Annotated in this window: 58 protein-coding genes and 1 pseudogene (2 of these 59 cut by a window edge); 32 read left to right on the top strand and 27 right to left on the bottom strand. The window is 74.7% G+C overall.

Features of this window, described 5'->3' with window-relative positions:
• Positions 1–831: pseudogene (locus tag GA0070609_RS10105) on the bottom strand (MFS transporter) (it extends 416 nt beyond the left edge of the window).
• Positions 832–954: 123 nt separating this feature from the next.
• Here GA0070609_RS10105 and GA0070609_RS10110 point away from each other — a divergent pair.
• Complete coding sequence (locus tag GA0070609_RS10110) at positions 955–1,491, top strand: glycosyl-4,4'-diaponeurosporenoate acyltransferase CrtO family protein (RefSeq protein ID WP_088993569.1); 537 nt, start codon at positions 955–957, stop codon at positions 1,489–1,491.
• 12 nt (positions 1,492–1,503) lie between these two features.
• A complete protein-coding gene (locus GA0070609_RS10115) occupies positions 1,504–2,697 on the top strand; it encodes a lycopene cyclase family protein (protein ID WP_088993570.1) in 1,194 nt (397 codons plus the stop codon).
• A 32-nt stretch (positions 2,698–2,729) separates the two neighbouring features.
• On the opposite strand, the gene GA0070609_RS10120 is transcribed toward GA0070609_RS10115, so the two are convergent.
• Complete coding sequence (locus tag GA0070609_RS10120; RefSeq protein WP_197700255.1) at positions 2,730–3,290, bottom strand: GNAT family N-acetyltransferase; 561 nt, start codon at positions 3,288–3,290, stop codon at positions 2,730–2,732.
• An 82-nt stretch (positions 3,291–3,372) separates the two neighbouring features.
• Positions 3,373–4,101: a tyrosine-protein phosphatase gene (locus tag GA0070609_RS10125; RefSeq protein ID WP_172899316.1), complete on the bottom strand. Its 729-nt coding sequence runs from the start codon at positions 4,099–4,101 to the stop codon at positions 3,373–3,375.
• A 76-nt stretch (positions 4,102–4,177) separates the two neighbouring features.
• On the opposite strand from GA0070609_RS10125, the gene rnhA reads away from it, so the two are divergent.
• Positions 4,178–4,657, top strand: coding sequence for a ribonuclease HI (rnhA, locus tag GA0070609_RS10130; protein WP_088993572.1), 480 nt, complete (start codon positions 4,178–4,180; stop codon positions 4,655–4,657).
• Positions 4,658–4,715: 58 nt separating this feature from the next.
• Here rnhA and GA0070609_RS10135 read toward each other — a convergent pair whose 3' ends face one another.
• Entirely contained in the window at positions 4,716–4,955 is a 240-nt protein-coding gene (locus tag GA0070609_RS10135; RefSeq protein ID WP_231928610.1) for a preprotein translocase YidC, read from the bottom strand.
• 23 nt (positions 4,956–4,978) lie between these two features.
• Positions 4,979–6,190 (bottom strand): MFS transporter, encoded by a 1,212-nt coding sequence (locus GA0070609_RS10140; protein ID WP_088993573.1) that lies wholly within the window; start codon positions 6,188–6,190, stop codon positions 4,979–4,981.
• A 5-nt stretch (positions 6,191–6,195) separates the two neighbouring features.
• On the opposite strand from GA0070609_RS10140, the gene GA0070609_RS10145 reads away from it, so the two are divergent.
• Positions 6,196–6,741 carry a MarR family winged helix-turn-helix transcriptional regulator gene (locus GA0070609_RS10145; RefSeq protein WP_088993574.1) on the top strand — a complete coding sequence of 182 codons (546 nt, stop codon included), beginning with the start codon at positions 6,196–6,198 and terminating at the stop codon, positions 6,739–6,741.
• Positions 6,742–6,931: 190 nt separating this feature from the next.
• Here the strand turns inward: GA0070609_RS10145 and GA0070609_RS34840 are convergent, their stop codons facing one another.
• The 4 genes from GA0070609_RS34840 to GA0070609_RS10165 all read right to left on the bottom strand — a co-directional run bounded on the left by GA0070609_RS34840 (position 6,932) and on the right by GA0070609_RS10165 (position 10,555).
• On the bottom strand, positions 6,932–7,825 hold the full coding sequence (locus GA0070609_RS34840) for a pentapeptide repeat-containing protein (protein ID WP_088993575.1): 894 nt from the start codon (positions 7,823–7,825) through the stop codon (positions 6,932–6,934).
• An 82-nt stretch (positions 7,826–7,907) separates the two neighbouring features.
• Positions 7,908–9,020 carry a DUF5919 domain-containing protein gene (locus tag GA0070609_RS10155; protein WP_088993576.1) on the bottom strand — a complete coding sequence of 371 codons (1,113 nt, stop codon included), beginning with the start codon at positions 9,018–9,020 and terminating at the stop codon, positions 7,908–7,910.
• A 194-nt stretch (positions 9,021–9,214) separates the two neighbouring features.
• On the bottom strand, positions 9,215–9,625 hold the full coding sequence (locus tag GA0070609_RS10160) for an SSI family serine proteinase inhibitor (RefSeq protein WP_157748105.1): 411 nt from the start codon (positions 9,623–9,625) through the stop codon (positions 9,215–9,217).
• Positions 9,626–9,739: 114 nt separating this feature from the next.
• Entirely contained in the window at positions 9,740–10,555 is an 816-nt protein-coding gene (locus GA0070609_RS10165; RefSeq protein ID WP_088993578.1) for an SDR family oxidoreductase, read from the bottom strand.
• 171 nt (positions 10,556–10,726) lie between these two features.
• On the opposite strand from GA0070609_RS10165, the gene GA0070609_RS10170 reads away from it, so the two are divergent.
• The 8 genes from GA0070609_RS10170 (at position 10,727) to GA0070609_RS10205 (ending at position 20,359) form a co-directional block, all read left to right on the top strand.
• Positions 10,727–13,519, top strand: a complete 2,793-nt coding sequence (locus tag GA0070609_RS10170) for a beta propeller repeat protein (protein ID WP_088993579.1) — start codon at positions 10,727–10,729, stop codon at positions 13,517–13,519.
• A gap of 21 nt (positions 13,520–13,540) precedes the next feature.
• Positions 13,541–14,398, top strand: a complete 858-nt coding sequence (locus tag GA0070609_RS10175; protein ID WP_088993580.1) for a carbohydrate ABC transporter permease — start codon at positions 13,541–13,543, stop codon at positions 14,396–14,398.
• Positions 14,395–15,717 carry an ABC transporter substrate-binding protein gene (locus GA0070609_RS10180; protein ID WP_088993581.1) on the top strand — a complete coding sequence of 441 codons (1,323 nt, stop codon included), beginning with the start codon at positions 14,395–14,397 and terminating at the stop codon, positions 15,715–15,717. Before GA0070609_RS10175 ends, GA0070609_RS10180 begins: the two co-directional genes overlap by 4 nt.
• Complete coding sequence (locus GA0070609_RS10185; RefSeq protein ID WP_088993582.1) at positions 15,714–16,769, top strand: ABC transporter ATP-binding protein; 1,056 nt, start codon at positions 15,714–15,716, stop codon at positions 16,767–16,769. The genes GA0070609_RS10180 and GA0070609_RS10185 overlap by 4 nt, the downstream gene beginning before the upstream one ends.
• A 38-nt stretch (positions 16,770–16,807) precedes the next feature.
• Positions 16,808–17,677 carry a carbohydrate ABC transporter permease gene (locus GA0070609_RS10190; protein WP_088997629.1) on the top strand — a complete coding sequence of 290 codons (870 nt, stop codon included), beginning with the start codon at positions 16,808–16,810 and terminating at the stop codon, positions 17,675–17,677.
• 49 nt (positions 17,678–17,726) lie between these two features.
• Positions 17,727–18,200: a hypothetical protein gene (locus GA0070609_RS10195; protein WP_088993583.1), complete on the top strand. Its 474-nt coding sequence runs from the start codon at positions 17,727–17,729 to the stop codon at positions 18,198–18,200.
• 112 nt (positions 18,201–18,312) lie between these two features.
• Positions 18,313–18,912, top strand: a complete 600-nt coding sequence (locus tag GA0070609_RS10200; protein WP_088997630.1) for a GNAT family N-acetyltransferase — start codon at positions 18,313–18,315, stop codon at positions 18,910–18,912.
• A 28-nt stretch (positions 18,913–18,940) separates the two neighbouring features.
• A complete protein-coding gene (locus GA0070609_RS10205) occupies positions 18,941–20,359 on the top strand; it encodes an RtcB family protein (RefSeq protein ID WP_088993584.1) in 1,419 nt (472 codons plus the stop codon).
• 38 nt (positions 20,360–20,397) lie between these two features.
• On the opposite strand, the gene GA0070609_RS10210 is transcribed toward GA0070609_RS10205, so the two are convergent.
• Positions 20,398–20,826 carry an archease gene (locus tag GA0070609_RS10210; RefSeq protein WP_088993585.1) on the bottom strand — a complete coding sequence of 143 codons (429 nt, stop codon included), beginning with the start codon at positions 20,824–20,826 and terminating at the stop codon, positions 20,398–20,400.
• 171 nt (positions 20,827–20,997) lie between these two features.
• On the opposite strand from GA0070609_RS10210, the gene GA0070609_RS10215 reads away from it, so the two are divergent.
• From GA0070609_RS10215 to ygiD, 3 genes are all read left to right on the top strand, one after another.
• On the top strand, positions 20,998–22,530 hold the full coding sequence (locus GA0070609_RS10215; RefSeq protein WP_231928611.1) for a multicopper oxidase family protein: 1,533 nt from the start codon (positions 20,998–21,000) through the stop codon (positions 22,528–22,530).
• 129 nt (positions 22,531–22,659) lie between these two features.
• A complete protein-coding gene (locus GA0070609_RS10220) occupies positions 22,660–23,262 on the top strand; it encodes an MBL fold metallo-hydrolase (RefSeq protein WP_088997631.1) in 603 nt (200 codons plus the stop codon).
• Between the two features lie 74 nt (positions 23,263–23,336).
• Positions 23,337–24,206, top strand: coding sequence for a 4,5-DOPA-extradiol-dioxygenase (ygiD, locus tag GA0070609_RS10225; protein ID WP_231928612.1), 870 nt, complete (start codon positions 23,337–23,339; stop codon positions 24,204–24,206).
• A gap of 56 nt (positions 24,207–24,262) precedes the next feature.
• On the opposite strand, the gene GA0070609_RS10230 is transcribed toward ygiD, so the two are convergent.
• Together GA0070609_RS10230 and GA0070609_RS10235 are read right to left on the bottom strand one after the other, a co-directional pair.
• Positions 24,263–24,955 carry a B3/B4 domain-containing protein gene (locus GA0070609_RS10230; protein WP_088993587.1) on the bottom strand — a complete coding sequence of 231 codons (693 nt, stop codon included), beginning with the start codon at positions 24,953–24,955 and terminating at the stop codon, positions 24,263–24,265.
• 12 nt (positions 24,956–24,967) lie between these two features.
• Positions 24,968–25,579, bottom strand: coding sequence for a LysE family translocator (locus GA0070609_RS10235; RefSeq protein ID WP_088993588.1), 612 nt, complete (start codon positions 25,577–25,579; stop codon positions 24,968–24,970).
• 64 nt (positions 25,580–25,643) lie between these two features.
• On the opposite strand from GA0070609_RS10235, the gene pdxR reads away from it, so the two are divergent.
• Positions 25,644–27,116 carry a MocR-like pyridoxine biosynthesis transcription factor PdxR gene (gene pdxR, locus GA0070609_RS10240; RefSeq protein WP_172899317.1) on the top strand — a complete coding sequence of 491 codons (1,473 nt, stop codon included), beginning with the start codon at positions 25,644–25,646 and terminating at the stop codon, positions 27,114–27,116.
• On the opposite strand, the gene GA0070609_RS10245 is transcribed toward pdxR, so the two are convergent.
• Positions 27,113–27,778 (bottom strand): DUF998 domain-containing protein, encoded by a 666-nt coding sequence (locus tag GA0070609_RS10245; RefSeq protein ID WP_157748106.1) that lies wholly within the window; start codon positions 27,776–27,778, stop codon positions 27,113–27,115. The genes pdxR and GA0070609_RS10245 overlap by 4 nt on opposite strands.
• 71 nt (positions 27,779–27,849) lie before the next feature.
• Between GA0070609_RS10245 and GA0070609_RS10250 the strand changes: the two genes are divergently transcribed.
• The gene (locus tag GA0070609_RS10250; RefSeq protein ID WP_088993590.1) at positions 27,850–28,314 is read left to right on the top strand and encodes a MarR family winged helix-turn-helix transcriptional regulator; all 465 of its coding nucleotides are present in this window, start codon (positions 27,850–27,852) and stop codon (positions 28,312–28,314) included.
• A gap of 115 nt (positions 28,315–28,429) precedes the next feature.
• Here the strand turns inward: GA0070609_RS10250 and GA0070609_RS10255 are convergent, their stop codons facing one another.
• Both GA0070609_RS10255 and GA0070609_RS10260 read right to left on the bottom strand, forming a co-directional pair.
• Entirely contained in the window at positions 28,430–28,912 is a 483-nt protein-coding gene (locus GA0070609_RS10255; RefSeq protein WP_088993591.1) for an SRPBCC family protein, read from the bottom strand.
• On the bottom strand, positions 28,909–29,238 hold the full coding sequence (locus GA0070609_RS10260) for an ArsR/SmtB family transcription factor (protein WP_231928613.1): 330 nt from the start codon (positions 29,236–29,238) through the stop codon (positions 28,909–28,911). The genes GA0070609_RS10255 and GA0070609_RS10260 overlap by 4 nt, the downstream gene beginning before the upstream one ends.
• 271 nt (positions 29,239–29,509) lie before the next feature.
• Here GA0070609_RS10260 and GA0070609_RS10265 point away from each other — a divergent pair, with 271 nt between their 5' ends.
• Complete coding sequence (locus GA0070609_RS10265; RefSeq protein ID WP_088993593.1) at positions 29,510–30,271, top strand: hypothetical protein; 762 nt, start codon at positions 29,510–29,512, stop codon at positions 30,269–30,271.
• Here GA0070609_RS10265 and GA0070609_RS10270 read toward each other — a convergent pair.
• A complete protein-coding gene (locus GA0070609_RS10270) occupies positions 30,268–30,600 on the bottom strand; it encodes a nuclear transport factor 2 family protein (protein WP_088993594.1) in 333 nt (110 codons plus the stop codon). The genes GA0070609_RS10265 and GA0070609_RS10270 overlap by 4 nt on opposite strands.
• A gap of 189 nt (positions 30,601–30,789) precedes the next feature.
• On the opposite strand from GA0070609_RS10270, the gene GA0070609_RS10275 reads away from it, so the two are divergent.
• Entirely contained in the window at positions 30,790–31,821 is a 1,032-nt protein-coding gene (locus GA0070609_RS10275; RefSeq protein ID WP_088993595.1) for an extracellular catalytic domain type 2 short-chain-length polyhydroxyalkanoate depolymerase, read from the top strand.
• Positions 31,822–31,852: 31 nt separating this feature from the next.
• Here GA0070609_RS10275 and GA0070609_RS10280 read toward each other — a convergent pair whose 3' ends face one another.
• Genes GA0070609_RS10280 through GA0070609_RS33105 form a run of 4 tightly spaced genes read right to left on the bottom strand, consistent with a single transcriptional unit; the run spans position 31,853 to position 37,912 of the window.
• Positions 31,853–34,252, bottom strand: coding sequence for a tetratricopeptide repeat protein (locus GA0070609_RS10280; RefSeq protein WP_088993596.1), 2,400 nt, complete (start codon positions 34,250–34,252; stop codon positions 31,853–31,855).
• Positions 34,249–36,012: an ABC transporter permease gene (locus GA0070609_RS10285; protein WP_088993597.1), complete on the bottom strand. Its 1,764-nt coding sequence runs from the start codon at positions 36,010–36,012 to the stop codon at positions 34,249–34,251. The genes GA0070609_RS10280 and GA0070609_RS10285 overlap by 4 nt, the downstream gene beginning before the upstream one ends.
• Entirely contained in the window at positions 36,009–37,280 is a 1,272-nt protein-coding gene (locus GA0070609_RS10290) for an extracellular solute-binding protein (protein WP_088993598.1), read from the bottom strand. The genes GA0070609_RS10285 and GA0070609_RS10290 overlap by 4 nt, the downstream gene beginning before the upstream one ends.
• On the bottom strand, positions 37,277–37,912 hold the full coding sequence (locus GA0070609_RS33105) for an ATP-binding cassette domain-containing protein (protein WP_157748107.1): 636 nt from the start codon (positions 37,910–37,912) through the stop codon (positions 37,277–37,279). Before GA0070609_RS33105 ends, GA0070609_RS10290 begins: the two co-directional genes overlap by 4 nt.
• A gap of 196 nt (positions 37,913–38,108) precedes the next feature.
• Between GA0070609_RS33105 and GA0070609_RS10300 the strand changes: the two genes are divergently transcribed.
• On the top strand, positions 38,109–38,465 hold the full coding sequence (locus GA0070609_RS10300; RefSeq protein WP_231928614.1) for a nitroreductase/quinone reductase family protein: 357 nt from the start codon (positions 38,109–38,111) through the stop codon (positions 38,463–38,465).
• Between the two features lie 10 nt (positions 38,466–38,475).
• Here the strand turns inward: GA0070609_RS10300 and GA0070609_RS10305 are convergent, their stop codons facing one another.
• Positions 38,476–39,462, bottom strand: a complete 987-nt coding sequence (locus GA0070609_RS10305) for a helix-turn-helix transcriptional regulator (RefSeq protein ID WP_088993600.1) — start codon at positions 39,460–39,462, stop codon at positions 38,476–38,478.
• 44 nt (positions 39,463–39,506) lie between these two features.
• On the opposite strand from GA0070609_RS10305, the gene GA0070609_RS10310 reads away from it, so the two are divergent.
• Positions 39,507–39,983 carry a hypothetical protein gene (locus tag GA0070609_RS10310; RefSeq protein ID WP_088993601.1) on the top strand — a complete coding sequence of 159 codons (477 nt, stop codon included), beginning with the start codon at positions 39,507–39,509 and terminating at the stop codon, positions 39,981–39,983.
• Complete coding sequence (locus GA0070609_RS10315) at positions 39,983–40,444, top strand: hypothetical protein (protein WP_088993602.1); 462 nt, start codon at positions 39,983–39,985, stop codon at positions 40,442–40,444. The genes GA0070609_RS10310 and GA0070609_RS10315 overlap by 1 nt, the downstream gene beginning before the upstream one ends.
• An 8-nt stretch (positions 40,445–40,452) precedes the next feature.
• On the opposite strand, the gene GA0070609_RS10320 is transcribed toward GA0070609_RS10315, so the two are convergent.
• Positions 40,453–41,103, bottom strand: coding sequence for a flavin reductase family protein (locus tag GA0070609_RS10320; RefSeq protein ID WP_088993603.1), 651 nt, complete (start codon positions 41,101–41,103; stop codon positions 40,453–40,455).
• A gap of 124 nt (positions 41,104–41,227) precedes the next feature.
• Here GA0070609_RS10320 and GA0070609_RS10325 point away from each other — a divergent pair, with 124 nt between their 5' ends.
• Positions 41,228–41,761, top strand: coding sequence for a PadR family transcriptional regulator (locus GA0070609_RS10325; RefSeq protein ID WP_088993604.1), 534 nt, complete (start codon positions 41,228–41,230; stop codon positions 41,759–41,761).
• Positions 41,745–42,356: a GyrI-like domain-containing protein gene (locus GA0070609_RS10330; protein WP_088993605.1), complete on the top strand. Its 612-nt coding sequence runs from the start codon at positions 41,745–41,747 to the stop codon at positions 42,354–42,356. Before GA0070609_RS10325 ends, GA0070609_RS10330 begins: the two co-directional genes overlap by 17 nt.
• Before the next feature lie 57 nt (positions 42,357–42,413).
• Here the strand turns inward: GA0070609_RS10330 and GA0070609_RS10335 are convergent, their stop codons facing one another.
• Complete coding sequence (locus GA0070609_RS10335; RefSeq protein WP_088993606.1) at positions 42,414–43,067, bottom strand: TetR/AcrR family transcriptional regulator; 654 nt, start codon at positions 43,065–43,067, stop codon at positions 42,414–42,416.
• Between the two features lie 113 nt (positions 43,068–43,180).
• On the opposite strand from GA0070609_RS10335, the gene GA0070609_RS10340 reads away from it, so the two are divergent.
• From GA0070609_RS10340 to GA0070609_RS10350, 3 genes are read left to right on the top strand one after another with little or no spacing between them, the layout of a single operon-like run.
• A complete protein-coding gene (locus GA0070609_RS10340; protein ID WP_088993607.1) occupies positions 43,181–44,680 on the top strand; it encodes a flavin-containing monooxygenase in 1,500 nt (499 codons plus the stop codon).
• Positions 44,673–45,611, top strand: coding sequence for an SDR family NAD(P)-dependent oxidoreductase (locus tag GA0070609_RS10345; RefSeq protein WP_088993608.1), 939 nt, complete (start codon positions 44,673–44,675; stop codon positions 45,609–45,611). Before GA0070609_RS10340 ends, GA0070609_RS10345 begins: the two co-directional genes overlap by 8 nt.
• Positions 45,608–46,504, top strand: a complete 897-nt coding sequence (locus GA0070609_RS10350) for an alpha/beta fold hydrolase (protein WP_088993609.1) — start codon at positions 45,608–45,610, stop codon at positions 46,502–46,504. The genes GA0070609_RS10345 and GA0070609_RS10350 overlap by 4 nt, the downstream gene beginning before the upstream one ends.
• Here the strand turns inward: GA0070609_RS10350 and GA0070609_RS10355 are convergent.
• On the bottom strand, positions 46,413–47,585 hold the full coding sequence (locus tag GA0070609_RS10355; RefSeq protein ID WP_231928615.1) for a low temperature requirement protein A: 1,173 nt from the start codon (positions 47,583–47,585) through the stop codon (positions 46,413–46,415). The two genes, GA0070609_RS10350 and GA0070609_RS10355, sit on opposite strands and share 92 nt — an antisense overlap.
• A 231-nt stretch (positions 47,586–47,816) precedes the next feature.
• Between GA0070609_RS10355 and GA0070609_RS10360 the strand changes: the two genes are divergently transcribed.
• The 3 genes from GA0070609_RS10360 (at position 47,817) to GA0070609_RS10370 (ending at position 50,944) form a co-directional block, all read left to right on the top strand.
• Positions 47,817–48,923 carry a CapA family protein gene (locus GA0070609_RS10360; RefSeq protein WP_088993610.1) on the top strand — a complete coding sequence of 369 codons (1,107 nt, stop codon included), beginning with the start codon at positions 47,817–47,819 and terminating at the stop codon, positions 48,921–48,923.
• Positions 48,924–48,992: 69 nt separating this feature from the next.
• Complete coding sequence (locus GA0070609_RS10365) at positions 48,993–49,649, top strand: GntR family transcriptional regulator (RefSeq protein ID WP_088993611.1); 657 nt, start codon at positions 48,993–48,995, stop codon at positions 49,647–49,649.
• Entirely contained in the window at positions 49,646–50,944 is a 1,299-nt protein-coding gene (locus GA0070609_RS10370; protein WP_231928616.1) for an MFS transporter, read from the top strand. Before GA0070609_RS10365 ends, GA0070609_RS10370 begins: the two co-directional genes overlap by 4 nt.
• Positions 50,945–50,974: 30 nt before the next feature.
• Here GA0070609_RS10370 and GA0070609_RS10375 read toward each other — a convergent pair whose 3' ends face one another.
• Positions 50,975–51,391, bottom strand: a complete 417-nt coding sequence (locus GA0070609_RS10375; RefSeq protein WP_088993612.1) for a hypothetical protein — start codon at positions 51,389–51,391, stop codon at positions 50,975–50,977.
• Between the two features lie 198 nt (positions 51,392–51,589).
• Between GA0070609_RS10375 and GA0070609_RS10380 the strand changes: the two genes are divergently transcribed.
• Positions 51,590–52,675: an S-(hydroxymethyl)mycothiol dehydrogenase gene (locus GA0070609_RS10380; RefSeq protein WP_088997637.1), complete on the top strand. Its 1,086-nt coding sequence runs from the start codon at positions 51,590–51,592 to the stop codon at positions 52,673–52,675.
• Positions 52,675–53,304, top strand: coding sequence for an MBL fold metallo-hydrolase (locus tag GA0070609_RS10385; protein WP_088993613.1), 630 nt, complete (start codon positions 52,675–52,677; stop codon positions 53,302–53,304). The genes GA0070609_RS10380 and GA0070609_RS10385 overlap by 1 nt, the downstream gene beginning before the upstream one ends.
• Positions 53,305–53,312: 8 nt before the next feature.
• On the opposite strand, the gene tsaA is transcribed toward GA0070609_RS10385, so the two are convergent.
• Together tsaA and GA0070609_RS10395 are read right to left on the bottom strand one after the other, a co-directional pair.
• Positions 53,313–53,729, bottom strand: a complete 417-nt coding sequence (gene tsaA / locus GA0070609_RS10390) for a tRNA (N6-threonylcarbamoyladenosine(37)-N6)-methyltransferase TrmO (protein WP_088993614.1) — start codon at positions 53,727–53,729, stop codon at positions 53,313–53,315.
• A protein-coding gene (locus tag GA0070609_RS10395) for a sensor histidine kinase (protein ID WP_088993615.1) crosses the window boundary here: on the bottom strand, positions 53,726–54,301 show its 3' portion. Its footprint extends 369 nt past the window's final position; 576 of the gene's 945 nt are visible here — the last part of the coding sequence; its start codon lies off the right edge, out of view — the gene reads right to left on this strand; the stop codon is at positions 53,726–53,728. Before GA0070609_RS10395 ends, tsaA begins: the two co-directional genes overlap by 4 nt.

Below are 54,301 nucleotides of genomic sequence, written 5' to 3' on the forward strand. Positions count from 1 at the left end.
CGGCCGCGCCGGTCGCCAGCAGCAGGCCGAAGCCGAGCGCGCCGAGGCCGAGGCTTTCCCGCGCGTACAGCACGAAGATCGCGAACCAGGCGCTGTCCGCGGCGGCTACGGCCGCGCCCACCACGACCAACGTCCGCAGCAGGGGTTGCCGCACCAGCCAACGGAGCCCGGCCAACGCCCCGCCCCGTACCGCCGCCGGTCCGGTGGTGCTAACCCCCGCGTCGGCGGCACGTGGGTCCCGGCCGGGGCGGGCCAGGCTCAGCGGCAGGGACAGCACGAGCATGACCGCCAGGGCGAGCGCCGCGCCGTTGACCGCGAACGGCAGCGCGGCGCCGACGACGAAGAGCAGCGCGCCCACCGGCGGGCCGAGGAATTCGTTGCCCACGATCTCGCCGGCGACCAGGCGGCCGTTCGCCTTCTCCAACTGCGCGTCGGTCACCAGGCGGGGCACCGCCGTCTGGGCGGCGGTGTCGCGCAGGGTCTCGCCCACGCCGAGCAGGAACGCGGCGGCGATCACCAGCGGGATCGAGGCCCGGCCGGTCGCCACGGCCGCGGCCAGCACCGCCAGGACCACCACCCGGCCGGCGTCGGCGGCGGCGATGACGGTACGCGCGCCGCGCCGGTCGGCCAGCGCGCCGGCGAGCAGACCCGCGACGAGCCAGGGCAGGAACTGCGCCGCGGCGACCCCGGCCACCGCCACCGGGTCGTCGCTCAGCGCGGCGGCCAGCAGGGGAACGCCGCCACCCGGATGCCGTCACCCAGGTTGGCCAACGCGGCGGCGCCCCAGAAGGTCCAGAACGGGCGCCCCAGCGACCGGGACCGCTCCACCATGTTGGCCACCGTAGTCGAGCCACCGCCGTCCCGTGGTTCCGCCTGGCCTGGTCCGCCGCGGCTCGGCCCCGTCGGCGTGGGGCGGGCCGTTGCCCAGCCGGGCCCGCGCCCTAGGCTGCCCGGATGACCCGGTCGACGCTGATCCTGCTGTCCGGCCCGGTCGTGGTGGCCGCCGCGGGTGCCGCCACCGGCGCGCTGCTCGGGTACGGCTTCGCGTTCGCCTGGGTGGTGCACTTCGGGCTGATGGCCTGGATCGCCGCCTGGGTGGACGCCGCCCGGCCGGGGCTGGGCGGCGACCACTGGCGGATCCGCCGGTGGGAGCCGGGGCTGTACCGACGGCTGGGGGTCGGGGCGTACCGGCGACTGCTGCGCCGGGTCGGCTGGGAACGGCTGATGGGGCACTCCTTCGCCGGCACCCGCGCCGCCCTGCCGGCGCTCGACCTGCGCGCCCGGCGGTCCGAGTTCGGGCACTCGGTGCTCGCCGTCGTCGCCCTCGGGCTGGCCGGGGCGGCGGCCCTGCTCGGGGCGGGCCCGGCCGCCGGTTGGTTGGCCGGGCTGACCGTGCCGCTGCACGGCTACCCGATCGTGCTCCAGCGGGCGCTGCGGGCCCGGATCCACTGGGTCACGGCGACCACTGCACGGGCCCGGGGAACTGTGTGACACCGTGACCGGGTGAACTCCGCACCGGTCGACGTCGACCTCGCCCTCGTCGGCGGTGGCGGCGCCGCGTCCCTGGTGCTCGCCGCGCTCGACCGGCACGGGGTGCGGGACCTGCGGGTCGCCGTGGTCGACCCGGTGCACCGGCGCGGCCAGGATCGCACCTGGGCGTTCTGGGACCGCCCGAGCAACGATCTCGACCCGGTGCTGAGCGCGAGCTGGCGGCAGGTCGAGGTGGTCACCGCGCGGCGCCGCCGGGTGCTCGACCTCGCCCCGCTGCGGTACGCCATGCTCCGCTCCGGCCCGGTCTACGACCGGGCTGCCGCCGCCGAGCGGCGCCTCGGGGTGACCCGGGTCGTGGCCGCCGCCGACGCCCTCGACGACGACGGCGATCGGGTGCTGGTCCGCGCCGGCGACGCCGCCGTGGTCCGGGCGTCCTGGGTGCTGGACTCCCGGCCCCGCCCGCCGCGCCGGCCCGGGCGCACCAACTGGCTCCAGCACTTCCGGGGCTGGTGGTTGGCCTCGGACACGCCGGTGTTCGACGCCGACCGCGCGGTGCTGATGGACTTCCGCACCCCGCAGCCGGCCCGGGGCGTCTCGTTCGGCTACGTGCTGCCGGTGAGCGACCGCTACGCCCTGGTGGAGTACACCGAGTTCTCGCCCGCGCCGCTCACCGACGCCGGCTACGACGCGGCCCTGATCGGCTACCGCGACCTGCTCGGCCTCGACCCGGCCCGGCTGACCGTCCGGGAGGTGGAGGACGGGGTGATCCCGATGACCGACGCGCCGTTCGACGCCCACCCGTCACCCCGGGTGGTCCGCCTCGGCACGGCCGGCGGCGCGACCCGCCCCTCCACCGGCTTCACCTTCTCCGCCATGCGCCGGCAGGCCGACCAGGTGGCTTCGGCCCTGGCGGCCGGGCGGCCACCGGTGCCGGCGCCCGCGTACCCCCGACGGCACCTGTGGATGGACGCTGTCGCGCTGCGCGCGCTGGACCGGGGCGCGGTGAGCGGTCCGGACTTCTTCGACCGGCTCTTCGACCGCAATCCCGCCGAGCGGGTGCTGCGCTTCCTCGACGGCGCCACCAGCCCGGTCGAGGAGTTGGCGGTGATGAGCTCCACCCGCCTGCCACCGATGGTGGCCGCCACGGCGGGCGACGCCGCCGACCGGCTGCGCGCCCGGCTCGTCCGTGGCCGGCGGAGCCGTTAGGCCGGCGATCCAACCGGCGGGCGGGCGTGGAATCAGACGCCGGACGCGCTGCCGTCGGCCAGCTCGCGCAGCCGCTCACCGTCGAGTCGCAGTACGTCGATCTCGTCCAGCGAGCGGGCCCGCAGCCGGCGGTAGAACCGCAGCGCCGGGTCGTTGGTGCGCAGCACCCACCACTCCAGCCGGGCGCAGCCCCGCGCCACGGCCAGCGCGGCCAGATGGGCGAGCAGCGCCCGGCCGACCCCGCCGCCGCGCTGCTCGGGCCGGACGTACAGGTCCTCCAGGTGGATGCCGGGGCGGCCGAGCACCGTGCTGTAGGTGGGGTAGAACAGCGCGAACCCGACCGGCTCGTCGTCGACGGTGGCCACCACCGCCTCCGCCACCGGGCGCGGCCCGAACAGCGCCCGGGCCACGTCCGCCGGCTCGGCGCGGACCTCGCCCGGGAAGTCCTCCGCCTCGGCCAGCTCCACGATGAACCGGTGCAGCGTGTCGGCGTCGCCCGGCTCGGCCGGCCGGATCACCGTGCGGCCGGCGCGCCCCACCTCGTCGACGGTCGTGCGTGCCTCGGCCCGCAGGCCGTCCCCGATCACTGTCACGGTTACCCAGCCTGCCAGAAGGCCGCCGCGCGGGGCGCGGGCTTTTCACCCGGCGGGACGGTGGCGGTTCCGCCGCCGCCGGTCAGTCGGTGAGCAGCCGCTCCCGCAGCTGGGTGATCGTCTTCTCGGACACGCCGAGCCGGTCGGTGACGTAACCGTGCACCGAGCCGTGCGCCGCGCGCAGGTCGGCCAGCACGAGTTCGATGATCTCGGCCGGAGCCCGGCCGTAGCCGGGCCAGAGCAGGGTGCGGCCCGGGTGGGCGGCCCGCCAGTCGGCCACCAACCGCTCGGTGGCCAGCTCGGTCAGCGCGAAGTCGGCGACGATCTGCTCGTCGTCGACGCCGAGCAGGGTGAGCAGCAGGGCGGCCAGCAGGCCGGTGCGGTCCTTTCCGGAGGCACAGTGGAAGACCAACGGTCCGTCGGATTCGGCAACCACCTCCAGCGCCTCCCGCAGCTCGGCCGCGCCGTCCTCGGCCACCTCGGCGTAGCGGTCGGCGAGGTAGCGCCACGGGTCGACCGTCGGGTCGATGGTGGCCTGGTCGTACGGGCGGTGCTCGATGCTCAGGTTGTGCCAGGCCAGGCCCTCGTGGTGCGGCACCCGCCCGCGCGCCTCGATCTCCCACGGGTAGCGCAGGTCGATCACGGTACGCACGCCGAGCTCCCGGAACCGGGCCAGGTCGGCTCCGGCCAGCTTGCCCAGCGAATCCGAGCGGTAGAGCTGACCCCACCGCACGGTGCGGCCGTCGTCGGTGCGGTAGCCGCCCAGGTCGCGGAAGTTGTGCAGGCGCTCGAAGGTGATGTGTCGTTCCACCGGCCGACGGTAGCTGACGCCGCGTGGCGGATACCCGAGCAGTCGGTCCGGGACCGGCGCCGGGTAGGTTGCCGGCATGGTGGAGCCGACGACCGGCAGGGTCGTGCAGATCTGGACCGACGGTGCGTGCAGTGGCAATCCCGGCCCGGGCGGCTGGGGCGTGCTGCTGCGCTACGGCAGCCACGAGCGGGAGATCTGCGGTGGCGAGGCCGCCCCGACCACCAACAACCGGATGGAGCTGATGGCCGCCATCCAGGCGCTGGAGAGCCTGACCCGCCCGGTCGCGGTGGAACTGCACACCGACAGCACCTACGTGCGCAACGGCATCACCAGCTGGCTCGCCTCGTGGAAGCGCAACGGCTGGCTGACCGCGGCCAAGCAGCCGGTCAAGAACGCCGACCTGTGGCAGCGGCTGGAGGCGGCGTGCGCCCGGCACCGGGTCACGTGGCTCTGGGTGAAGGGGCACAACGGACACCCGGAGAACGAGCGGGCGGACGCACTGGCGAACCGGGGGATGACCGAGGCCCGCGCCGCCGCAGTGTCCGCCGGCCGCTGACCCCGGCGCCGTCGGGGCTCGGCGCGTACCGGCTGGCCGGCGCCGGTGGCGCGGCTGGTCAGCGGGTCGCGTCCGGGTGGCCGGGCATGGTCGAACCGCCGCTGCTGGTGCCCGACGCCCCGCCCGCCACCCCGGAGCCGTCGTCCTCGGTGACGATGTCCGGCTTGAGCTCGGTGTCGTCCGGCGCCGGGACGTCGGTGTCCGCCCCGACCTGGACCAGTCGGGCCTGGCCGGCCTCGTCCTCGGCGTGCTCCGGGTCGACCGGCTGTACGCCCTGGCGTGTCCGAAATCCCACCATCGCCTCCCCGCTCGTGCCGTCGGTCAGCCGGCTACCCGACCGTCCGGCACCGAAACGTCGCGCTCCGGCACCGGCGGGCCAGCGGGCGTCGCGTCCGGCGCGGCGGGCAGCCACCGGCGGCGGGTGAGCGCGACCGCGACGGCGATCGCCAGCGCCCCGGAGACGATCAGGAAGGCCGGCGTGGTGCCGAACCGGTCACTGACCGCGCCGCTGCTGGCCGCGCCGAGAGCGGTGCCGAGCTGACCGACGGTCTGCAACCAGCCGTACGCCTCGGCGGTGTGCGGGGCCGGGGCGGCGCGGGCCATCAGCCCGTCGGTGACGGCGAGCCACGGGGCGAGGGCGAGCCCGAAGACGGCGAGGGCGACCGCCATCTGCGGCACGGTACGCGGCCAGGGCAGCGCCGCCGAGGTGAGCGCCATGGTGGCCAGCAGCGCCAGGTAGGCGCGACGCGGGTCGCCCAACCGGCCGCGCCGGGCGAGCACCAGACCGCCGGCCAGGCTGCCCACCGACCAGACGGTGATCAGCACGCCGGCCTGGTTCGGGTGCCCGGCGCCGGCGGCGAACGCCGGGACCAGGACCCACATGGCACCCATGCACGTCGCGTAGCCCAGGTGCACGCCGAGCAGGGTGCGTACGGTGCGTCGGGTGGCCGGGCGGGCGGGCCGGTCGGCCGCGCCGGCGGCGTCCCGGCGGGGAACGACGAGGGCGTTGCCGACGAGGGCGAGGCTGCCGACGGCGGCGAAGGCGAGCATCGCCCCGGCGGGGCCGGTCAGCAGCAGGCTCAGCGTCACCGCGAGCGGGCCGCCGACGTAGAGCAGTTCCTGCCCGACCGCGTTGACGGCGTACGCGCGGGTCAGTGCCGTCGCGGGCACCAGCCGTGGCAGCAGCGACCGGCCGCTGCTCAGCGCCGGCGGGGTGGCCAACCCGGCGGCCGCGGCCAGCGCCACGAAGGCGGCCGGGCGGGTGCTCAGCGCCAGCCCGGACAGGGCCGCGAGGTGGGCGAGGCCGGAGCCGAGCAGCACCACCCGGTCGCCGAGGCGGGGCAGCAGCCGGCCGTAGAGGGGTGCGGACACCGCCAGGCCGAGCCCGCAGGCGGCGCTCGCGGCGCCGGCGGCGGCGAAGCTGCCGGTGTTGTGGTGACCGAGCAGCACCACGAGCAACTGTCGCATCGCGACCGGAAGCTGCGCGAGGTTCATCAGCACGATGACCGCGACCGCCCGACCGGGTAGATTCATGACTTATGAATCTACCCGGGGACGCCACCGCGAACCTCCTCGGCGCTCTGGCGCTCGCCGTGAACTCCCGGATGCGGGCCGCGGTCGTCGACGCGGCCGGCGCCGGCGGGGCGCTGGCCGAGGCGGTGGTGGTCATCAAGGACCAGCCCGGCGTGACCGCCGAGTGGTTGGGCGGGGTGCTCGGGCTCACCCAGCCCGGCGCGGCGCACCTGGTCCGTCGCCTGGTCGAGCAGGGCTGGGTGCAGCGGCGACCCGGCGCGGACGCGCGCAGCCGCGCGCTGCACCTGACCCCGGCCGGCCGGCGCGCCGCCGGGGAGATCCTGCGGGCCCGGCAGCGGACGCTCACCGACCTGGTGGCCCGGCTCAGCGATCCCCAGCGCCGGCAGCTCACGGAGATCGCCGGCGGGCTGCTGCGCTGCGCGCCGGGGGACCGGCAGGAACTGGCCCGGCTGTGCCGGCTCTGCGATCGCTCCCGCTGCCCGGCCTGCCCGGTGCACGACAGCTACCGGCACCCACCCGCGCCGGCTGACGGCGCCGAACCGGTCGCCTGACGACCCGCCTGTCGACGACGGGACCACCGCCTGGGTGGCGGGCGGATCGTCGCCCGTCTGGGTGGCTGGGGGCCGCCGCGCCTGGTGGCGGACGGACCGTCGCGCGGGTGGCGGAGGGACCGCCCGGCCGGGCGCGGCGGGGATGGGCTCAGCGCGTGTCCGAGGTGCGCGCCCGGGCCACGACCGCTGCTCAGCGCCGCCGGGCGGTGCGGGCCGGGCGGGCGCCGGGCGCCCGGCGTACCGGGGTGAGTGGCAGCGCCGACCAGTGCGCCGGCCGGACCAGCGTCGCCGGCAGCCCGGTGTGCCGGTCGCCGCGGGCCGCGTCGAGCTGGGACTGGTGCAGGAAGAGGCTGCCGGACAGGTCCGCCCCGCGCAGGTCGGCGCCGCGCAGGTCCGCGCCGGTCAGGTCGGCCAGGCGCAGGTCCACCCCGCGCAGGTCCGCACCGATCAGCAGCGCGCCGCGCAGGTTGGCCGCGCGCAGGTCGGCCCGGCGCAGGTCGGCTCCGAACAGCCGGGCGCCCCGGTGGTCGGGGCCGGGTCGCCCGGCCCGGCCCCGCACCAGATCGCCGGTGCGCGACAGCAACGCGTTGACCCGCCCCCGGTACGCGTCGACGTCCAGCCCGAGCAGCGTCTCCGGGTCGGCGTTGGTCAGCCGGGTGGTCTCGGCCAGGGCGGCGGCCAGCTCGTCGGGCAGCGGCCGCGGCGGGCGCAGCGCGACCGCCTGGGTCAGGTACCAGAGCAGCTCGTACAGCGGCCGCATCACGGCGAACGTGTCGAACATCCGGGCCGCCGTCTCCGGAGCCTGCCGCCAGTCCCGCCCGCCGAACGTCACCCGGGACACCTGCTGCCCGGCCCCGAAGCAGTCGAAGACCGTGCAGCCCGGGAAGCCCCGCTCGCGCAGCTGGGTGTGGATGCCGCAGCGGAAGTCCGACGCCAGGTGCCGGCAGGGCTGGCCGGCCGGCTTGTCGACGGCGAAGTCGGCGGACGCGGCGAAGGCCGGCGCGACGCAGCAGAGCCCGAAGCAGCGGGCGCAGTCGGCGCGCGGCTCGCCGGCCGGCGACGGGGCCTGGGCGGTTTCCGACACGCTGACCGTTCTCCTGTCGATCCGGGACCTTCCCGCCCGGCGGCGGCGCGGGCGGACCCACCCATTGTCCCAGCCCCGCCGGTCAGCCCTCGGGCGGCTCGGCCGCGTGGGCGGCACGGGGCGCCGGGGTGCGGTCGTTAGCCCGGCGATGTGGCACCAGCCGCAGCACGGTGCGGGTGCCGTCGGCCCGGCCGTACTTCTGGTCGAAGAGCCGGGCCACCACCGGGGGCGGGACCGGGTCGTCGTCGGCCGGCTCCGCCAGCCCGAACACTCCCGGGGTACGCGCCGGCGGCCGGGCCCGCACGGTCAGCGGCCGGACCAGCTTGAACGCCTGGCAGTCCAGGTAGTGCTGCCCGTCCACCGTCACGTACGGCACCTGCATCTCGACCAGGTCGGAGTCCTCGTCCTGGAGGGTGACGGTGGTGGTCCAGTAGCGCTCCAGCGACGAGGTGGCCTGCTCGTGCTCCCACAGCTCCTCGAACCGGGCGTGCACGAACCCGCCCCACGGGCTGTCCATGTCCACCTCCAGCTGCGGGACGTTGAACGACAGCTTGCCGATCGGGAAGAACGAGATCAGCGCGTGCCCGTCCCACTGGTAGAGCTGGATCGAGGGGGAGGCGTCGTAGATGCGTACCTGGAACCGGCGGGCCAACTTCGGCCGCAGCCGGAGCGACTCCTGGAACGCGGCGAGGTGGCGCAGGTTGGCCCGGATCTGCCGGGGCACGTCCACCCGCTGCCGTTCCAGCTCCTCCGAGCGCTGCTGCGCGGCGGTGCAGTCCGGGTCGAGCAGCAGCAGCTGCACCTCGGCACCGGACTCCAGGGCCGCCTCGACCGCCCGCAGGGTCTCCGCCCGGTGCTGGTCCTCCAGCAGGATCGTCCAGGTGTCCAGGATCCGCACCCGGCGGCCGGTACGGCACAGCCGGTCGACGAACGCCTTCTGGTCGAAGCTGAGGTGCTCCTGCACCCGGGCCCGGCGGGCCTCCTCGAACAGCGGGTCGAAGATGACGTACGAGATCGCCGCGAGCACCACGCTGGCCCCGAGGTTGAGCAGCAGGTCACTGGCGAAGCCGGTGCTGCGCCAGGCGGCCAGCAGCATGACCGTGGCGACGACCAGCAGCCCGCCGCCGCCGACGAACGCCCGCCGCTGCCGGCCGGTGCGCCCGCGCCAGCGACGCCACCCGCCCGCCCCCGCCATCCGGCCCCCTCGGCGTCGCGCCGGTCGTGCCGGCCTGCGTGATCACCCGGAAAGCGGAGGATACGATGCCGGGAACCGCCCGCGCTGTCCCGTTCACGACCGGTCCGCTCTCTCCACCTGGCACCCGCCTCGCTGGCCGGTCGGGTGGCGCAGTGCGGCGCCCGCCCGGGGGCGGACGCCGCGCGACGTACAGGTCAGAAGGCGAACAGCGATCCGGTCTCGCGCAGCAGCGCGCAGCGGTTGCCGAAGGTCTTCACCCAGGACACCGGCTGGTCCTGCCAGAAGCCGAGCGCGCGGGCGGTGACCGGCGCGTACTCCAGGGTGCACGGCCCCGGCTCGGGGGTCATCGCGCCGAGGTCGCCGTCCACGGCCGCCACCGCCTGGCAGGCGGTCGTCGCCGCAGGGTGCGTCCCGCCGGCCGGGTCGCAGCGCAGCGCGGCGGCCCGCGGTTCGCCGTGCACGTGCGGCAGGACGGTCAGCAGCAGCACCGAGGTGGGCCGGTCGGGAGCGGCGTGCGCGGCGCGGGGGGTGGTCGCGGCGGTGAGCGCGCCGGTGGCCAGGACGGTCACCGCGAACAGGGCGGCGACCCGCTGGACGAAGGGCATGGTGGTCCTTCCGGTCGGGGCCCCGGGTAGGGGCCGGCGGTCGGCCCGGCCGTCGTGTGACCGGGCCCCCGACCACGCTAAGTGGACACTGTGAACCGGAATCATCACCAACTGTTACGAGGACTCGACCTGGCGCCAGTCGTCCGACCGCAGCGCGTTGGCCTGCGGGCCCATCGTCAGCATGCCGCCGTCCACCGGCCACGACGCACCGGTGACGTACGCGGCGGCGGGGGAGGCCAGCAGCGCGACCACCGCGGCCACCTCGCGGGCGTCGCCCGGCCGCCCCACCGGTACGCCCGGGCGTACCTGGGTGAACGGGTCGACGTCCTCCTGGCCGGTCATCGGGGTGGCGATCTCGCCGGGGGCGACCGCGTTGACGGTGATGCCGTCGGCGGCCAGTTCCTGCGCCATCACCTTGGTGAGCAGGCCGAGCCCGCCCTTCGCCGCGCAGTACGCCGCCGAGCCCACCCGCGGCGCGTGCTCGTGCACGCTGGTGATGTTGACGATCCGGCCGCCGCTGCCGTCCGCCCGCATCCGCCGGGCGGCCCGCTGTGAGCAGAGGAACGGCCCGTCCAGGTCGACCGCGAGCACCTCGCGCCACTGCTCCCAACCGGTGTCGACGAACGGCACGGAGGCGCCGGTGCCGGCGTTGTTGACCAGCACCCCGATCCCGCCGAGCCGGTCGGCCAGCTCGTCGATCACGGCGGCGGCGCCGGGCAGCCGGGTCAGGTCCAGCTCGGCGACCTCGCAGCGGCGCCCGGTGGCGCGCACCTCGGTGGCGGTCCGGTCGGCGCCCTCGGGGTCGCCGTACCAGGTGATGCCGATGTCGAATCCGGCCTCGGCGAGCGCCACCGCGCAGGCCTTGCCGATGCCGGAGTCGGCGCCGGTGACGACGGCGATCCGCGGGTAGTTCTCGTAGCGAGCTGGCATGCCCGGCGCAATACCCGTCGCATGCGAATACAACCATCCGTCGAGGTCGGTCCAGGCAGGGGATTGCCGGCGACCGATCGCTCTGACATCCTCCAGCGTGGACGCTGCCAGTGACGGTCGCCAATCCGGTGCCGCGCGGCGGCGACGCCTTCTCGTGCCGGAGGGACCCTCGTGAAGCGCAGACGTCGCCATCTCTTCGCAGGACTAGCGGTCGCCGCCCTGGTGGCGTCGACGGGTGCCGCCGGCATCCACTTCACCGGCGCCGAGGTGCCGGCCGCCGCGGCGGTGGGCGACGGCGAGATGCCGGGCGCCACCGGCGCCCACCTCGACCGGCTGCGCCAGGCGGTGCCCGGCAGCGACGGGATGTCGCCCGAGGGGCCGGGCAACGCCGCCCAGCAGGAGTTCCTGGAGCGCGCCTTCCCGGCCGACTCGATCAGCATCGCCCAGGTCGATCGCTCGAAGGCCGCGTACGCCGCCGCCGAGCGGCGCCTGCGCGGCGGGCAGCGGTGGACCAATGTCGGGCCCAGCGAGGCGCTCTACCCGTTCACCGAGTTCCGCAACGCCTACAACTACGTGCCGAACGAGTACGTCGCCGGCGGGCGGGTCACCTCCATCGACATCGCCCCGGACTGCAACGCGCTGCTCTGCCGGGCCTACGTGACCCCGGCCGGCGGCGGCGTCTGGGGCACCCTGAACGTGCTCGCCCCCGAGCCGAAGTGGTTCTACCTCGGCGGGCCGCTGGGCATCAACGCCGCCGGCTCGGTGAAGATCGACCGTAACGACAAGACGGGCCTGACCATCTACGTCGGCACCGGCGAGGCGAACACCTGCGGCTCCGGCTGCGTCGCCGGCGTCGGCCTGTACAAGTCGACCAACGGCGGCCTGACCTGGCAGGGCCCGCTCGGCAAGGACGTGCTCGCCGGCAAGGGCCTCGCCGAGATCACCATCGTCCCGGGTCAACCGAAGACGCTCTACGTCGCCACCACCATCGCGTTGCGCGGCATGTCCAGCTCCTGCTGCACCGGCGTCACCCGGCCGGTGCCGGACGCCGCCAAGTGGGGCCTGTACAAGTCCACCGACGGCGGCAAGAGCTGGCGGTTCATCCACAACGGCTCGGCCGACGCGACCCAGTGCACCGGCAGCGCCGCGGAATACAACAACACCGCCGCCTGCTCGCCGCGTGGGGTCCGCTACGTCAAGCTCGACCCGCGCGACTCGAACATCGTCTACGCCTCCTCGTACGCCCGCGGGGTGTGGCGCTCGCCGGACGGCGGCGCCACCTGGACGCAGATCAAGCCCTCCCTCAACGCCGCGGTCTTCCAGACCCGGGCCGCGATCGACGTGACCGCGCTGCCCGGCGGCAAGACCCGGATGTACGTCTACGAGGGCAACCTCGGCAACCCCTACTCGCGGCTGTTCCGCAGCGACGACGTGGCCACCGGGGCGCCCACCTTCACCGACCTGACCAGCGCCAACCCGGCCGACCCGGGCTTCGCCACCTACAACCAGTGCACCGGCCAGTGCTGGTACGACGTGTTCGTGCACACCCCGGCCGGGCACCCGGACATCGTCTACACCGGCGGCTCCTACGTCTACGGCGAGACGGTGGCGCACAAGCGGGCGGTGGTGCTCTCCACCGACGCCGGGGTCAGCGGCACCGACATGACCTACGACGGCACCGACGAGCTGCACCCCAACGGCCTGCACCCCGACCAGCACGCGCTGGTCACCAACCCGCGCAACCCGTACCAGTTCTTCGAGGCCAACGACGGCGGCGTGATGCGCTCCAGCGGCCAGTTCGTGGACCGCTCGGCCTGGTGCGACAACCCGGACCGCAACCTGACCACCCAGGCGCAGAAGGACCGCTGCCGGCAGATGCTCTCCCGGATCCCGTCGAAGCTGGACGGCATCAACAAGGGCATGAACACCCTGCAGTTCATCAGCCTCTCGGTCAGCCCGCACGACCACCGGATGCTGCAGGGCGGCACCCAGGACAACGGCACCTGGGAGAACAAGGGCCAGCGCGCCCGCTGGGTGAACACGATGATCGGTGACGGCGGGGCGTCCGGCTTCGACGTCGGCCGGCCGGAGTTCCGGTTCCACACCTTCTACGACGCCACCCCCGAGGTGAACTTCAACAACGGCGACATCGGTAGCTGGATCTCCATCTACGACGGCGTCTTCGGCCAGGCCGGCACGCTCTTCTACGCACCGGTGATCAGCGACCCGAAGGTCAGCGGGACGATGTTCGCCGGCACCGCCCGCTCGGTGTACCGCACCAAGACCTTCGGCCTGGGTGACCGGACGATGGAGGAGGCCAACCGGATCTGCAACAGCTGGACCGGCACCTTCGAGGCCCGGTGCGGCGACTGGGAGCAGCTCGGCGCGGTCGCGCTGACCGACGCCGCCTGGGGCGACCGGGCCGGCGGCGCCGTCTCGGTGGTCCAGCGGGTCGCCAGCGACTCCTCGACGGCGTACGCGGCCACCAGCACCGGCCGGGTGTTCGTCACCCGCAACGCCGACGCCGAGCCGGCCGCCGCGGTGACCTGGACCCGGATCGACACCGCCAGCACGCCGAACCGCTTCGTGACCAGCATCCACGTCGACCCGGCCGACCCGGCCCGGGCGTGGATCTCCTACAGCGGGTTCAACTCGAACACCCCGGCCACCGTCGGGCACGCGTTCGAGGTGCGACTGGCCGGCACCGGGGCGACCTGGGCCGACCGCTCGTACGACTTCGGCGACCAGCCGATCACCGACCTGGTCCGCGACGACGTCACCGGCGACCTGTACGCGGCCACCGACTTCGGTGTGCTGCGGCTGGCCAAGGGGACGACGAGCTGGGTCAAGGCGGCCGGCGGGATGCCGAACGTGGAGGTCGCCGGGCTCACCATCGTGCCGGGCAAGCGGATCCTCTACGCCGCCTCGCACGGGCTCGGCGCCTGGCAGCTCCCCCTGCGGTAGGCGAACATCGGCACCAACCGGGTGAGGGGCCGCGCGAGCGGCCCCTCACCGCTGCCCGAGCGGGCCGCGCGCGTCTGGCGCACCCTCGGCGCGGCCTTCGTGATCCTCGTCTTCGTCCCGCCGCTGCTGCTGCTGGTCTCCGGCTCGCTCACCGAGCCCGGCCTGCCGCCCCCGCCGACGCCGCAGCTGGTGCCGGAGCCGGTCTCCACCACCGGTTACCAGCAGGCGGTGGAGCTCGGCGGGCTGCTGCGCGCGTCGTTGAACTCGGTGCTGGTGGCGGTCGTCGCCGTGCCGCTGAGCGTGCTGGTCGCCGCCCTGGCCGGGTTCGCGCTGGCCCGGGTCGCGCCACGCGTCACCGCCACCGTGGTCGCGGCCTCCCTGGTCGCGCTGATGGTGCCGGCCACCGCGCTGCTGGTGCCCCGGTTCGCGATCTTCCGGACGCTCGGGCTGACCGATACCCTGGTGCCGTTGATCGCGCCGGCGCTGGTGGGCACCTCACCGCTCTACGTCCTGGTCTACTACCTGGCCTTCCGGGCCCTGCCGGCCGACCTCTACGACGCCTGCCTGGTGGAGGATCTCTCCCCGATGCGCATCTGGTGGCGGGTCGCCCTCCCGCTGGTCCGCCCGGTCACCGCCGCGCTCACCGCGCTCACCTTCGTGCTCACCTGGTCGAACTTCCTCGACCCGCTGGTCTACGTCTACGACCGCGACCTGTTCACCCTGCCGCTGGCGCTGCGCTCGCTGTCGGTGCTGGACCCGACGAACTTCCCGGTGTTCCTGGCCGGGGCGGTGCTCGCCACGGTGCCCGCGCTGGCCGTGTTCGTGCTGGCCCAGCGGCGCTTCCTTCACCACGACGACCCGACGGGACGGAACCGATGAGACCGAAGGCCCTGCTGGCACTGCTGCTCTCCGCCGTGCTCCTGACCACCGGTTGCGGGTCCGGGTCGGGTTCGTCCGCCGACGGCCCGGTGCGCCTGCTGGTCTTCGGCGCCCCGGAGGAACTGGCCGCCTACCGCACCCTGATCGAGGCGTACGAGAAGGCCCGGCCCGGCGGCGAGGTGCAGCTCATCGAGGCCAGCGACCGTAAGGACCTGCTGGCCCGGCTGGCCACCTCGGTGGCCGGCGGCGCACCGCCGGACCTGTTCCTGATGAACTACCGCTTCTACGGCCAGTTCGCGGCCAAGGGCGTCGTCGAGCCGCTGGACGACCGGATCGCCGCCTCCGACGCCGTCGATCCGGCCGACTACTACCCGGTGGCGATGGACGCGTTCACGTGGAACGGCAAGCAGCTCTGCCTGCCGCAGAACGTGTCCAGCCTGGCCGTCTACTACAACCGCACGCTCTTCACGAAGTACGGCGTGCCGGAGCCGAAGCCGGGCTGGACCTGGAACGACCTGGTCGGCACGGCCACCGCGATGACCCGCGACGCCCGCGGGGTGGTGGTCAAGGCGACCGAGAGCGAGGGCGCCGCGCTGCGCCCGGCCGTGCACGGGCTCGGCGTCGAACCGTCGATCATCCGGCTCGCCCCGTTCGTCTGGTCCAACGGCGGCGAGATCGTCGACGACCCGGCGAAGCCGACCCGGTTGACGCTGGACACCCCCGCCGCCCGGGAGGCGCTGAAGAACCTGGTCGACCTGCGGCTGGCGTACGGGGTGGTGCCCACCGACGAGGAGGTGGAGGCGGAGGACGACGAGTCGCGCTTCGCCAACGGCCGGCTGGCCATGCTGATGAGTTCCCGCCGGTCCACCACCACGTTCCGCTCGATCACCGACTTCGAGTGGGACGTGGCGCCGCTGCCGGTCTACCGCGAGCAGGTCGGGGTGCTGCACTCCGACGCGTACTGCATGACCCGGGGCGCCAAGCGCAAGGACGCCGCCTGGCGGTTCCTGGAGTTCGCCATCGCCGAGGAGGGGCAGCGGATCATCGCGGCCACCGGCCGCACCGTGCCGTCGCACGTCGGAGTGTCGCAGTCCCCGGCGTTCCTCGGCCCGGCCCAGCCGCCGCGCAGCGCCAAGGTCTTCCTCGACGCCATCCCCACCGTCCGGGCGTTGCCCACCGTCTCCACCTGGCCGGAGATCGAGGACGTCACGTACGGGATCCTGGAGAACGCCATGCACCGCGGCGACCGGCTCGACGACGTGATCCGTGACCTGGACCAGCAGACCCGGCCGCTGTTCGCTCGTGGGGAGCACGGGTGAGCGAACCGGGGCTCGTCCTCGACGGGGTCAGCGCCGCGTACCGGTCCGCGACCGTGCTGCACGAGGTCGACCTCACGGTGCGCCGCGGTGAACTGCTCGTCGTGCTCGGACCCTCGGGGGCCGGTAAGTCGACGGTGCTGCGGGTGGTGGCCGGGCTGGAACCGGTCACCGGCGGCCGGATCCGAATCGCTGGGCGGGACGTCACCGGCGACCGTCCCGGCCGACGCAACGTGTCCATGGTCTTCCAGTCGTACGCGCTCTTCCCGCACCTGAGCGTGGCCGAGAACATCGCGTTCGGGCTGGAGGTGCGGGACACGCCCCGCGCGGTCGCCCGGGAGCGGGCCCGGGTCGCGGCCGAGTCGGTCGGCTGTGCGGCGCTGCTCGACCGCCGTCCCGGGCAGCTCTCCGGCGGCGAGCGGCAGCGGGTGGCGCTGGCCCGGGCGCTGGTGCGGGAGCCGGACGTGTTCCTGCTCGACGAGCCGCTGTCCAACCTCGACCTCGCGCTGCGGGTGGAGATGCGCGCCGAACTGCGCGCCCTGCACGACCGGGTCGGCGCCACCATGGTGCACGTCACTCACGACCAGACCGAGGCGCTGGTGCTGGCCGACCGGATCGCGGTGCTGCGCGACGGCCGGATCGAGCAGGTCGGCACCCCCGACGAGATCTGGCGCACCCCGGCGAGCACCTTCGTGGCCCGGTTCGTCGGCTCCCCGGCGATGAACCTGCTGCCCGCCGACGGGCCGGTTCGGCCGGCCGGCAGCCCGCCGCCCGGTGCGCCGGTCACCGAGAGCGGCCGGCTCGACCTCGGCTTCCGGCCCGAGGCGGTCACCCTGGGCGGCGCCGACGCCGCGGGCACGCCGGCCACCGTGGAGCGGGTGGACGTCGTCGGCGAGGACGCCTACGCGTACCTGCGGCTGGCCGGCGGGGAGCCGGTGGTCGCCCGGGTGCCGGCCGCCCGCCGCCCCGACCGGGGAGCGGCGGTACGCCTCACCGTCCGCTGGGCCGACGTGCACGTCTTCCACGCCGGCTCCGGGCGACGGTACGCCCCGTGACCCGACCGGACACCCGCTCCCGCCGGCAGTTGGCGCTGATGCTGGCGCCGTACCTGGTCGGCCTGGTCGGGTTGGTGCTGCTGCCCGCCCTGGTGACCCTGGCGCTGGCGTTCACCGAGTACGACCTGCTGCGCCCGCCGACCTGGGTCGGGCTGGACAATCTCACCGCACTGGTCGACGACCCGGTCTTCCGGGTGTCGCTGACCAACTCGCTGGTGTTCGGGCTGGTGGCCGTACCGCTGCGGGTGCTGCTCGCGCTCGGCCTGGCGCTCCTGCTGCACCGCCGCGCGCTCGGCGTCGGCAGCGCCCGCACGGCGGCGGTGCTGCCCACCGCGGTGCCGGAGATCGCCTACGGCCTGCTCTGGCTCTGGCTGCTCAACCCGCTGTACGGGCCGATCAACCAGCTGCTGCGCACCGGCGGCGAGAACGGGCTGACCGCGCTCGGGCGCACCCCGCCGCAGTGGCTCACCGACCCGACCGACGCCCGGGCGGCGATCATCCTGATGAGCCTGTTCACCATGGGGGAGACCTTCGTGGTGCTACTGGCCGCTCGGCGGGCGCTGCCCCGCGACGTGTACGAGATGGCGGCCCTCGAGGACGCCACCGGCTGGGACGTGTTCCGCCGGATCACCCTGCCGCTGATGGCGCCGGTGCTGGCCCTGCTCGCGGTGCGTGACCTCATCCAGAGCCTGCACTTCTCCTTCGTGCCGGCGTTCGTGGTCACCGACGGCGGGCCGCCGCCGTACGCCACCACCTACCTGTCGCTGTTCGTCTACCGCAACGCCTTCGAGTACCTGCGCTACGGCTACGCGGCCGCGGCGACCCTGGTGATGATCCTGCTGACCGTGGCGGCGGTGGTGGTGCAGTGGCGGCTGGTCCGCCGCTACCGTGCCTTCTACGGTGTCTGAGGAACCGGGTGCCCGGCCGGACCGTCCCAGCTGGCGGAGGTGTCGTGTCATGCGCAGAGCGTTCCTGCTGCTCACCGCCATCGGTCTGGGGTGGTCGATGACCGCCTGTTCCGCCGGCGACGCGTCCGACCCGGCGGCCACCGGTCAGCCGCCGTCCGCGCCGCCGTCCGCGGCCACCCCGTCGCCGGGCGGCCCGACGCCGCCCGTCGAACGGCCGCCGGCCACCGCGCCGCCCCGACCCACGCCGAGCCCGCCGGCCGCGACGCCACCGCCCGGTGGCGGTGAGGTGCCCGGGCCGCTGCCGTTCGGCGCCCGCACGCTCACCGGCACGGTGGAGCGCGCCGGGGACTGCACCATGCTGCTGGTGGGCGAGCGGCGCTGGGCGTTGACCGGCGAGGTGGCGGCGGCGCTGCGCCCCGGCGCGCGGGTGACCGTGCGGGGCAACGTGGCACCCCGCCCGGCCGCCTGCGGCGACCGGGACCTCGCGCAGACCGTCGCCGTCACCCGGGCCGACCCGGCCTGACCGCGCCGGAAACCGGCGGTGACCCGGGCCGGACGGAAAACCCGGGCCGGGGTCACCGGGCCCGTGCGATGATCGCCGACCGGACGGGCAGGGGAGGTCGGGGGTCGTGGACATCGAGGTACGGCGGATCGGGCCGGAGTTGGCCGGTGCGGCGGCCGAGGTGCTGGCCGAGGCGTTCGACGGGTATCCCTGGACCGCGTGGACGGTGGCGGCCGACCGGCACCGGGAACGGCTGGCCGGCCTGTTCGCCGCCACCGTGTCGGCGGTCGGCCTGCCGTACGGGGAGGTGTGGGCGGCCCTGGACGGCGGCCGCCCGCGCGCGGTGGCCGTGTGGCTGCGGCCCGACCGGCCGGTACCCGAGCAGGTCTGGGGCGAGCTGACCGCGCGCGACGCGGAGCTGGCCGGCGACCGGCACCCGGCCAGGGTCGCCGCCGAGGCGGCGTGCGCCCCGCTCCGGTCGCCGGAGCCGGCCTTCGTGCTGGCCACCGTCGGCGTGTGCCCGGCGGACCAGGGCCGGGGGATCGGCGGGCGGCTGCTGCGCCCCGGCCTGGCCGAGGCGGACCGGACCGGCCGGCCGGCGGTGCTGGAGACGTCGTCGCCGGCGAACGTGCGGTTCTACCGGCGGCTGGGCTTCGAGGTGACCGGGGAGGTGACCGTGCCCGGCGGTGGGCCGCGGGTGTGGGCGATGCGCCGTCCCGCTCCCGGCGTGTAACACCCGCCGGACCGGGTAGGACGCGCGGATGGAGCTGGTGGAGGAGTCGCCGTACCGGTTCCGGATCGACCGGCACGACCCGATGCGGGTACCGGGGGTGGTCTTCGCCTCCCGGTCGCTGTTGCCGGACGCCGGGGCGGACCGGTCGCTGGAGCAGGTGGCGAACGTGGCCACGCTGCCCGGCATCGTCGGCGCCTCGTACGCCATGCCCGACGTGCACCTGGGCTACGGCTTCCCGATCGGCGGCGTCGCCGCCACCGACGTCGAGGCCGGCGGGGTGGTCTCCCCGGGCGGGGTGGGCTTCGACATCTCCTGCGGCGTGCGGCTGCTCGCCGCCGACCTCGACGGCACCGAGCTGGGCACCCGGCTGGAGCCGCTGATGGACGGGCTGGGCGCGGTGACCCCGCGCGGCATGGGCAAGGGCGCGGTGTGGCACCTGTCCAAGCAGTCGGAGCTGGACGCGGTGTTGCGCGGCGGCTCCCGGTACGCGGTGGAGCGGGGCTACGGCGTCGAGCGGGACCTGGCCCGTTGCGAGGACTACGGGGCGGTCGACGACGCCAACCCGGCCGAGGTGAGCGAGCGGGCGGTGGAGCGCGGCGCCCGGCAGGTCGGCAGCCTCGGCTCCGGCAACCACTTCCTGGAGGTGCAGACCGTCGAGGAGGTGTACGACGACCGGGTCGCCACCGCGTTCGGGCTGCGCCCGGGCCAGGTCTGCGTGATGATCCACTGCGGTTCGCGCGGGCTGGGCCACCAGATCTGCACCGACTACGTGCGCCGGATGGAGAAGGTGATGGCCCGGTACGGCATCAAGGTGCCGGACCGCCAGCTGGCCTGCGCGCCGGTGGACTCGCACGAGGGCCGCGCCTACCTGGGCGCGATGGCGGCCGCCGCGAACTACGCCCGGGCCAACCGGCAGTTGCTGGCCGACGCGGCCCGCAAGGTGTTCAAGCGGGAGACCGGCCGGGGACTCGACCTGGTCTACGACATCTCGCACAACCTCGCCAAGATCGAGACGCACGGGGTGGACGGCGGGCAGCGCAGTCTCTGCGTCCACCGCAAGGGGGCCACCCGGGCGTTGCCGCCGGGCCACCAGGACCTTCCCGACGACCTGCGCGACGTGGGGCAGCCGGTGCTGATCCCCGGCTCGATGGGCACCGGCTCGTACGTGCTCACCGGGGTGCCGGGCGCGCCGGCGTTCGCCTCCACCTGTCACGGGGCCGGCCGGGTGCAGAGCCGCAAGCAGGCGGTCAAGGCCGAGCGGGGGATGGACCCGCGCGCCCAACTGGAGGCCCAGGACATCGTGGTACGCGGCGCGTCCCGGCGCGGGCTGGCCGAGGAGATGCCGGCGGCGTACAAGGACATCTCGGCGGTGATCGAGTCGGCCGAGGGAGCCGGGCTGTGCCGGAAGGTCGCCCGGCTGGCGCCGATCGGCGTGGTGAAGGGCTGACCCGGCGCGTCGACCTCACCGGGCGCTGACCCGCCGGGTCAGACGTCCAGGGTCACCGCGCACGACCACCCGGCGCCGTCGCTGCCGAAGCGCAGCTCGTGCAGGGCCACCGCCTTCGGCACCGCGCCGACCAGCTCCACCGCGTCGGTGTCGGTGGTGCGCCAGCGCACCAGCAGGCCGCCCGCCCCGTCGTCGGTGACCTCGGTGCTCAGCGGCAGCTCGCCCTCGGTCTCCATCCGGAAGATCACCTCGTCGAGCACGCTCACCAGCAGATCCGCGTCGTCGCCGGCGGGCGCCCGGAACTCCCGCTCGGCCGCCGGCCGGGCGCCGGCGGGGTCGGTGAACGTGTCGACCAGCGCGGTGACCGCCTCGGCCACGCACGCCTCCCGGGTGGGCGCCCACGCCTCGATCCGTACGTCGGCGGTGTGCGGCACGCACCGGTGTCCCCGTTCCGCTGGTCGCTCCATGCCCCGATCATCCGCCCCGCGCCCCGGCCGGGCGGGGTGGTTGTCGCAGCCGCCCCGGAAGCCGGTCCGGGGGAACCCGGAGCGGCCCCGGAAACCGGCCGGATCCGCTGGGCACCCGGACGGATATGCAGTCATGCTACAGGTACCGAATCTACAGGAGGTGCCATCGTGGTGGCCGGACGACGATCCCTGGCCCGGGTGACCATCGGCGTGCTCGCCGTCGTGCTCGTACTCTGCTGCGGCGGCGTGGCCGTCGGCGGCTGGGCTCTCGCCCGCGGCGGTACGGACACCGTCGGCCAGGTGGATTTCGTCCGCCCGCTGGCCGTTCCGCCGCTGGCCGAGTCCCGCGTCGACGAGCGCGGGCGGCGGGTGTTCGACCTGCTCGCCCGGGACGGCCAGCGCGACTTCCACGGCGACGGGCGGCTGACCCGCACGGCCGGCTTCGACGGCGACTTCCTCGGCCCGACGCTGCGCGCGAAGCGCGGTGAGCAGGTCGTGGTCAACGTGGTCAACCGGCTCGCCGAGGAGACCAGCGTGCACTGGCACGGTATGCACCTGCCGGCCCGGATGGACGGCGGGCCGCACCAGATGGTCCGGCCCGGGGCCACCTGGTCGCCGACCTGGACGGTGAACCAGCCGGCCGCCACCCTCTGGTACCACCCGCACCCGCACGGCCAGACCGAGGAACACGTCTACCGGGGGCTGGCCGGGATGTTCATCCTGGACGACGACCGGGAGGCCGCGCTGCCGCTGCCGCGCCGCTACGGCGTCGACGACATCCCGGTCATCGTGCAGGACCGCAACTTCTCCCGCAGCGGCCAGTTCAAAAAGACCCGCAACCTGATCGCCGGCATCGGGGTGCTCGGCGACACCCTGCTGGTCAACGGCACCGTCGGGCCGTACCTGGACGTGCGGACCGAGCGGGTGCGGCTGCGCCTGCTCAACGGCTCGACCGCCCGCACGTACGACTTCGGCCTCTCCGACGACCGGCCCTTCGCGCTGATCGCCAGCGACGGCGGACTGCTGCCGCGCACCGCCCGGGTCGACCGGGTGCGGTTGTCCCCGGGCGAGCGCGCCGAGATCGTGGTGGACGTGCGGCCGGGGGAGCGGGTGACCCTGCGCAGCAACCCGCCCGAACTGGGCGCGGGCGCGCTGGCCGACCGCTTCGCCGGCGGGGCGGACCGGTTCGACGTGCTGCAACTGCGCGCCGCCGACACCCTCGCCGGGTCGCCGCCGGTGCCGGAGACGCTGGCGCCCACCGAGCGGCTGGACCCGGCCGACGCCGAGCGGACCCGCCGGTTCACCCTCACCGGCCGTAGCATCAACGGCCGCTCGATGGAGCTGGACCGGATCGACGAGACGGTCACCCGCGGCGCCACCGAGGTCTGGGAGGTGACCAACCGGGACGGCGCCCCGCACAACTTCCACGTGCACGACGTGCAGTTCCAGGTGCTCTCGGTCGGCGGGTCCGCTCCGCCGCCCGCGTGGAGCGGCTGGAAGGACACCGTCTACCTGGCACCCGACCGGCCGGTGCGACTGATCATGCGGTTCACCGACCACAGTGACCCGGACATGCCGTACATGTACCACTGCCACCTGCTGTACCACGAGGACGCCGGCATGATGGGCCAGTTCGTGGTGGTCGAGCCGGGCCAGCGGGCCGGCCGCCCGCCGCGGTCGAGCCACCACGCCGGCCACGACTGACGGGTGGGTGCCGCGGGTGGGTGCCGCGGAGCCGCGGACCGGCCGAGCGTCACGGGGCCGGCGCCCCGGCCGTCGACGCCGGTGCCTGGCGGGACGGCGGCGGCGCACGGCTGGGCGTACGGTCGGCGGGTGCGGATCATCAAGTTCACCCACGCCTGTGTCCGGATCGAGCACGACGGGGCGGTTCTGGTGATCGATCCGGGCACCTGGAGCGAGCCGCGGGCGCTGGCCGGCGCGGACGCCGTGCTGGTCACCCACGAGCACACCGACCACATCGACGTGCTGCGGCTGGCCGGCCTCGGCGTCCCGGTCTTCGCGCCCGAGCGGGCGGTGCTGCCCGACCTGGCCCCGCTGCCGGTCACCCGGGTCCGTGCCGGCCAGCGGTTCACCGCCGCCGGGCTCACCGTGACCGCGTACGGCGGGCGGCACGCCGCCATCCACGACGGACAGCCCGACTGCGCCAACCTCGGCTACCTGGTCGAGGAGAGCGTCTACCACCCGGGCGACTCGCTGTACCGCCCCGAGCAGCCGGTGCCGACGCTGCTGGTGCCGGCCCAGGCGTCCTGGCTCAAACTCACCGAGGCGATCGACTTCGCCCGCGCCGTCGGCGCCGAGCGGGTGTTCCCGATCCACGACGCGCAGCTCAACGAGCGGGGGCTGGCCAGCGTCAACGGCTGGTTCGGCGAGACCGTCCCCGGCTACCGCTACCTCGCACCCGGCGAAGCCGCCTGAGCCCTCCGCCGTTCACCCGGCCGCGGCGCGGCGGCTCGGTTACGCTCGGCCCACCGTCCCCGGCAGGGAGCAGGATGAGCAGCGAGACCGTGTCCACGGTGATGCCCGCGGCCTTCTTCGGGCACGGCAGCCCGATGAACGCCCTCGAACTCAACCGCTACACGCAGGCGTGGCGCGCCTTTGGCCGGTCGGTGCCGCGGCCCCGGGCGATCCTGGTGGTCTCGGCGCACTGGTACATCGGGGCCACCGCGGTCACCGCCATGCCCCGGCCGCGGACCATCCACGACTTCTACGGCTTCCCTCAGGAGCTGTTCGACGTGCGCTACCCGGCGCCCGGCCTGCCCGAGCTGGCCGAGGAGATCAGCGACGTGGTGCACCCGACCTGGGTCGGCGCGGACGTCGATTCCTGGGGCATCGACCACGGCACCTGGTCGGTGCTCACCCACACCTTCCCCGAGGCGGACATCCCGGTCGTCCAGCTGAGCATCAACGCCTTCAAGCCGCTGGACTACCACCTGGAGCTGGGCGCGCGGCTCGCGCCGCTGCGCGAGCGGGGCGTGCTGGTCGTGGCCAGCGGCAACGTGGTGCACAACCTGCGCGGGGTGAACCCGGGAATGGTCGACGAGGGCTTCGACTGGGCGCATCGGTTCGACGAGGCGGCGAAGGAGGTCATGCTCGGCCAACCGACCGAGGCGGCCACCCTCGACGCGCACCGCGACTTCGGCCTCGCCGTACCGACGCCCGACCACTTCATCCCGCTGCTCTACCTGGCCGGCCTGGCCGGTGCCGCCGGCGACGGGTCGGACGTGCTGGTCGACGGGTACGCCTACGGGTCGCTGTCGATGACCGCGTACACGGTGGGTCTGACCTGCGAGGGCGCCGGCCCGGCGACCGGGGCGCCGAGGCTGCCCGCCGACGTGCCGGCCGACTCGTCCAACATCTGACCGCCGGCCCCTCCCCACCCGCCCGGCCGGCAGGGCGGCCAGCGGGCGGGGGAGGCTCAGAACTCGAAGCGCTGCGCGGTCGGGGTCAGCAGCGCCGTCCGCGACGGCGCCGACCAGCCGCGGGCCAGCTCGCCGGCGATGGCGTCGAGCACCCGCGGCACGTCCCGCGCGGCGCCGTCGTGCATCGCCTCGACCACCACCAGGATCGTCGCGGTGTCGTCGCGGACCGCCGACCAGCCGCTCTGCCGGTTGGTCCAGCGCCGGGCGTGCGCCCGCCCGTCCGGGTCGGCGAAGATCACCTCACCCGGGTCCGGGTGCTCCTCGGCGCCGGCGAAGGTCAGGTAGCGCTCGTCGCCGCGGGCCGACCGCACCTCGATGCCGCCGCCGATCCGCGCCACGTCGAGGATCCCCACCGGGATGGCGTACGCGGCGGAGACCGCGTTGCCGAGGTCGACCAGCGGGTGCACCTCGGGCAGCTCGCCGTCGGTGCGCAGCCGGCGCAGCAGCGACTCCGACGCGCACCGGTACCTCGTCGGGGCGAGTCCCATCCGGGCGAACGCCCGCCGCCACGCCTGGATCTCCGGGAAGCTCGCCTCGGTGCCGCCGGTCAGCCGCTGCCGGGCGGCCGCGTGCAGCTCGGCCAGCGGCAGGTCGGCGCGCGGCTTGCCGGCGACGCCCTCGGCGTACAGCAGGCCGGCGACCAGCCCGGGGTGCGCGGCCCAGACCTCGGGGGAGTGCTGGAAGAACATCTCCGCCTCCCCTCAGGCCTCGGCGCGGGCCAGCAGCAGCCCGAGCGCGACGAACGAGCCGGCGAAGCCCCGGCGCAGCCAGCGGGTCACCGCCGGCCGGGCGAGCACCCGGTCGCGCACCGCGCCGGCGAGCACCCCGTAGAGGGCGAACACCGCGAAGGTGAGCGCCATGAACACCGCGCCCAGGCCGAGCATCCGGGCGAACTGGTTCGGCTCGTCGGCCCGGACGAACTGCGGCAGGAACGCGAAGAAGAAGATGGTCAGCTTCGGGTTGAGCAGGTTCGACAGCACCGCCACCGAGATCACGCGGGTGGCCGACGGGGCCGGCTCGGCCGGGTCGACGGCGAACCCGTCGCGGTCCCGCAGGGTGGCCCAGGCCAGGTAGAGCAGGTACGCCACGCCGGCGTACTTGAGCACCTGGAAGGCCGTCGCGCTGGAGTGCAGCAGCGCGGCCAGCCCGGTGACCGCCGCGGCCAGGTGCGGGGCGACGCCCAGGGTGGAACCGGCGGCGGCGAGCACGCCCGCCCGGGGGCCCCGGCCGAGCCCGGCGGCGAGGGTGTAGAGGGCTCCGGTGCCCGGGGTGGCGATCACGACGAGCGAGGTGACCAGGAACGCGACGGTCATCATCGTCCTTCCGACGAGTGGGTTGGTGCTGTCTCACCACCCACTCTGCTGCCATCATGGTCCGATGAGCAGGGCCAAACCACGTCCACCCGAGAGGTCCATAACCGCCGGGTCGGACTTCCTGCACCTGGACATCGCCGAGGCGCCGCCCGGCGGCCGCGCCGACTGGCTGGCCACCCGGCTGCGCCAGGCCATCGCCGACGGGCGGCTCCCGGTCGGTGGCCGGCTGCCCGCCACCCGGGTGCTCGCGGCCGACCTCGGTGTCTCCCGGGGTGTGGTCACCGAGGCGTACCAGCGGCTGGTGGAGGACGGCCAGGTCGCCGGGCGGGGGCGCGCGGGCACCGTGGTGGTCGCCGCCCCGGCCGCGCCGCCCGCGCCACCGCCAGCCGCGGCGCCCGCCCCGGTCACGCTCTTCCCGCGCGCTCCGGGCGCCCACGTCTTCGACGCGGTACGCGCGGTGCCGGCGCGGGTCGACCTGACGCCCGGCGTACCCGACCTGGCCGCCTTTCCCCGCGCGGCCTGGCTGCGCGCCGAACGGACCGTGCTGCGGCAGCTGGCCGCGTCGGACTTCGGCTACGGCGACCCGCGCGGGGCGCCCGCGTTGCGCGCCGCCGTCGCCGCCTGGCTGGCCCGCAGCCGCGGCGTCGCCGTCGACCCCGCCGAGGTGATCGTGACGACCGGTGTCTCGCAGGCGCTCGGCGTGCTCGCCCAGGCCCTTCGGCCGTACGGCATCACCCGGATCGCGGTGGAGGACCCGGGCTCGCTCGGGGTACGCCAGCACCTGAACAACTGGCAGGTCGACACCCCACCGGTCGCGGTCGACGACGCCGGCCTGCGGGTCGACGAGCTGGCCGCCAGCGGCGTGGCCGCGGTGATGCTCACCCCCGCCCACCAGTTCCCGACCGGCGTGGTGCTGGACGGTGAGCGGCGCCGCCAGCTCGTCGCCTGGGCGCGGGCCGGCGGGCTGGTCGTCGAGGACGACTACGACGCCGAGCACCGGTACGACCGCCCGCCGGTGCCGGCGCTGCGGGCGCTCCTGCCCGACCAGGTCTGTTACGCCGCGAGTGTGTCGAAGCTGCTGGCGCCGGCGTTGCGGGTCGGCTGGCTGCTGGTGCCGCCGCGCTACCGGGAGGCGGTGGTGGAGGCCCGGCGCAACGCCGACCTGGGCAACGCGGTGCTGCCGCAACTCGTGCTCGCCGAGCTGATGACCTCCGGCGCGCTGGAGCGGCAGTTGCGGATGCTGCGCCGGCGGCACGTCCGGCGGCGGGACGCGATGATCTCGGCGCTGGCCCGACACCTGCCCGGCGCGACCGTGCACGGGGCGGCGGCCGGGCTGCACCTGATGGTCACGTTGCCCGGTGACGTGCCGGACACCGAGGTGGCCGCCGGTGCGCTGGAGCGCGGGGTGAAGGTGCAACCGCTGTCCTGGCACTGCCAGCGGGCACACCGGCCCGGGCTGGTCCTCGGGTACGCGGCGAACCCGCCCTCGACCATCGAGGAGGGGATCGCCACCGTCGCCGCCGTGCTGCGCGGTTAGCGGGGGCCGCTGCCAGCGGGCACGCCGGGTGCCGGCCGAGCTGCCCGCTCGGCGGTCAGGGCGTGGTGGGCCAGCCCGACGAGCCAGGCCAACCCGGTGAAGAGCGAGAGGCGCTGGAGCAGCCCGGCCGGCGCCGGGGTCCACAGGCCGGCGTAGTCCAGGCCGACGAGCGTGCCGGCGCCGAGGAACAACACGATGACGGCGACCCCCGCCGCGATCCCGTACGGCCGGGCGAACCGGCGTGCGTACGTGAAGGCGGTCAGCGCCAGGGCGAGGAACACGGCCGGGCCGGCGACGTCGTGCAGCGCCCCGTGCCACGATGCGGTCGCCGCGGCGCCCGGCGGGTAGTTCAGGCCGGGATCGGTGACGAAGACGCCGGCGGCGACGAGCGCGACCCCGGCGACGGTCACCCAGCGGGGCCCCCACACCGCCGCCGGGCCGGAGCGGATGCGCCGGTGCAGCCCGACCGCGAAGGCGATCAGCAGGACGCCGGTGACCAGGAAGTTGGCGATCTGGATCCAGCCGCGCCCGGTGAGGGCAAGCTCGCTGATCCAGTTCCGCATCGGGTCGTAGCCCGGCCGGGCGGCGCCCTCGGCCAGCGCGACGGTGGCGAACAGCAGCGGACCGGCGACCCCGGCCCAGAGGAGCCCACGCGACGACATGTCTTCTCCAAACACAATCTGCATGATGCAGATAGATGATGATGCAGATTATGCGGCGGTAGAGTCGGGCCATGTCAAGAGCGCGGCAGGAACTGCTGCTCGAGTTGCAGGCCACGCTGACCCAGGCGGTGGCCGACGCGATCCTGGTGCAGCAGGCGGCGGCCGACCGGCTCGGTCTCGGGTTGGCCGACTTCAAGTGCCTCACCGCACTCACCGAGGAGGGCTCGGCGACGGCCGGGGAGATCGCCCAACGCACCGGTCTGACCAGCGGCGCGGTGACCCGGATGATCGACCGGCTGGAGCGTGCCGGGTGGGTCCGGCGCCGGCACGACACGATGGACCGTCGCCGGGTGATCGTGGAACCGGTGCCGGCGCGGCTGGCGGAGATCGAGCCGCTCTTCGCCGGGATGGCCGCCGGCTGGTCGGCGGCGCTCGCCGACTACGACGACGCGCAACTGCGGCTGCTCATCGACCTGTTCGGCCGGATGCGTGCCCTCGCCCGGCAGCAGGCGGCGGCGATCCGCGTCGACGCCTGACGGCGCCCGCCAGCGCCACCCGTTCCGGAAACGGGTCGGCGGCCGCCACCGCCGCCGGGGTGCTGCACCCCGCCGGCGGTGCCGGCCGCCGTACGGACGCTCGGGCAGGCGGACGTCAGAGGCGCTTGGCGACCTCGACCAGCTGGTCCAGGGCGGCGCCCCAGCCCTCGATGAAGCCCATCTCCGCGTGCGCCTTCTTCGCCGAGGCGTCGGCGTGGATCGCGGTGGCGGTGTACTTCGTGCCGGTGCCGGCGGGTTCGATGTGGACGACGGCGGTGAACGGGAAGCCGTCCTCGGTGACCTGCGGCCGGAAGCCGGCGCCGAGGGCCGAGGTGAAGACCAGTGTCGAGTTCTCCTCGACCAGCAGCACGCAGCCGACGTTCGGGAACTCCTGGCCCTCCGGCGAGCGCATCACCGTGTTGAACTTGCCGCCGGGCCGCAGGTCCAGCTCGCAGGACGTGGTCGACCAGGGCTTCGGGGTGAACCACTGCACGATCAGCTCGGGCGTCGTCCAGGCCTTCCAGACCAGCTCGGGGGCGACGTCGACGGTGCGCTCCAGGACGAGGTCGAGGTTGGGGTCCGCGGAGTAGGTGGTCATTTCTGCTGCTCCTTCAGGTTGTAAAGAAGTGCGTCCAGTTGATCCAGGCGTCGGGTCCACAGCGCGCGCTGACCGGCGAGCCAGCTGTCGACCTGTTCCAGCGGCGCGGGCGTGAGGCGGTAGGTGCGCACCCGTCCCTTCTTCTCCGACGTCACCAGGCCGGAGCGTTCGAGGACGCCCAGGTGCTGGGTGAACGACGGCAATGCCATGTCGAACGGGCGGGCCAGCTCGCTGGTCGTCGCCGGCCCCCGGCCGAGGCGTTCGACGATCCGTCGGCGGGTGGGGTCGGACAGCGCGTGGAACACGCCGTCCAGGGCCGGGTCCACCGGCCCGCCTCCGTCGCCAGATCGCTTAGGCATGTACCTAAGTATGGGGGCGAACGAAGCTTAGGTCAATACCTAAGTATCAGGTGTGTCGGGCTTCCCGGGGATCGGCTCGACGCGGCCGATGTCGTGACGGTCGCTGCCGCAGCCGATGAGCATCACCCTTGACATCGCCGGCGCCCGCTGGCCAGCATCGGGGCACCGGTGTCGCGACCTCGGCGGCCAGCAGGGCCGTACGGGCTGAAACGTCGACTCTTCGCGAAGGGACGACGTGATGCACCCGATGCTGCGACGGCTGGACGACTTCGCCGCCCACCTCGCCACCCGCCCGGACGTGGTCGCGCTGCTCGGGCTGGGCTCCGCCGGCGCCGAGCACGACCGCCTGGACGACTACTCCGACCTGGACTTCTTCGTCGTGGTCGACGCGCACGCCAAGCCGCGCTACCTGGAGTCCATCGACTGGCTGCAGGCGCCGTGCCCGGTGGCGTACAGCTTCGCCAACGACCGCAACGGGCGGAAGGCGCTCTACGCCGACGGCATTTTCGTCGAGTACGCCGTCTTCACCGTCGACGAACTCGCCCGGCTGCCGTTCACCGGCGCCCGGGTCGTCTGGCAACGCGACGACGCGCCCGCCGGACTGGCCGACTCGGGACCGCCGCCGGCCGCGGTTCCGTTCGACACCGTGGAGTTCCACCTCAACGAGGCGCTGACCAACCTCTACGTCGGCCTGCTCCGGGAGCTGCGCGGCGAGCGGCTGACCGCCGCCCGGTTCATCCAGTCGTACGCCGTCGACCGGGTTATCGGGCTGCTGAACCTGACCCACCCCGAGGCCGGGCACCGCCGCGACCCCTTCGACGCCAGCCGGCGGGTCGAGCAGGCGTACCCGCCTCAGGTGCTGCCGTTGGCCGCGATGGTGCCCGGATACCAGCACAACCGGCGGGCGGCGGAGATGACGCTGACCTGGCTGGAGGAGCGCTTCACCGTGGACCGGGTGATCGCCGACGCCATCCGCCGGCTCCTCGCCGTCGGAGCCTAGACCCGCCCGCCGAAGAAGACCCAGACCTCGGCCACCCGGCCGTCCCGCACCGTGATGTGCTCGGCGTTGCGATACCGGTCGCCGCTGTGCAGCTCGTACTCGTACAGCAGGAGGACCTGGTCGTCGCCGACGTCGGCCAGCCGCAGGATCTCCTGCGACACGAAGCGGTCCGCGGTGGGGAAGCACCGGTCGAGGTAGGCCGCCTTGTCGATGTGGTCGTCCTGCGGGCTGGTGAAGACCAGGTCCGGGGCGAGCAGCCGGTCCGCGGCGGCCAGGTCCTGGTTCCGGTACGCCGCCAGCAGCGCCCGTACCACCTCCGTGTTGGACACGCTCCACCTCCGGCGGTCGGCCGGCGGTTCTCGGCGACCAGCAGCATAAGCGGCGGCGACTGTCGATTCCCGACACACCGGCACCGCCGGACGTGTCGGCCCCGCTCATATCGGGTGTGCTCGATGTCACGTTAGCGTCTGGCCACGCCGACACCACCGCCGGCGCTCGCCGATGTCGGGAGAGCGTCCATGAAGACCCCGCTGAGGGCCACCGCCGCCCTGGTCACCGCCCTGCTGCTGACCCTGACCACCGCGACCCCCGCCCAGGCCGCCGACCCGTCCACCAAGACCCCGGTCGCCGGTTCGCTGCGCGCCTACAACGTCTCCGCCGTGTACGTCGCCGGAGTCTCCTCCGGTGGCTACATGGCCACCCAACTGCACGTCGCCTACTCGTCCCGGATCCGCGGCGCGGCCGTCTTCGCCGCCGGGCCCTACTACTGCGCCCAGAACAACGTCGCCCAAGCGCTCTACGGCTGCGGCGACAACCAGTACCCGACCAACCTGTCCGCCCTGCAGACGTACACCCGCACCTGGGCCTCGTACGGCTGGGTCGACCCGGTGGGCAACCTCTCCGGCGACCCGGTCTACGTCTTCCACGGCGCCAACGACAGCACCGTCAAGAAGTCCGTCACCGACGACCTGGTCCGCTACTACCAGCACTTCGGCGCCAGCGTGCAGTACGACAGCGGCTCCTCGGCGGGGCACGCCTGGGTCACCCCGTACGGCACCCGCGGCTGCACCGCGACCGCCGCGCCGTTCCTCAACAACTGCGGCATCGACCCGCAGAACGCCCTGCTACGCAAGCTGCTGGGCAGCGTCAAGGCGCCGAACACCGGCGCGCTCGGCGGCACGCTCATCCGGTTCAGTCAGAACGCCCACGCGGTCAACGGCTGGGCTCCGGGCCTGAGCATGGACGCCAACGGCTTCGCCTACGTGCCGTCCTCGTGCGCCGCCGGCCAGTCCTGCCGGCTGCTGGTCGCCCTGCACGGCTGCCTGCAGGCGTACGGCTCGGTCGGCACCGCGTTCGTGGACCGGGCCAACCTCAACCAGTACGCCGACACCAACAACCTGATCGTGCTCTACCCCCAGGCCGCCACCGCTGGCACGAACCCCAACGGCTGCTGGGACTGGTGGGGCTACCTCGGCGCCACCAACTACCCGATCAAGGGCGGCGCCCAGGTCGAGACGATCATGAACATGGTCCGCCGCCTCGACGGCTGACCCCACCTGAGCTGGCCCCGGCCGGCCCCGCTCAGGCGGGTTCGTCGGCCGGGGCGTCCACCCCGGTCAGCCGGGCGTCCGCCTCGGCCTGCCCCTCGGCGTCCCGGGCCGCCTCGCACATCGCCGCCGCGTCCACCCAGTGCCGCCGCGCCTCGTCCGGGTCGCCGAGCGCGGCTGCCGCGTCGCCCAGGTACAGCAGGGTCCGGCCCAGCCCCGGGGTGGCCGGCCCGCCCTCGCGCAACCGCCGGCTCTCGGCCAGCATCTCGTACGCCTGCCGGGCCTGGCCGGGCGCGGCGCCCAGCAGCGTGGCACCGGCGTTGAGCAACGCGGTGGCCCGGTTCGTCGGGTCGGCCACCGACTCGTACTCGCGCAGCGCGGCCCGCCACGACTGCGCCGCGTCCAGGTGCTCGCCCAGTTCGGCGTGCACCAGCACCAGGTTGGTCAGCGCCGCCGCGTAACCCCGGGCGTCACCGAGCGAGCGGAACGTGTTCGCGGCCCGGACCAGATGGTGGTGCGCGATCTCGAACTCGCCGCGGGCGAGCTGGGCGGCGCCGAGCCCGAGCTGCGTCAGCGCGTGCCCGGCCCGGTCGGCGCCGGAGCGGTGCCGGCGGGACAACTCCAGGTGTTCCACCGCGTCGTCGAGCTGACCGAGGTCGAGCAGGACCAGGCCGAGGTTCATCCGGGCCTGGGCGGTGCCCCGGCGGCCCCGCTCGGCGACGGCCAGAGTCAGCGCGGTCGCCGCGCCCTGCGGGTCGTGCCGGCGCCGGCGCAGCACGCCCAGCTCGTTGTGCGCCCAGCCGGCGATCTCCGGCCGGTCGTCGGCGGTCGGCGTGGCCAGCACGGTGCGGCACACCTCGTCCCACTCGTCCAGCCGCTCGACGTGGGCGAGCCAGCCGCACAGCGCCACCGCCAGCCGGAACCACCAGCGGCGCACCCGCCGGGGCAGCGACTCGGCCGCGCCGGCCGGCACCTTGACCACCGCGAGCAGCAGCTCCTGGTGCAGGTCGAACCAGCCGTACGGGTCGTCGTCCAGCGGCAGCCGCCGGTCCCGGTCCAGGACGGACGCGGTCACCGCCAGGCTCGCCACGTGCCGTTCGGCCCGCCGGGCCAGGTGCCGGGTGAGCCGGGCCTGCGCGGCCACCCGCCGGCGCACCGGCTCGCCGTCGCGCAGGTGCAGCCGGGCGTACGGGCCGAGCAGCGGCCGCACCTCGTACCGGTCGCCGGGCGCGCCGACCACGAACGCCCCGGCGGCCAGCTCGTCCAGCAGGGCGGCGACCCGGTCCGGTCGCCGGTCGGCGAGCGCGGCGATGGTCGGCCGGTCCACCGGCGCCGGGGTGAGCGACATCAGCCGCCACAGCCGCCGGGCCTCCGCCGACAGCGCGTGGTAGGCGGTGTCCCGGGCGGTCACCAGCAGGGTCGCCGGGGAGGCGTCGATCTCCTGGTGCGGGGGAGTGCCGACGGCCCGGCGCAGCGCGTCGAGCACGTCGGCGTGCCGCCAGCCGTGCTGGGCCGTGCGCCGGCCCAGTTCCGCCACCGTGCGAGGCTGCCGCCCGCACAACTCGACGATGCTGCGGACCGCCGGGTCGGTGCGCGGATCCGGCCGGTGCGGCCGGGCCGCCGGCGCCGCCGCGCCGGCGGCGGCGAACAGCTCGACGGCGTCGTCGGTGTCCGGCTCACCGATCCAGTGCGCCACCACCCCGACCGCGTCCAGCGCGGCCAGCGCCCCGGTGCCGGCCAACAGCAGCCGGTAGGAGTTGGTGGTCGGCGGCAGCAGCGGCCGGACCTGGGCGACGTCGTCGACGTTGTCCAGCACCAGCAGGATCCGCCGGCCGTCGAGCTGGCCGCGCAGCTCGTCGGCGGCCTCGGCGAGATCGTCCGGCCGATTGGAGGCCGGCGGCCGGGTGCCGAGGATCCGGGCCAGCGCGGCGAGCACCTGCCGGGGCGGCTGGCGCCGGCCGCCCCGGCGCAGGTCCAGGTGGTACTGGCCGTCCGGGAAGTCGGCCCGGCACCGGTTGGCCGCCTCGATCGCGTACCAGGAGGTGCCGACGGCCCGGCGGCCCACCACCGCCACCGCCTGCTTCCGCTCCAGCGCGTCGACGATGGCGTCCACGTCGTCGCGGCGCCCGGTGAAGGTGCCCTGATAGGGCAGGGTCGGCGTACCGGCCGCCGCGGGCGCCTCCGCGTCCGTCCCGTCCGGCTCGGCGGGCTGGCCCCGCCGGCGACGGCGCCACTCGACCACGAAGGAGGCGAGCAGGCCGAGCACCACCACGCCGACGCTCGCCGAGCCCAGCACCTGCACGGACAGCTCGGAGAGCAGGTTGCCGGCCACGTTGCCGAGCAGCGCGCTGACCCCGCCGCCGAGCACCCCGCCGAGGGCGAGCAGCACGCTCAGCCGGCCCGGCCCGCGCGACCGCCCGGCCGGCGGGGTCACCGGACGCCCCCGGCGACCAGCCCGGCGACGAGCTGGCGGCGGGCCAGCACCACCAGCAGCACCGGCAGGATCGACGCGACCACCGACCCGGCGGCGAGCACCCCGCTGTTGGCCACGAACCCGCGGGTCTGGCCGGCGAGGAACAGCCCCAGCGGCGCCGCGCCCGGGCCGCTGAACAGCAGGCCGACCACCAGGTCGTTCCACACCTGCACGAACTCCAGCACGGCGACCGCGACCACCGCCGGCCGGTTGTGCCGGGCCAGCAGCCGCAGCGTGCTCCACCAGTGCCGCCCGCCCAGCCGTACCGCGCGCACCTGCTCGGCGGGCAGGTCGGCGAAGGCGTTGCGCAGCACCAGCACGGCGAACGGAATGCCCAGCGCGATGTGCACCAGCGCCAGCCCCCGGGTGGTGCCGGAGGAGAGCACCGCGCCGAGCACCTCGTTGACCGGACCGGCGATCACCTGGACCGGAACCACGCTGGCCGCCATCAGCAGCAACCCGGTCGCCTGCGCGGGCGGCCCGGTCAGCCAGGCCAGCGGGTACGCCGCCAGCAGCGCGATGCCGAGCACGGCGGCGGTGACCACGGTGGCCAGCACCAGGGTGAACCCGAGCGTGCGCCACAGCTCGGGGCCGCTGGTCAGCTGGCGGTACGAATCGAGGCTGGGCGTGCTCGACCACCACGCCCGGGCCGCCGCGTCGACCGGCCGGTGCAGCGAGGTGGCCAGCAGCACGCCCAGCGGCACCAGCCAGGCGAGCGCGGCGCCGGCGGCGAGCAACCGGATCCACCGCCGCGGCGGCGCCGCCGGCTCCGGGTCGACCGGCGTGGGATCGCGCGGCGGCGGCCACGCCTGGCGGACGAAGAGCGCCGCCACCAGCATGCCGGCCGCCACCGCCGCCAGCCAGATCACCCCGAGCGCGGCGCCCTCGCCGGTGGTGGTGCCGCCGGAGGTCTGCCAGACCCGCAGCGCCAGCACCGACGCCTCGTCGCGCACCGAACCCGGGGTCATCACCAGGATCAGGTCGAAGGTGCGGCTGGTGCCGAGCGCCACCAGGGCGAACACCACCGCGACCGTACGCAGCAGCAGCGGGCGCCACTGCGCGTCCCAGAGCACGTCCCGACGGTTGCCGCCGAAGGCGCGGACCGCGTCGCCGAGGCTCGGCGGCACCGCGTCCAGCGCCGCCCGGAACACCAGCACGGCCAGCCCGACCCAGGCCCAGACGAACGCCGACATCAGGGCCACGGTGACCAGCCCCGGGCCGAGCAGCTGCGGCACCTGTTCCGCCGAGCGCCCGGTGAGCCGGGCCAGCAGCAGGGTGGCCAGCCCACGCTGCGGATCGGGGTCGTAGAGCAGCCGGAAGGTCACCCCGGTGACCACCAGCGGCAGCGCGGTCGGCACCACCAGGATGAGCCGGACCAGCCCGCCCTCCTGCGAGCGGCGGGACGCGGCGGCCAGCAGGTAGCCCAGCACGGTGACCACCGCCGGCACCAGCAGCGCCCAGAGCACCGTACGGCCCACCACCGCCGCGGTGCCCGGCGCGGCGAACGCGGCGCGGAAGTTCGCCGCGCCGACCCACCGGCCGTCGGTGACCATGCTGGCGTGCAGCGTCCGCAGCACCGGCCAGGCCACCAGCCCGCCGAGCAGCAGCAGCGCCGGCAGCAGCAGCGCGGAGGTGGCGCCCGCCGCCGGGTAGGCCCGGCCGCGCCGGGGCGGCCCGACGTCGTCGAGCACCGCCAGTTCGCCGAGGACCGGCCGGGTCATCGCCCACCCCCGGCGGCCCGGGCCGCCGCGGCCAGCTGGCCGGTCGCCCGGCGCACCGCCTCGGTGGCGGACACGCCGCCGGTGACGTCGGCGAAGAAGTCCTGCATGATCCGCCAGATGCCCACCCCGTCGGAGCCGGTGAACGGGCCGGGCAGCCGGTCGGAGAGGTCGAAGCGGACCGACTCCGCGTCGCGCAGTTCGGCGGCGAGCGCCCGGCGCATCGGGTCGTGGTAGTCCTCCAGCGGAACCGTGACGTTGGGGGAGAGGTAGCCGCCGGCGCGCAGCCACGGCTGGAACGCCGACCCGTCGCTGAGCCAGCGCGCCAGCTCCGCGCCGCGGGCCGACCCGGCGAACGCCACCGCCGCGTCACCACCCAGGATCAGCGGGCGGTCCGCAGCCCGCGAGCCCGGGAACCGGAAGGTGACCGGCTGCTCCGCGCCGCGCTGGAACCGGGTGCTCACGTCGTCGACGAAGTCGGCCTCGAACACCATCGTCGCCCGGCGGTGGTGCACCACCTGGATCACCGATTCCTCGTACTGGGTGAGCAGGGCGCGGCGGGGGCCGCCGGGGAAGGCGCCGTCGATGCTCCACAGCTCGGCGAGGCGGTCCAGGGCGATCCGCACCGACCGGCTGCGCCAGTCGGCCTCGCCGCGGGCCAGCGCCTCGTAGAAGTCGGGCGCGGCGACGTCGGCGAGCACGTTCTCGAACCAGTCGGTGAGCACCCAGCCGTCGGCGGCGCCGATCGCCAGCGGCGCCGGGGCGATGCCGGCCCGGGCCCGGGCGCCCTGCCGGCGGGTGATCGCCACGAGCTGGTCCCAGGTGGCGGGTGGCTCGGAGAGCATCGAGCGGAAGTACCAGAACAGCGACTTGTGGGCCGCCTTCACCCAGACCCCGTAGCGGCGGCCGTCGGTGGCGAGCAGGTCGGCCATCCCGGGCGGGACGGCGTAGCTCCCGGCGGGGGCGAGTTCGCGCAGCCAGCCCCGGCGGGCGTACTCGACGACCAGCCCGGAGCGGGGCAGGATCGCCACGTCGGGGCTGGTGCCGGCGAGGTGCCGGGCGCGCAGGAACGCGTCGATGTCGTTGCCCGCGCTGACCACCCGCACCGGTTCGCCGTAGCCGGCCACCACCTGCCGGAACCGGGCCAGCTCGGTGCCGCTCCACACCACCGCGACCTGCAGCGACGGCTCGCCCCGGGAGCAGGAGGCGGCGGCGGTCGCGGTGCCCGCCGCGGCGGCGGCCCGCAGCAGCGTACGGCGGCGCAGCCTCACCGGCCCGCCTCCGCGGCGAGGTCGGCCGGTGCCACCCGGACCTGGTCGCCGAGCTCGGCCAGCACGGCCTCGTCGGCGGTGCAGACCAGCACCGCGAGGCCCGGCGCGTCCGGCGGGGAGAGCCGCCCGACCAGGTCGGTGAGCCGCCCGCCGTCGGGGGCGCCGGCCGGCAGGTCGATCACCAGCACCTCCGGCAGGCAGGCCATCGCCCGGGCCAGCGCCACCCGGAACCGTTGGCCCTCGGAGAGCAGGTGCGGCCGCAGGTCGAGGGTCGGCGCCAGCTCCAGCCGCTCGACCACCGTCGCCGCCCAGGTGTCGGCCACCTCGCGCACCCGTTCCCGTTTGCGCTGGCCGTAGGCGATGTTGCGGCGCACGGTCAGGTGGGGCAGCAGGGCGCCGCCGGCCGGGACGTACCCGATGCGGCGGCGCAGCGGCGGCAGGTCGGTGACGTCCCGGCCGCCGACCAGGACCGCGCCGGCCGCCGGCGCGGTCAGCCCGACCACCACCCGGGCGAGCGCCGTGCCGACCCGGGGTGGGGCGGCCAGCGCCACGGTGGCGCCGGCGGGCACGTCGAGGGTCACCGGCGCGTCGGCGGGCAGCGCGACGAGTTCGCAGAGTCGTAACGTGGCCATCACCTCCGGTGACCCGAGTCGTCGCCCCCAGGGTGGCACATCCGGACGACGACCACGCCCCCGCACCCTCCCTTGTGGAGTCGGTGAGCGGCCCTCACCCGTCGGTGCGACATCGGCCGGAACCGGCACCGGGCCGGCCCGGCGGCACCTAGCCTGGCGCTGAGGAGCACCACGCGATCGTCGACGGAGGTCAGCGGTGAGCATCGAGGACGCCAGGGACGCCTTTGCCGGTGCCGAGGAAGTGGAGATCACGGTGACCGGCCGGCGTACCGGCCGGCAGATCTCGCACCCGGTGTGGTTCGTGCAGGACGAGCAGAGCATGTTCCTGGTGCCGATCACCGGGTCGGACAGCGACTGGTACAAGAACGTGCGGCAGACCCCGCTGATCGAGGTCGCCGTGAACGGCACCGCGGTGAGCGCGCCGGCCACCCCGATCACCGACGCCGACCGGGTCGACCACGTGGTGGAGATGTTCCGCGCGAAGTACGGCCGCCAGTACGTGGACGAGCACTACCCGAGGCGCGACGTCGCCGTCCAGGTCTCCCTCGGCTGAGGACGGGCGGTCAGCTCGGCGGCTCGGGACGGTAGAGCGTGGCCAGCGCGACGGCGGTGTCCGCGAGCATGGCGCGCAGCTCGGCCGGTGCCAGCACCTCCACCTCGGCGCCGAGCCGCAGCAGATCACCGTGGGCGTGGGTGAGCGACTCGATCGGCACCACCGTGGTCACCCAACCGGCGGCGTCCGGCGGCCCGGCGTTGCCCTCCGCCGCCCCGGCCACCACGTCGCTGGCGACCTCCCGCAGCCGCTGCCGGCCGCGCGGGGAGAGCCGGATCGTGGCGTCGTCGCGGTGCAGTTGGGCGCGGAAGCGCACCACGTGCGCCTGCCACCAGGCCGGCAGGTCGAACTCCGCCGGCCGGTCGAAGCCCTCGTCCAGGGTGGTCAGCGCCAGGATCTGGTTGATCCGGTAGGTCGCCGGGGCGTCCCGGCCCGGCCGGTTGGCCACCGCGTACCACCGGCCGCCCTTGAGCACCAGCCCGTACGGCTCCAGCACCCGGTCCACCTCGCCGCTCCAGCTGCGGTAGCGGACCCGGAGGCGGCGCTCCCGCCACACCGCGTCGGCCACCGCGGCCAGGTGGGGGGAGGCGTCGCCGTCGGCGTACCAGCCGGGGGTGTCCAGGTGGAACCGCTGCTGGAGCCGCAGCGCCCGGTCGGCGAGTGCGGGTGGCAGCGCGGCCTGCAGCTTGAGCTGGAGCGCGGCCACCACCGCCCCGTAGCCCAGCTCGGCGGCGGGCCCGGGCAGCCCGGCGAGGAAGAGGCGCTCGGCCTCCTCGGCGGTCAACCCGGTGAGCCGGGTCCGCCAGCCCTCGACCAGCTGGTAGCCGCCGGCGTGCCCGGCCTCTCCGTACAGCGGGATGCCCGCCGCGTGCAGCGACTCGACGTCGCGGTAGACGGTGCGGACGGAGACCTCCAACCGCTGCGCGAGCTGGGCGGCGGTCATCCGGCCGTGGCTCTGCAGCAGCAGCAGGAGGGAAAGGAGTCGACTGGCCCGCACTCTGCTGACAGTAGTTGTCAGGGGAGCGGTCCTACCGTCCCGGCATGGCATTTCGCGACAAGGATCTGTGGGTGCCGGGGCCGGTGACGGTCGCCGGCCGCGAGCTCAAGCGCTACCACATCGACCAACCGCACCGGCGGATCGAACCCGAGGTGGAGAAGGCCGCGTACGACCTGCTGCCGCGGCTGCTGCCGGCCGCCGACGACGGCACCCCGGCGGCGGGCTGGGTGGTGCTGCACCGGGGCGCCGACACCGGCGCCTACCTGCTGGCGTACACCTGGGTGTGGGACAACGTGGTGCAGGTGCGGATCGCCGCCGCCGGCCAGCCCGCCCTGGACTGCCCGGACGACGACCCGACCCACTTCGTCGAGCAGCACCGGCCGTGGATCGGCTGCATCTGGGAACTCGGGGTGCTGGAGCACGAGCGGGCCGCCTGGGCCCGGCACGTGCTGGCGCCGGAGCGCCCGGACCTGGCCGGCTGGCGCGCCGACACCCGGGCCGAGGGGCCGGTGGGCCGCTGATGGGCGACTTCGACTTCTTCGTCGGCACCTGGGACGTGGTCAACCGGCGGCTGGTGAAGCGGCACGTCGGCAGCGACGAGTGGGACGAGTTCCCCGGGCGGTCGGTGGCGGGCAGCTTCTTCGCCGGCGCGGGCAGCTTCGACGAGATCACCTTCCCGACCAAGGGCTTCTCCGGCGCCACGGTGCGGATCTACGACCCGGCGGCGGGCACCTGGTCGATCTACTGGATGAACAGCAACCGTGGGGTGCTGGAACTGCCGCCGGTGGTAGGCCGCTTCGTCGACGGGGTGGGCACCTTCTACGCCGACGACGTCGACGAGGGTCGGCCGGTCCGCTGCCGGTTCGTCTGGTCGGCGGTCACCCCGACCTCCTGCCGCTGGGAGCAGGCGTTCTCCACCGACGGCGAACGCACCTGGGAGACCAACTGGGTCATGGAGTTCACCCGCGCGCCGGCCTCCTGAGCCACCGCTCAGCCGGCCACCGGCGTCGCGTCCGGGCGCAGTTGGTGCGGCATCTCCCAGCCCTCGGCCAGCCGGGACGGGTGCACGTTCTGTCCGCCACCGAAGAACTCGCAGAACTTCATGATCAGCGGGTCCCAGCGCAGCGGGTCCACGTACGACGTCCCGGGGATCACCAGGTCCTCCTCGACGTACGCCCGCAGCACCTGCACCTCGAACGCGGTGGCGTGCGCGGAGGTGCCGCCGAACCGGTGCGTCGCGACGACCCGGCATTCGAGCTGGACCGGGCACTCCGCCACCCGGGGTGCCCGGACCAGTTCGGACGGCTGGGCGGTCAGCCCGGCCAGGGCGAACTTGTCCGGCTCGTAGCGGTAGCCCTGGCGGACCTTGTGCTCCGGCACGTCGGGGCGACCGGTGGTGAGTGCGATCCGGTCGACCGCGTCCACCATCGTCGCGGACGGCAGGTTGAGCACGCACTCCCGCTCGCGCCGCAGGTTGGCGGTCGTCTGGCCGCTGTCGCCGAGCCCGAGCATGGCGTGCTGGCCCAGCCACCAGGCCGACGACATCGGCGCCAGGTTGGCCGTGCCGTCCGGGTTGCGCGAGCTGATCAGCACCACCGGCGTGCCGAAGTAGAGCACCTTCAGACCGGGTACCACGTGCATCCGTACGCCTTCCGCCGCGGGCGCGACCGGGCGTCGAGCCACCGCCGTCGACTCTGCGCCAGGGCGGGCGCCGCCTGCTGGCGGCGATCGGACATCGCGTTTATTCTAGTGCTAGAATAGGCGGGTGGAGCTGACGCCGGCCGAACTGGTGATCCTCGGGTTGATCATCGAGTGCCCTCGGCACGGCTACGACCTGGAGCAGGTCATCGAGCGCCGGGGGATTCGCCAGTGGACCGAGATCGGGTTCTCGTCGATCTACTACCTGCTCGCCAAGCTCGAGAGTCGCGGGCTCGTCCGCGCCCCCGACGCGCCGGCGGCGGCGAAGTCCCGGCGCGTCTTCCAGGCCACCGTCGCGGGGCGGGAGGCCGCCACCCGCGGCGCGCTCGCGCTCATCGCGGAGCTGCGCCCCGTCCCGCATCCCCTCCTCGTGGGTGTGGCGAACCTGGCCCTACTCTCCGAACGGCAGTACGCGCAGGCCCTGCGCGACCGACTGGCCCAGGTCGAGGCGCGGATCGCCGCCGTCCGGGCGGCCGAGTCGGCGCAAGCCCCCCTCGCCCTGCCGGCGCGGGAGGTCTTCTCCTACTCCCTGAGCCTCCTGGAGGCGGAAAGGTCGTGGCTCGCGGCGCGGGCCCAGGTGCGCGATGACGGACAAGATTGACTTCAAGCGGGAGATCGACGCCTACCGCGCGCGTCCGGGTCGGCTCGACCTGGTGGACGTGCCCGACCTGCGATACCTCATGATCGACGGGCACGGCGACCCGAACACCCCGGCCTTCACCGACGCGACCGAGGCGCTCTATCCGTTGGCCTACAAGCTGAAGTTCGCCAGCAAGCGGACGCTTGGGCGCGACTACGTGGTGATGCCCCTGGAAGGGCTGTGGTGGGCCGACGACATGGACACCTTCACCGCGTCGCGGGACAAGTCCCGGTGGGACTGGACGCTGATGGTCATGGTCCCCGACTGGGTCGACCAGGACATGTTCGCCGACGCCGTCGAGCAGGTGGCGGCCACGGGCCGGCCGCGGCGCCTCGACGACGTGCGCCTGGGCTCGCTGTCCGAGGGCCGCTGCGTGCAGACCCTGCACGTCGGCGCCTACGACGACGAGACCGAGGTGCTGGCACGGATGCACCACGAGTTCATCCCGGCCAACGGGCTCCGGATGGTCGGCAGGCACCACGAGATCTACCTCAGCGACGCCCGCCGAACCGCCCCCGAGAAGCTCCGCACCATCCTCCGGCAACCGGTCAGGTGATCGTCTGACGTTCAGCAGGTGCTCAAGGCCGCTTCCGCCCTGCCCCGCGTCAGCCGATCACGGTCGGGGAGCGCGGTAGATGGCGGACAGCCAGACGTCGAGGAGGACGTCGACCACGTCGCGCTCGGCCACCGCCGGGCCGTCGCCGGCGAAGGTGGCGTACCAGACCCGCTCGTTCATCGAGTTCAGCGCGATGGCGAGGTCGCGGGCGGGCAGCCCGTCCGGGGCGGCGCCGCGCCGCCGTTCCGCCTCGATCGCGGTCTCGATGGCCTGCACCCAACGCTCCATCACGGTCGCCCAGAGCCGGCGTACCTCGGCGTTGGTGCCGCGCACCTGGGCGCAGGCCAGCACCACCGCGCGGTGCCCGCCGAACGTTTCGTGGAACCGGGCGATCAGTTCCCGCCACCGGGCCGGCGGGTCCTCGGCCAGCCGGACCAGCACGTCGCCGCAGGTCGCCTCGGCCTCCTCGGTGACCCGGTCCAGCAGCGTGAGCAGCACCGCGTCCTTGGACGGGAAGTAGAAGTAGAAGGTCGGCCGGGAGATGCCGGCGCCGCGGGCCAGGTCGTCGATGGAGATGTCGGCGAAGGCCCGGTCGTGCAGCAGTCGCTCGGCGGTGGCCAGGATGGCCGATTCGCGCTCGTCCCCGGAGGAGCGGGCCGCGCGGCGTCCGCGCGGGGCCGCGGTCCTGGTGGGCGTACGGGCGGGCGTCATGACCGCTGACTCTACACCGGATCGACACTGTGTCGATTGGACTCGACAGGGTGTTGACGGGTTCGACGGCGGTGGATAGTGTCCGGGGCCACCGCCTCGGATCGGGAGATGACATGGCCTCCGACCACGTCGACGTGCTCATCGTGGGTGCCGGCCTCTCCGGCATCGGTGCCGCCTGCCACCTGCGGCTCAACTGCCCCGACAAGACGTACGCGGTGCTGGAGGCCCGGGGCGCGATCGGCGGCACCTGGGACCTGTTCCGCTACCCGGGCGTCCGGTCCGACTCCGACATGTTCACCCTCGGCTACTCGTTCCGGCCGTGGACCGACCCGAAGGCCATCGCCGACGGCGACGCCATCCGCGCCTACGTCCGGGAGACCGCCGACGAGTACGGCGTCACCGGGCACATCCGCTTCCGCCACCGGGTGCTGCGGGCCGACTGGGACAGCGCGACCGCCCGCTGGACGGTGCACGCCCGGCGCGACGACACCGCCGAGGACGTGGTGCTCACCTGCTCGTTCCTGTACACCTGCTCCGGCTACTACCGCTACGACACCGGCTACACCCCGGACCTGCCCGGCGCGGAGACGTTCACCGGGCGGATCGTGCACCCGCAGCACTGGCCCGCCGACCTCGACCACACCGGCCGGCGGGTGGTGGTGATCGGCAGCGGCGCGACAGCGGTCACCCTGGTGCCGGCGATGGCCGAGCGGGCCGGGCACGTCACCATGCTGCAGCGCTCGCCCACGTACGTCATCGCGCTGCCCTCGCGCGACGTGCTCGCCGACACGCTGCGCCGCCTTTTGCCGGCGAAGGCCGTGTATCCGGTCGTGCGGTGGAAGAACGTCCTGCTCGCCACGGCCAACTTCCAGGCCAGCCGGCGGGCCCCCAACCTGGTCCGCAAGCTGCTGCGGCGCGCCGCCAAGGGCCGGCTGCCGGCCGGCTACGACGTCGACCGCCACTTCTCGCCCCGGTACGACCCGTGGGACCAGCGCCTCTGCGTGGTGCCCGACGGCGACCTGTTCACCGCCCTGCGGCAGGGCCGGGCCTCGGTGGTCACCGACACCATCGACACGTTCACCCCGGACGGCATCCGGCTCAGCTCGGGGGAGGAGTTGCCGGCCGACATCGTGGTCACCGCCACCGGGCTGAACCTGCTCGCCCTCGGCGGGATGACGCTGACCGTCGACGGCACCGAGGTCGACCTGGCCGACACCGTCGCCTACAAGGGGATGATGCTCTCCGGGGTGCCGAACTTCGCGATGACCATCGGCTACACCAACGCCTCCTGGACGCTGAAGGCCGACCTGGTCGCCACGTACGTCTGCCGGCTGCTGCGCCACCTCGACCGCACCGGCCAGCAGATCGTCACCCCGCTCGCGCCCAGCGGCGGCGCGCTGGAACCGATCATCGACCTGAAGTCCGGCTACGTGCTGCGCAGCGTCGACGCGCTGCCCAAGCAGGGCGCCTCGGCGCCGTGGCGGCTGCACCAGAACTACCCCCGAGACGTGCTGCTGATGCGGCACGGCCGGCTGACCGACGTCGGGGTGCGCTTCTCCCGCGCCGGCGCCGACCAGTCCAGCACCCCGGAGAGGAGCACCGCCGGTGCGTAGCTTCGACTTCACCTCGGGCACCGCCGTGGTGACCGGCGCGGCCAGCGGGATCGGCGAGGCCCTGGCGCACGGGCTCGCCCGCCGCGGCAGCGACCTCGTGCTGCTCGACCGGGACGCCGACCGGCTCGCCGCCGTGGTCGCCGCGATCCGGGCGGCCCACCCCGACCGGCAGCTGACCAGCTACCTGGTCGACCTCGCCGACGCCGCGGCCACCGCCCGGGTGGCCGCGGAGATCCGGCAGCGGCACCCCGTGATCCGGCTGCTGGTCAACAACGCCGGCGTCGCGCTCGGCGGCCGGTTCGACCAGGTGACCCTGGACGAGTTCAACTGGGTCATCGAGATCAACTTCCGGGCCGTGGTGCAGCTGACCCACGCGCTGCTGCCGGCGCTCAAGACCGAACCCGGCGCGCACCTGGTCAACGTCTCCAGCCTGTTCGGCCTGATCGCCCCGCCCGGGCAGGCCGCCTACGCCGCCAGCAAGTTCGCCGTCCGCGGCTTCACCGAGGCGCTGCGCCACGAACTGGTCGACGACGGCATCGGGGTCACCTCGGTGCACCCCGGCGGCATCCGCACCCGGATCGCGCGCAGCGCCCGGATCGGCAGCGGCGTCTCCGTCGAGGAGTACGAGGCCGGCCGCGAGCGGTTCGAGAAGCTGCTCTCGATGGATCCGGCGAAGGCGGCCGAGATCATCCTGCGCGGGGTGGGCCGCCGCCGCGGCCGGGTGCTGGTCGGCTGGTCGGCCAAGCTGCCCGACCTGCTGGCCCGGATCGCCCCCGCCTCGTACGGCCGGTTGTTCGCCCTCGGGCCGGGCCGGGCGACCGCCGATCCGGCGCGCCGGGCCACCACCGTCCCCGCCCAGCGGCCACCGGACGACCCGGATCCGGCCGCGCCGGGCGACCGGTCCGCCGAGCGGGCGGGGGACCCGGCGTGAGCGCGCCGGCCGGCCCCCGGCACGTCACCGTCGACGGGCGGCGGGTGCGCCACCGGGTCGACGGCGACGGCCCGCCCGTGGTGCTGCTGCACGGCATCGGCCGCAGCTTGCGCGACTTCACCGAGCAGCACGAGCTGCTCGCCGACCGCTACCGGGTGCACAGCCTCGACCTGCCCGGCTACGGCGGCTCGCTGCCGATGGCCGAGCCGTACACCCTGCCGGCGCTGGCCCGGTTCGTCGGCCGCTACCTCGACGCGGTAGGCGTCGAGGCGCCCGCACACCTGGTCGGCAACTCCCTCGGCGGCGCGATCGCCATGCGGCTGGCGGTCGCCGAGCCGGCCCGGGTGGCCAGCCTCGCGCTGGTCAACAGCGCCGGCTTCGGCCGTGAGGTGACCATGATGCTGCGGCTGCTCGCCCTGCGCCCGCTGGGCCGGCTGCTGCTGCGCCCCAGCCGGGCCGCCGCCCGACGCACCGAGCGGGCCCTCTTCCACGACGCGGCCTTCGCCACCGCCGAGCGCGTCGCGTACGCCCTCGAGGTGGCCCGCCAGCCGTACGCCGCGCGGGTGCTGCTGGAGACCGCGCACAACCTGGGCACCTTCCGGGGCGTCAGCCCGCAGTGGCGGGAGGAGTTGCTCACCGAACTGGCCCGGCTCGACGTGCCCACCCTGGTCGTCTGGGGCGACCGGGACCTCATCCTGCCGGCGGCCCACCTGGCGGCCGCCCGCACCCGGCTGCCCCACGCCCGCACCCACCTGTTCACCAACTGCGGGCACATGCCGCAGATCGAGTGCGCCGAGGAGTTCAGCCGGCTGCTGGTCGACTTCTGGACCGCAGCTCCCGCTGCCGAACCAGCACCGTCACCGCCACCAGGGCGGTCAGCAGCGCCGCGATGAGATAGACCGTCACCGGCAGCCAGGGAGTGGCCAGCACCAGCAGCGCGGTCACCGGGAACGCCACCACGACCATCCCGCGCTGCCGGGGCAGCACCCGCAGCACCCAGACGGTGAGCAGGTAGACGGCCGTCGGCACCGCCACGGTGTGCCCGACCACCACGCTGCCGACGTGGGCCAGGTGCCGGTGGTGGTCGACCGCCACCCACAGCCCGGCACCAACCGCGGCGATCGCCGCGAACACCAGGTAGTGGCCGTACCCCCAGACCAGCGAGGCGGGCAGCCGCGTCGGCACCTCCACCGCCCGGTCGAAGTAGAGCCACCACAGCGCGAACACGATCACGCAGGCCGCCGTGGCCAGCGGGCGCAGGTCGGCCTGCCCCGTGTCGACGCCGGTCTGGATCGCCACCGACGTCGCGAGCACCACCTCGCCGAGCACGATCAGGGTGAACAGCCCGTACCGTTCGGCGATGTGCCGCGGGTGCCAGGTGGTCATCCCCGGCCGCTCGGCCAACGCCGGCACCAGCAGGTCGGCCAGGGCCAGCACCAGGAACGAGCCGACCCGCCAGTCGTCCGGCAGCAGCAGCCGGATCAGCCACCCGACCTGCACCACGGTCACCCCTACCGCGTACCGGACGTCAGCGGCCCGGTGGCCGGGATCGCCGGCGGCCGCCCGCAGCCACTGCGTCACCAGGGCCAGCCGCATCACCACGTACCCGTAGGTGATGGTGGCGAAGTCGCCCGCGGTGAAGGCGCGCGGCACCCCGGCGGCCAGGATCAGCGCGCCGGCGATCTGCACCAGGGTAGTGATCCGGTAGACGTCGTCGTCGGTGTCGTAGGCGGAGGCGAACCAGGTGAAGTTCATCCACGCCCACCAGATCGCGAAGAACACCATCAGGTAGCTGCGCACCGCGTGCCCGACCTGGTCCTCGGCCAGGTCGTGGTGCAGGTTCGTGGCCGCCTGCGCCACCGCCACCACGAAACAGAGGTCGAAGAAGAGTTCCAGCGGCGTGGCGGCGCGGTGCTCCTCGCCGCGGTCGCGCGCGGTCATCGGCCGGTACCACGGCCGCAGCCCACCGGTCACCCGGGTACTCCTCGCCGCCGTACCACCGGTCACTTCCACCCTAGGCAGCCCAGCGGCCCCGCGAGCCGGCTTCCGCGCAGCCGGCGAGGGCGTGGCCGGCGAGGGCGTGGCCCGGCCGCGGACCGGGCGGATCCCGCTGGGCCGGGGTCCGGCCGCCCACGGCACGCGCCGGCCGCAACGGCGGGGCGGCGGCGGCTGTTTCGAGCCCGCGCGGGGCGGGGAAGCGGAGGGATGCCGCCGGACGCGCTGACCCTGTTCCTGGCCGGGGACGTGATGACCGGTCGGGGCGTGGACCGGATCCTGCCCCGGCCCGGCCCGCCCGACCTGCGCGAGCGGGCGGTCCGCGACGCCGACGAGTACGTCGGGCTGGCCGAGCGGGTCAGCGGCCCGATTCCCCGGCCGGCGCCGCCGCAGTGGCCGTGGGGCGTCGCCCTGCCGCTGCTGGACGAGCTGCGGCCGGCCGCCCGGATCGTCAACCTGGAGACCGCGGTGACCGGTCGGGGCGAGCACGCCCCGGGCAAGGCCGTGCACTACCGGATGCACCCGGACAACGTGCCGTGCCTGGCCGCCGCCCGGCTCGACGTCTGCGCGCTGGCCAACAACCACGTGCTCGACTTCGGCCCGGTCGGGCTCGCCGACACCCTCGACGCGCTGGCCGGGGCGGGGATCGCCACCGCCGGCGCCGGCCGGGACGCGGCGGCCGCCTGGGCGCCCGCCCGGGTGGACCTCGGCGCGGGCCGCCGGCTGCTGGTCTTCTCGGTGGCCGCGCCGTCCAGCGGCGTGCCGCCGCCCTGGGCGGCCACCGCCGACCGGCCCGGAGTGGCGTACCTGCCGGAGATCTCGGTGGCCACCGCCGACCTGCTGGCGGAGCGGGTCGCCGCCGTGGCCGGGCCGGGGGACCGGGTGCTGGTCTCCGTGCACTGGGGCGGCACCAGGGGGTACGAGGTGCCGCCCGAGCACGTCGAGTTCGCCCACCGCCTCGTCGACGCCGGGGTCGACCTGCTGCACGGGCACTCCTCGCACCACGTGCGGCCGGTGGAGGTGTACCGGGACCGACTGATCCTCTACGGCTGCGGGGACCTGGTCGACGACTACGAGGGCATCGGCGGGGAGGAGGCGTACCGGCCGGAGCTGCGGTTGCTCTGGCTGCCGGCGCTCGACCCGGGCAGCGGCCGGCTGCGGGGGCTGCGGGCGGCCCCGGTGCGGATCCGGCGGATGCGGCTGGCGTCGGCCGACCCCGGCGAGGCGGCCTGGCTCGCCAGCCTGCTCGGCCGGCTCGGCCCCCGCTTCGACGTCGACGCCGACGGTCTGCTCACCGTGCACCCCGACGCGCTCTGACGGGGTGGCTTGCGCCACGTCCCGGGCACCCGGCGCGGCGTCGGCCGTGGCGGGTCGGATCATAGATACATGACGCATCCCTCGGCCGCGACCACCGTGACCTCGGCGGCCGAGCGGGCCTACCGACACCTGAAGCGGTCCATCCTGGAGCAGCTCTACCCGGGCGGCCAGCTGGTCAGCGAGGGGGAGATCGCCGAGGTCACCGGCGTCTCCCGCACCCCGGTACGCGAGGCGCTGCTGCGGCTGGAGGCGGAGGGACTGGTCCGGCTCTACCCGAAGCGGGGCGCGCTGATCCGGCCGGTCTCCGCCCGGGAGATCACCGACGTCATCGAAGCCCGCCGGCTGGTCGAGCTGCACGCCGCCGAGCGGGTCTGGCCCCGCCGGGCGGCGCTGCGGGCCGACCTCGCCGCGCGGCTGGCCGAGATGCGCGCCGCGCACGCCGCCGGCGACCTGACCACGCTGATGGCCGCCGACCGCGCCTTCCACGCCACCGTGGTCGACGCCGCCGGCAACGAGATCCTGGCCGAGCTGTACCAGCGGCTGCGGGACCGCCAGCTGCGGATGGGGGAGGCGAGCTTCCGGCTCTCGCCCGGCTGGGCCGAGGTGGCGCTGACCGAGCACGCCGCCCAGCTCGCCGCCCTCGACGGCGACGACCCGCAACGCTGGCTCGACACGGTCGCGGCGCACATCGACAACGCCGCCACCGTGCTGCGGACGCTGCGGTGACCGCCGCAACGGCAGCCCGGCGCCGATCCGGCTGGCTGGTCTGGGGCGTCGCGCTGGGCGCGTACGTCGGGGCGGTGTTCCACCGCAGCACGCTCGGGGTCACCGGGGTCGACGCCGCGCACCGCTTCGACATCAACGCCAGCACGCTGGCCACCTTCTCCGTCGCCCAACTCGCCGTGTACGCGGCCATGCAGGTGCCGGTCGGCGTGCTGCTCGACCGGTACGGCTCGCGCCGGCTGCTGATCGCCGGCGGCGCCCTGATGGTCGCCGGGCAGCTCTGCTTCGCCCTCGCCACCGAGGTGTGGCTGGCGGTCACCGGCCGGGTGCTGATCGGGCTGGGCGACGCGATGACCTTCATCAGCGTGCTGCGGATCGTGGCCCTCTGGTTCTCCGGCCGGCGCTACCCGATGCTGACCCAGCTGACCGGCACGCTGGGCCAGTTCGGCGCCATCCTCGGCGCCGTACCGCTGGTGGCGCTGCTGCACCGGGCCGGCTGGACCCCGGCCTTCCTGGTCGCGGCGGCGCTCGGCGCGACGCTGCTGCTGCTGGTCGTGGTGGCGGTCCGGGACACCCCGGACCGCGAGATGGCCGCCGGCCCGACGCCGGACCTGGCGACGGTGCGTCGGGAACTCGCCGCCGCCTGGGCGCAGCCGGGCACCCGACTGGGGCTCTGGACGCACTTCGTCACGCAGTTCTCCGGCTCGGTGTTCGCCCTGCTCTGGGGCTACCCCTTCCTGGTGCAGGGGCAGGGGCTGACGCCGACCGCGGCCGCGTCGCTGCTCACCCTGATGACCGTCGCCATGCTGGTGTCCGGGCCGGCGATCGCGCACTTCTGCGCCCGGCACCCGTTCCACCGGTCGGTGCTGGTCTTCGCGATCGCCGGCAGCAGCGCGACGGTCTGGGCGGTGGTCCTGCTCTGGCCCGGCCCGGCGCCGCGCTGGCTGCTGGTGACGCTGGTGCTGGTGCTCGCGCTGAACGGCCCCGGCTCGCTGATCGGGTTCGACTACGCGCGCTCGTTCAACCCGGTCAGCCGGATCGGCAGCGCCACCGGCGTGGTGAACGTCGGCGGTTTCGTCGCCTCGATCACCCTGGTGCTGGTGGTCGGCGTGGTGCTCGACCTGGCCACCCCGGCCGGCCGGGCCACCCCCGACCTGTCCGCCTTCCGGTGGGCCTTCGCCGCGCAGTACCTGCTCTGGGCGCTCGGCGCGGTGCAGGTGCTCCGCTACCGCAACGCGGCCCGCCGGCAGGTCGCCGCGCAGGCGCTCGCCGTCCCGCCCGCGGCGACGGCGCCCTGAACCGGTCCGGTCCGCGGCCGGGTCGCCCGGTCAGGAGCGACGGCGGTGGGTGAGGCCGTCCAGCACCAGGGTCAGACCGGCGCCGAGCATCCAGACGTCCTTGGCCAGGCCGATGCCCTGCTGGGTCGGCCGCAGGCTGCCCTGCTCCCGCATCCCGGGCGTGGCGAGGTAGAGCTGGGTGAGGCCGGCGGCGAACGCGGTCAGCCCCAGGCCGACCAGCGCCGACGGGATGAACGGCGCGAGCAGGGCCGCGCCGAGCGCGATCTCGGCCCCCGACAGCAGCCGGGCGAACTTGTCCGGCGGGAACTGTTTGAGCTGCGGGATGGCGTTGACGGCCATCCCGTGCATGCCCTGTGCCGCCTCACCCTCCAGCGTCCGCTTGCTCAGCCCGGAATTGAGGATGAACGCGCCGATGCTCACACGCAGCGGCAGATGGCTCACCTTCATGGCGCACTCCCGTCCGACGGCAGGATCGTGCCCCCGCCTACCCACACCGCGCCGGGATAACCGCCGCGCGGCTCTGGGCCGCCGGTGGTGATCGGCGGTAGTTTCGCCCGAGAGCCTGATCCACCGGGTCGCCGGAGCGCGGTGGCGCCGGATCCCGACACCACGGCGGCGCGTGGCGCCGCGGAGCAGGAGGAGACCGTGAGCCAGCAGGTCCGGGGAGTCATCTCCCGCAGCAAAGGCGCACCCGTCGAGGTGACCACCATCGTGGTGCCCGACCCGGGGCCGGGCGAGGCGGTGGTGCGGGTGCTGTCCTGCGGGGTCTGCCACACCGACCTGCACTACCGCGAGGGCGGCATCACCGACGACTACCCCTTCCTGCTCGGCCACGAGGCGGCCGGCGTCGTGGAGGAGGTCGGGGAGGGCGTCGACGCCGTCGCCCCGGGCGACTTCGTGGTGCTCAACTGGCGGGCCGTCTGCGGCGTCTGCCGGGCCTGCCGCCGCGGCCGGCCCTGGTACTGCTTCGCCACCCACAACGCGGCGCAGAAGATGACCCTCACCGACGGCACCGAACTGGCCCCGGCGCTCGGCATCGGCGCGTTCGCCGAGAAGACCCTGGTCCACGCCGGCCAGTGCACGAAGGTCGACCCGGCCGCCCGGCCCGCCGCGGTGGGGCTGCTCGGCTGCGGGGTGATGGCCGGCCTCGGCGCGGCGATGAACACCGGCGGGGTCACCCGCGGCGACTCGGTGGCGGTGATCGGCTGCGGCGGGGTCGGCGACGCGGCGGTCGCCGGCGCGACGCTGGCCGGGGCGACCACCATCATCGCGGTGGACACCGACGCCCGGAAGCTGGAGTGGGCCCGCCGGTTCGGCGCCACCCACACCGTGAACGCGTCCGCCGAGGATCCGGTCGAGGCGATCCGCGCCGCCACCGGCGGCTTCGGCGCCGACGTGGTGATCGACGCGGTCGGCCGGCCGGAGACCTGGAAGCAGGCGTTCTACGCGCGCGACCTGGCCGGCACCGTCGTGCTGGTCGGCGTGCCGACTCCCGAGATGACCGTCGAGGTCCCGCTGTTGGACGTCTTCGGCCGCGGCGGGGCCCTCAAGTCCAGCTGGTACGGCGACTGCCTGCCCAGCCGCGACTTCCCCATGCTCACCGCGCTCTACCTGCAGGGCCGCCTCGACCTCGACGCCTTCGTCACCGAGGAGATCGCGCTCGACCAGGTGGAGGAGGCGTTCGCGCGGATGCACCGCGGCGACGTGCTCCGCTCGGTGGTGGTCTTCTGATGGCCGCCCGGATCGACCACGCCGTCACCGCCGGCACCTTCTCGCTGGACGGCCAGACCTTCGACGTGGACAACAACGTCTGGGTGGTCGGCGACGACACCGAGTGCGTCGTCGTCGACGCGCCGCACGACGTCGACGCGATCCTGGCCGTCGTCGGCGGCCGGCGGGTCCGGGCGATCCTCGCCACCCACGCCCACGACGACCACGTCCGGGTGGCCCCGGCGCTGGCCCGGGCCACCGGCGCGCCGGTGCTGCTGCACCCCGCCGACCGGGTGCTCTGGGACCAGGTGCACCCGGACGAGTCACCCGGCGGCGAACTGCGCGACGGCGACACCGTCGAGGTGGCCGGCGTCGCGCTGACCGTGCTGCACACCCCCGGGCACAGCCCGGGCGCGTGCAGCTTCCACGCGCCGGCGCTCGATGCCGTGTTCACCGGGGACACCCTGTTCGCCGGCGGGCCGGGCGCCACCGGTCGCTCGTACAGCGACTTCGGCACGATCATCGACTCGATCCGGAACCGGCTGCTCACCCTGCCCCCGGAGACGGTCGTGCACACCGGCCACGGCGAGAGCACCACCGTCGGCGCGGAGGCGCCGCACCTCGACGAGTGGCTGGCCCGGGGCCACTGAGCGCCGGGTCAGCGTTCGTCGGGCGGACCCAGCACCGGCTTGACGTCCAGCACCGGGGTGCCGTCCAGCGCCTCCAGGTCGGCGACCCGCACCCGCAGCCCGTCCACCGCCAGCACCCGTACCCGGTGCAGGCCGATCGGGTTCGGCCGGTGCGGCGACCGGGTGCTGAACACCCCGGTCTCCGGCCGGGACGCGTCGCCGCGCGGGTGCACCGCCAGCACGTCCCGGCGGGCCCGGTCGAGCCAGGTCAGCACCAGCACCTCCGCGCCGACGCGCAGGTCGCGCAGGGCGGTGGCGACCTCCGGCGTGAAGTCCAGGTACGCCTCCGGCGCGCCCTCGTCGCCCTGCCGGGGCGCGTCCGCCGGGTCGGTCAGCGGCGAGGCGACCCGCCCGACCGGACGCAGCAGGAAGGCGTCGTCGGTCATGGCGTCCGCCGCATGAACAGCCGGACCCCCGTCCCGGCCGGGGAGGTGTGCAGCCGCACCAGGTCGCAGAGCGCGTGCACGATGACCAGCCCCCGCCCGCCGACGCCGTCCGCCGCCGGGTTCACCCGCCCGGCCATCGGGTCGGCCAGCCAGCCGTGGTCACGAAGCTCGCAGACCAGGTGCGCGGCCGTTCGCCACACGTGCAGCACCCCGCCGCCCCCGCCGTGCGCGACGCTGTTGGTCGCCAGTTCGGTGACCGCGATCTGCAGGTCCGCCACCCGGTCCGCGGCCAGCCCGGCCGCCGTGGCGTGGTCGGCGACGAACCGGCGTACGTCGGAGAGCGTGTCGACCTGGTAGGCCAGCGCCGCGGTCGACTCGGCGGGCGCGGGCAGCGGCGCGTTGTAACGGGCCACCACCTCCGCCGGGGCGTAGTCCGGGCTGGGCCGCCGCCCCGCGCGATCCACCAGCACCGGGTGCGTGACGCACGCGTCGGCCAGCGCCACGTCGTCCAGCGCGGCCACGTCGTACGGGCAGAGGATGGTCGCCGCGCGACCGGCGAACGCGGCGTTGAT

Origin of the sequence: Micromonospora echinaurantiaca (assembly GCF_900090235.1) — a bacterium.
In the GTDB taxonomy this organism is placed as follows: domain Bacteria; phylum Actinomycetota; class Actinomycetes; order Mycobacteriales; family Micromonosporaceae; genus Micromonospora; species Micromonospora echinaurantiaca.

What these genes read in the sequence shown, in the direction of transcription:
- tsaA (WP_088993614.1), bottom strand. Translation starts at nt 53,729, where the DNA reads ATGACCGACGACGCCTTCCTGCTGCGTCCGGTCGGGCGGGTCGCCTCG.
- GA0070609_RS10365 (WP_088993611.1), top strand. Translation starts at nt 48,993, where the DNA reads ATGACGCATCCCTCGGCCGCGACCACCGTGACCTCGGCGGCCGAGCGG.
- GA0070609_RS10160 (WP_157748105.1), bottom strand. Translation starts at nt 9,625, where the DNA reads ATGCCCTTCGTCCAGCGGGTCGCCGCCCTGTTCGCGGTGACCGTCCTG.
- GA0070609_RS10275 (WP_088993595.1), top strand. Translation starts at nt 30,790, where the DNA reads ATGAAGACCCCGCTGAGGGCCACCGCCGCCCTGGTCACCGCCCTGCTG.
- pdxR (WP_172899317.1), top strand. Translation starts at nt 25,644, where the DNA reads ATGAGCAGGGCCAAACCACGTCCACCCGAGAGGTCCATAACCGCCGGG.
- GA0070609_RS10385 (WP_088993613.1), top strand. Translation starts at nt 52,675, where the DNA reads ATGGCCGCCCGGATCGACCACGCCGTCACCGCCGGCACCTTCTCGCTG.
- GA0070609_RS10245 (WP_157748106.1), bottom strand. Translation starts at nt 27,778, where the DNA reads ATGTCGTCGCGTGGGCTCCTCTGGGCCGGGGTCGCCGGTCCGCTGCTG.
- GA0070609_RS10250 (WP_088993590.1), top strand. Translation starts at nt 27,850, where the DNA reads ATGTCAAGAGCGCGGCAGGAACTGCTGCTCGAGTTGCAGGCCACGCTG.
- GA0070609_RS10255 (WP_088993591.1), bottom strand. Translation starts at nt 28,912, where the DNA reads ATGACCACCTACTCCGCGGACCCCAACCTCGACCTCGTCCTGGAGCGC.
- GA0070609_RS10375 (WP_088993612.1), bottom strand. Translation starts at nt 51,391, where the DNA reads ATGAAGGTGAGCCATCTGCCGCTGCGTGTGAGCATCGGCGCGTTCATC.
- GA0070609_RS33105 (WP_157748107.1), bottom strand. Translation starts at nt 37,912, where the DNA reads ATGGCCACGTTACGACTCTGCGAACTCGTCGCGCTGCCCGCCGACGCG.
- GA0070609_RS10265 (WP_088993593.1), top strand. Translation starts at nt 29,510, where the DNA reads ATGCACCCGATGCTGCGACGGCTGGACGACTTCGCCGCCCACCTCGCC.
- GA0070609_RS10180 (WP_088993581.1), top strand. Translation starts at nt 14,395, where the DNA reads ATGAGACCGAAGGCCCTGCTGGCACTGCTGCTCTCCGCCGTGCTCCTG.
- GA0070609_RS10140 (WP_088993573.1), bottom strand. Translation starts at nt 6,190, where the DNA reads ATGAATCTACCCGGTCGGGCGGTCGCGGTCATCGTGCTGATGAACCTC.
- GA0070609_RS10360 (WP_088993610.1), top strand. Translation starts at nt 47,817, where the DNA reads ATGCCGCCGGACGCGCTGACCCTGTTCCTGGCCGGGGACGTGATGACC.
- GA0070609_RS10155 (WP_088993576.1), bottom strand. Translation starts at nt 9,020, where the DNA reads ATGGCGGGGGCGGGCGGGTGGCGTCGCTGGCGCGGGCGCACCGGCCGG.
- GA0070609_RS10190 (WP_088997629.1), top strand. Translation starts at nt 16,808, where the DNA reads ATGCTGGCGCCGTACCTGGTCGGCCTGGTCGGGTTGGTGCTGCTGCCC.
- GA0070609_RS10230 (WP_088993587.1), bottom strand. Translation starts at nt 24,955, where the DNA reads ATGTTCTTCCAGCACTCCCCCGAGGTCTGGGCCGCGCACCCCGGGCTG.
- GA0070609_RS10330 (WP_088993605.1), top strand. Translation starts at nt 41,745, where the DNA reads ATGACGGACAAGATTGACTTCAAGCGGGAGATCGACGCCTACCGCGCG.
- GA0070609_RS10110 (WP_088993569.1), top strand. Translation starts at nt 955, where the DNA reads ATGACCCGGTCGACGCTGATCCTGCTGTCCGGCCCGGTCGTGGTGGCC.
- GA0070609_RS10335 (WP_088993606.1), bottom strand. Translation starts at nt 43,067, where the DNA reads ATGACGCCCGCCCGTACGCCCACCAGGACCGCGGCCCCGCGCGGACGC.
- ygiD (WP_231928612.1), top strand. Translation starts at nt 23,337, where the DNA reads ATGAGCAGCGAGACCGTGTCCACGGTGATGCCCGCGGCCTTCTTCGGG.
- rnhA (WP_088993572.1), top strand. Translation starts at nt 4,178, where the DNA reads ATGGTGGAGCCGACGACCGGCAGGGTCGTGCAGATCTGGACCGACGGT.
- GA0070609_RS10310 (WP_088993601.1), top strand. Translation starts at nt 39,507, where the DNA reads ATGGCATTTCGCGACAAGGATCTGTGGGTGCCGGGGCCGGTGACGGTC.
- GA0070609_RS10165 (WP_088993578.1), bottom strand. Translation starts at nt 10,555, where the DNA reads ATGCCAGCTCGCTACGAGAACTACCCGCGGATCGCCGTCGTCACCGGC.
- GA0070609_RS10340 (WP_088993607.1), top strand. Translation starts at nt 43,181, where the DNA reads ATGGCCTCCGACCACGTCGACGTGCTCATCGTGGGTGCCGGCCTCTCC.
- GA0070609_RS10320 (WP_088993603.1), bottom strand. Translation starts at nt 41,103, where the DNA reads ATGCACGTGGTACCCGGTCTGAAGGTGCTCTACTTCGGCACGCCGGTG.
- GA0070609_RS10135 (WP_231928610.1), bottom strand. Translation starts at nt 4,955, where the DNA reads ATGGTGGGATTTCGGACACGCCAGGGCGTACAGCCGGTCGACCCGGAG.
- GA0070609_RS10195 (WP_088993583.1), top strand. Translation starts at nt 17,727, where the DNA reads ATGCGCAGAGCGTTCCTGCTGCTCACCGCCATCGGTCTGGGGTGGTCG.
- GA0070609_RS10235 (WP_088993588.1), bottom strand. Translation starts at nt 25,579, where the DNA reads ATGACCGTCGCGTTCCTGGTCACCTCGCTCGTCGTGATCGCCACCCCG.
- GA0070609_RS10315 (WP_088993602.1), top strand. Translation starts at nt 39,983, where the DNA reads ATGGGCGACTTCGACTTCTTCGTCGGCACCTGGGACGTGGTCAACCGG.
- GA0070609_RS10205 (WP_088993584.1), top strand. Translation starts at nt 18,941, where the DNA reads ATGGAGCTGGTGGAGGAGTCGCCGTACCGGTTCCGGATCGACCGGCAC.
- GA0070609_RS10285 (WP_088993597.1), bottom strand. Translation starts at nt 36,012, where the DNA reads ATGACCCGGCCGGTCCTCGGCGAACTGGCGGTGCTCGACGACGTCGGG.
- GA0070609_RS10145 (WP_088993574.1), top strand. Translation starts at nt 6,196, where the DNA reads ATGAATCTACCCGGGGACGCCACCGCGAACCTCCTCGGCGCTCTGGCG.
- GA0070609_RS10210 (WP_088993585.1), bottom strand. Translation starts at nt 20,826, where the DNA reads ATGGAGCGACCAGCGGAACGGGGACACCGGTGCGTGCCGCACACCGCC.